This is a genomic window from Capilliphycus salinus ALCB114379 (genome assembly GCF_047276495.1).
GTDB classification, from domain to species: domain Bacteria; phylum Cyanobacteriota; class Cyanobacteriia; order Cyanobacteriales; family Microcoleaceae; genus Capilliphycus; species Capilliphycus salinus.
The window spans coordinates 1,137,501-1,195,171 of sequence record NZ_CP178543.1; the positions used below are offsets into that span (position 1 = coordinate 1,137,501).

Genomic DNA, 57,671 nt, shown 5'->3' on the forward strand with positions numbered 1-57,671 from the left:
CTGATTTCTCTATGCAGTCTTTTTGGTTTTGCTAAATACAATTTAATACAAAAACCATATCAACAAAGCTAACCTTAAAAATAAACAGGTTGGCTTTTTGGTTTATCTCTTGTTTTCGATGTCTTGTAATCAATAAAAAAGCTCTACTCACGGCGAGTAGAACTTTCTCAAAACATCAAATCAAAAATCAAAACATTCCAGCAGTAACATTAACTGCTAAGGTCTGGGACACACCGGAATTAAGTTAGCATTGAAAACGATTGTACCTGCGGGCTGTTCATTGATTAAAATGGGATTTCCCGTATCAACTCTAATCAGCAGAGGATTCAAAGTCAAACATTCTTGAACCAGTTCGCCCCATTCTTCCACTGCACGAGTATATTCTGCTCGCAAACGGGGAATATCATCTAAAGTGACTCCGTTCGGAATTGGAGGTAACGTAGCGAGAAAGATTTCATCCGTAATCACCGCATCACTGGTAATACTTTCATCAACCGCCATTTCGTAAATGATCGGATATCTGAACGCACTCGGTAAAGTTCTATCCGGCCGATCTAGGTTCGGTAACGTTTCGTAAATAGGCGGGTCTACGCGATCGGGATCGGGATCAGTATAATCATCCGTCGTTTCGTCTTTTGGTTTGTATCTGTAATCAAAATCCGACGGAACAGTCAGTACACCAATTTGAGCTAAAGCTGACAGGGGTTGGCTGATGACGAGCATAGCGCACAACCCACCTAGAAGCTTAAACTTCATCATGTTCATCTCCTCAGTTTCACCAAACTTAATAAAATTCAATCGACTCCAACCCAAGAGCGAAGTATCAAGCCCAAAACCCTCTCTGCGCTCAGAAATGGCTTGTAACGACTTACAGTAGGCTTCATGCTTGCAAAAGCTTGGAGTCCAGCAGAGCGACGCTTTCCCATATCATAGAGACGTACTATCGCAATCTACCAAATTTTACCGAAGATATCAAGTTGTGTTACTCTTAATTACTCAACTGCTTTAATCTGCTGCTTGCTTATGTCTGTCGATGGGTTTGACAACTTTACCATCCCAATCGCCCCAGAGGGATACAAATCTGGGTTTGTCGGCATTATCGGTCGCCCCAACGTCGGAAAATCGACCTTAATGAACCAAATGGTCGGCGAGAAAATCGCCATTACTTCCCCCGTTGCTCAAACCACCCGCAACCGACTCCGAGGAATTTTAACCACACCCGAAGCCCAAATTATTTTTGTCGATACTCCCGGAATTCACAAACCCCATCATCAGCTTGGACAAGTTTTGGTGAAAAACGCTCAAATTGCCATTCGCTCCGTCGATGTTTTGCTTTTTGTCGTCGATGGTTCTGTAATAGCCGGAGGCGGCGATCGCTTCATTGCCGACCTACTCAACACAGCCAAAGTTCCCGTTATTTTAGGACTCAATAAACTCGATCAACAACAGAACGATCCCCAACGAATTGATGAGAGTTATCAACAACTCATTCAGCCTCATTCTTGGCCGATTCTCAAGTTTTCTGCCCTCACCGGAGCGGGAGTTGATACCCTACAAAATCTCATTATCGAACAACTCGAACCCGGCCCCTACTATTATCCTCCCGATTTAGTCACCGATCAACCCGAACGCTTCATTATGGGAGAACTGATCCGCGAACAAATTTTACTCCATACCCGAGAAGAAGTTCCCCACTCCGTCGCCATTTCTATTGATCGCGTCGAAGAAGATCCCAAAATTACTCGAATTTTAGCAACAATTAATGTTGAACGACCCTCACAAAAAGGGATTTTAATTGGTAAAGGCGGTCAGATGCTTAAAACCATTGGTAGCGATGCACGTCAACAAATTCAAAAACTGATTGCCGGTCAAGTTTACCTAGAATTATTTGTCAAAGTACAACCCAAATGGCGGCAATCTCGCAGTCGTTTAGCCGATTTAGGATATCGAGTCGAAGAATAGGAAAAAAATCCACAATCAAACTCAAGTTTATTCCCTTGAGTCTTGAAATAAATTAAACTGTTCGGAACTAATCCGATTGGCTTGATACAAAGTTTCTGCAATTTCTGTTAACGTTAAAACGGTATGACCTTGATAGCCATTGCTTTTTAGTTTATCCATCACGCCCCGACCATGATCGATAAACACGACAATATCCTCAACTTCCAATCCCGCTGATTTTAACTTTTCTGCTCCTTTCATCACGCTATTTCCCGTAATTAAAATATCATCAACCACCACAATCTTTTCTCCCATTTGAAAATGCCCTTCAATTAACCGTCCAGTTCCATAACTTTTAACTTCCTTACGCGGAAAAACCATCGGACGTTCCAAACGCAACGCCAAACCCGTCGCAGTCGGTAAAGAACCGTAGGGAATTCCCGCAATGCGATCAAACGCTAAACCTTCAAGAATCTCTGCATAAGCACTCACAATTTGATGGAATATTTGCGGTATTGAAATAATCCGCCGCAAATCAACATAATAGGGAAAAACTTCGCCCGAAGACTGAACGTGTTTCCCAAAAATAATACAACCAATATCATAAAGCTGTAAAATTAAATCCCGATGGGGTTGATGTTCCAAAAAACAAACATCGGGCAACCATAAATTACAACTCGGACTTTCGTGAACATCTTGGGAGCGAATTTCATTGATTCGATCTCGAAATTTTCTAACCGCCTGAGTCCGATTTTCTTCTCTTAATAAACAGGGCGGAACCGGAAGTAACAAACCTTCTCTATTTTCATTTAATCCTGCCGCTAAAATAGACCTTAATTCGCTTTCTTCAATTAAATCATTTTCTTCTGCTGTATCTCCTTCTAGCAATATTAAACGTTCGGGTGCAACCTTTCTCACTCGGGCTAAAGTATCCGCCATAATTCCAACTTCTAACCCCAATTGTTCGGGAGTTCCCCAACTTTGAGTTTCTTGAACTAATTGTAAATATAATGACCGATCTGGTGTAGGATATTCCTGTAAAATTGTCGCGGAAGGATTCGCCGTCGCACACAACACAAATACCGCTTTACCCGGATAAACTAAAAAGGGTGTAAGTTGATCTAATCCCCCATAAGCCGAAACCGTACAGGCATCAATTTTCCACTGTTCAAATATCAAACGAGCAAATACATTGCTGCTATTGATATCGCTACATTTCGCATCTAAAATAATCGGTAAATTCGGCGGAATTGACTGCAAAACCTGTTCTAACAGTTGCATCCCTTGCCAACCCAACCCCTGATAAAAACCCAAATTCAGTTTATAACCACAAACAACATCAACCGTTTGAGCAACAATAGATGTTAATTCATTATGCCACTGTTCAATCGTTGGTTGTGATTGTTCAAAATTAAAAAATTCACACTCAGGATTGGGATCGAGGGGCAACATAAAGTAAGCTTTGATTGCGTTCAATCGCCGCAATTAGTTTATCAAAAAAGTTCATTGACGACTAAAATCACAAAGATAGGGAAAATTTAAGCAGTTAAGCCTATTATTTGTATTGTAATCCCTAATTTGAGAAGGGCAAGTTGGAAAACAACAAAAATATATGTATCCAACTTACCCTAACAATTGTTGTTTATCCTAACTGACTCAACAACTCCCGAACATCAATGGCTAAAGTTTGTCCTAACTGCAACAACTTCCGCAGTTGAGAAACTCCCCATTGACTCTCCACAGCCATCTGAACCGCTACATCAGACTGACTTGAAACTTCAACCGCAACTGAAGAAATACTCGCTTCTCGTTGACGCTGTAACCACCCCAAACACAACGGAACAATCATTTTACCCAAAAAGTGCAAATACACCTCTTGAGCTTCAGCCAAACACGGGTTTAATTGTAAACGATATCCGAGCTTAATTAACCGCTCTAAACTGTCAATTTCACCCTCTATCGTTGTCGGATCGTTCTGTTGTAAAATCATCCACAGCGATCGCAAAATTAACCGCTCCAAAGTATCGCGAACTTCCCCATTATGAATTCCGCAGCGAAGTTGACTCGCTTCGGTTGTAATTGCCTCCAATGCAGCCAAATGATTCAGACTTAAACCATTACTGCTTTCCGCTTCTAACGCCCGTACTATTGTTACACAGCGATGACTCAACGCAACTTCTACGGCTACCTGTAACTCCTGAGGAACGGGTACGCGATCGCGATGAAACGCCATAATCACCCCATAATTATCCCGGTAAACTTGCGTGTATAGCTGATCCAAACGAGTTAGTGTTTCTTGAGACAATAACCCCATAATTCGCTGACGTTCTTCTGCAAATAAATCCTGCAAACTAAACGACTGCTCCCCAAATATTTTCACCATTCCTAAAATAACCTGAGCCGCACTCGCTTGCTGTAACGCTTCAAACAAATGCTGTTTCAGTTCATTGTAAGCCCGACGTCCGGCAAAGGGTTGAATACAGCAATGAAAATCCCATCCGCCCAGATGCAAAACCGCAAATACAAAATCCATCTGTTCTCGGGTAATTTCCGAGGTTAACTGTACCCGACCGACTGCTAAAGTTAACGTGCCAATATGTCCGATTTGATAATCGAGTTGCTGCGTGTTGTAACAATAAATTTGTTGCTCCCGAGTATAGGTCGTAAACAGAGAACTAATCGCATAGTGAGCGGCAACTTGTTCAAAACTAATTTGAGATGTTTTCACCAATTGACGGTAAACTTCATCCCCGGTTTTAAACAACTCCACATTGCTCTGAGCCAAAGCCAATCTTCGTAAAAACTCCGCTTCTAAATCAATTCCCGTTACCTCAGCAGCCAGTTCAATCGCCCGACTTGCATAGCGTAAAAGTTGCGTTCCTTCCGGTCGAGAAATCTCCTCAAAAAACCAACCGCAACTGGTAAACATCAACAAAGAATGACGCTGCATTTCTAACAAACGCAAGGCATCAATTCGTTCTAACTCGGTTAAGGGATGGGTTTGATATTGACTAAAAAATTGCTCTAAATTCGTTTGAGAGCGATCGCGAATTACCCGAATATAATCATCGCGAACGATCCCTGGATCGTTAAAAAATTGATGTCCGTAAGTTTGATAAACTTCAATCAATTGATCCCGCAACCAATTGAGTGTATCTCGAAGCGGACGCCGCCAGTGTTGATGCCAAACCCCGCCCCCACCGCAGCCACAATTATCTTCCCAACGCGACACCCCATGAAAGCAACTCCAAGCGGTTACAGGCTTTAATTCGACTTCCCAGGTGGGGGGATTTAAACTCAGGTAGTGGGCGAAATTTGTCACCGTCCAACCCAAACGGGGAAATTCTTCGACAAAGGCATAGGCGAGACATTTTTCCGTTCCCCCCTTGTGATGGCCAAAGGTTTCTCCATCGGTGGCCACAGAAATCACCTGGCAGGGTCGCCCGTCTCCGTGAACGGCTTGGCCCAGACGTCCGGCTAAATGTCCGGAACTGCTTAACACATCGTCAAAACCCATATCCGCAGATATCGGCCCATCGTAGAAGAAAATATCGAGATAGCGGGATTTGTCTTTTTTTCCGGTTTCATCTTTTAAGTAACAACGGTAGGGACGGGTGGGATCAATTTGTCCTTCCCCGACCTCTATCCATTCGGGTTCTGGTGTTTCTTCGGAGGCTAATAAACGGCAGCGTAGGGCTTGAGACGGGGCAAGAATGGTAAAGCGAATTCCTTCGTTAATTAAGGCTTCTACGGTGGGATAATCAATGGCGGTTTCTGCCAACCACATTCCTTCGGGATCGCGTCCAAACCGGGATTTAAAGTCGGCTTTTCCCCAGCGAATTTGAGTGTATTTGTCCCGTTCGTTGGCGAGCGGCATAATAATATGGTTATAAACTTGGGCGATCGCATTTCCATGTCCGTTGAGACGCTGACAACTGAGGCGATCGCCTTCTATTATTCTTTGATAAACTTGTAAATCGTATCGTTCTAGCCAACTCATTAATGTCGGGCCGATGTTAAAGCTGAGATACTCATAGTTATTGATGATCCCCACCACTTCTCCGTGATCGTTTAAAACCCGGGCTAATGCGTTTGGACGGTAACATTCGTGGTAAATGCGTTCGTTCCAGTCGTGATAGGGTTCGGCGCAGGGTTGACGTTCAACCGCGTTTATATAGGGGTTTTCGCGGGGAGGTTGATAGAAATGTCCGTGAATAACAATATAAACTCCGGTTGCCGTTTGTCGGGGATCATCGGGTGGAAATTGGCTGGGATCAAGTAGATTTTGAGGTTCTAAAAGGTGTGAACTTTCGACAGTATTTGTAACGGCCATAGATTGAAAATTGGAAGTAGAGGTCATAGGGTTGTGTCCTGTAATGTTCAAATACTCACGCACAGTCACATCAATAGCCAAAACAGAAGCTTGAGTCTAAGTTAAACTCTGTTGAATTCAGCCTATGTTTGGGTGCTATAGATTGGTGAAATTTTTTTGACGGCTCTCGTCTTGACAACTGACAAACTGATGGGTTATCTGACTCAATTTTAAACAGAAGCTCATCTAGTTGTTCGACGCAAACCCAAGCTTTTGAAGAGAGAATAATATATGACGATTATAGCATAGAATATTTATCCTTTTGGATGGTAAAGCTTAACAGATTTTTCAGCAAGCATAGAGTTATAAAAATTAATAATCAGAAAAATAAAGTTGCTTTTTGATTAAAAAACTTAACAAACTACATTTTAAGGATTTTTAAAGATTCCCCATTCCCCATTCCCTGAAAAACTGGTAATGAGTGACTGGTAATGAGTGACTGGTAATGAGTGACTGGTAATGAGTGACTGTAAATTGCCTATTCCCTGACAGGCAAGACCTGTCTGGTGAATTTCCATGCTAATGTGCTAAACAATACTGTCTTTTTTGTAACTTAAGTTTTGTAACTGTCAGTGAGCATAGTGGCGAGTTAATCCTAATGCTGAATGCCAAAACAATCATTTCCGTCTTACTAATCTTCATACCGATTTCCATTGCCGCCCACTTCTTAGAATGGGGTGAAACCGCTATTTTCATCACCTCTGCGGTGGCGATTATCCCTTTAGCGGGTTGGATGGGAATCGCAACAGAAGAAATTGCTGTAGTCCTCGGCCCCAATCTTGGCGGACTGATGAATGCCACCTTCGGAAACGCCACAGAATTAATTATCGGTATTGTCGCCCTCAACGCCGGACTGTTGGATGTCGTCAAAGCCAGCATCACCGGTTCTATTATCGGCAACCTGCTGTTAGTGATGGGCTTATCGATGCTTCTGGGGGGCTTCCGCTACAAAGAACAAAAGTTTCAGCCGATTGTCGCTCGGTTGAACGCTTCGGCGATGAACTTGGCGGTAATTGCCATTTTAGTTCCAACCGCAGTACAGTACACCTCCACAGGCATCGAGGAAGTAACGATGCAAAACCTGTCGAGTGCAGTGGCAATTGTTTTAATAGGGGTTTATATCCTAACGTTGCTGTTTTCGATGAAAACTCACACCTATCTCTATGATGTGGGTGTAGCCGAAAATGAAATCCCCGACGGGTCCAGTTCCGAGGCGAGCGCCCCCGAGTCTCATAGCCGTTCGCCGCTTTGGATATCGATTGTTATCCTATTAGTAGCAACCCTATCGGTGGCCTTAGAATCAGAACTGTTGGTTGATAGTCTCGAACAAGCAACAGAAAGCTTGGGGCTGACGGCTTTATTTACCGGAGTGATTTTGGTTCCAATCATTGGGAATGCAGCCGAACACACAACCGCCGTGACGGTGGCGATGAAAAACAAAATGGATTTATCGGTATCTGTGGCGGTGGGATCGAGTTTGCAAATTGCCTTATTTGTGGCTCCCGTGTTAGTGCTGGTTGGGTATTTAATCGGTCAACCGATGGATCTCAACTTTAACCCCTTTGAACTGGTCGCCGTAGCGGTTGCGGTGTTAATTGCGAACTCCGTGAGTTCCGATGGTCGGTGTGACTGGTTAGAGGGCGCCCTGCTGTTGGCGGCTTACACGGTTTTAGGACTGGCATTTTACTTCCATCCGGTCATTGAAGGGTTAGCCTAAAACACCCCAGGTGTGTCTACTCTCAACCGAGGGGAAAAGGAGAGTCAAAAAAGCAACAGCCCAAAGATTTTCCATCAACCCCTCAACGGTTCCGATGATTGATCGGTTCCGTTTCGCGATCGCCCCATCGGTCGATTCTCGATCGATTCGTTTGACCTTCTGAACCTGAGACTTTCTAGAGGCTTGAATTTCTCAGACAGATGGTCAGCCACTAAGTTATAGTGGAATTAATCTGGCAACCTAGACCGGGTTCTGGTTTCTGTGAGTTATTGCCTTAATCCCCATTGCCCAAGTCCGACCGATCCGTCGAATGCTAATCGACGTGTTTGTTGTCAATGCGGTTCTGATTTATTACTCCAAGGTCGCTATCGGATTACTCAGCAGCTTGGTGGCGGTGGTTTTGGTAAAACTTTTGAGATTGTTGATGACCATACGGGTACAAACAAAGTTTTAAAAGTTTTACTGAAAGAACATCCGAAAGCTGTTGCTTTATTTATACAAGAAGCTAAGGTTTTGAGCCAGCTTAAACATCCGGGTATTCCTCGGGTTGAGAAGGATGGCTATTTTACCTTTATGCCAAAAGGAGGGAAAGAACCCATTCACTGTTTGGTCATGGAAAAAATTGAAGGTTCTAACTTGCAGGATTGGATGAAAAGCCGCAAGAAAGAACCGATTTCTCAAGAACTTGCCATTGACTGGTTAAAACAACTGGCTGAAATTTTAGATAAAGTTCATAGTTTACAATATTTCCATCGGGATATTAAACCGCAAAATATTATGCGAAAACCCGACGGGCAATTAGTGTTAATTGATTTTGGTACCGCCCGGGAAGTTACCGATACTTTTATTGCCAAAGTTGAGGGGGGACAAAACGTTACGGGTATTGTTTCTCCCGGCTATACTCCCCCGGAACAAACCAATGGGAAAGCGGTTCCTCAGTCGGATTTCTTTGCTTTGGGGCGAACCTTTATTTATCTTTTAACGGGGAAGCCTCCAACCGCCTATCCCGAAAACCCCAGAACCGGAAAATTACTCTGGCGAAAAGGCGCACCTGAGATTTCCAAACAATTGGCGGATGTACTGGATTATTTGATGGCTCCGTTTCCGGGAAATCGACCTCAAACCCCTCAAATGGTTTTGCAGTGTCTTAAAGAAATCGATCTGAGTCAAACTTCCACTTCAAGACGCTCCTCAAAAGAAGATCCTATAGATTCACCGCCGATTAAAACACGTCTTGAACGAAAGCGAACGGTTCCTTTACAGAGAAAAAAAACCACAAAATTATCCACTCCGCTATCGAATCCGATTCAATTTCATTTCCCGTTAAAGTTCCTCTCAATTATGGGTACTTTGGTGTTGATCGGAGGTTTATTTTACACTCAAATTGATGGTTATGTACGTTATGGATTTATTCCCGCCAATCCGATTTTAATTCTTAAAAGTTTACCCAGCAGTTTGTGGTTACAAGGATACAAAAGCGCCGTCGGTCAAGTCTATGCTGTGGCGATCAGCCCCGATGGTCAAACTCTGGTGGCGGGAAGTTTCGGTACAATTACGATTTGGAATTTGCAAACCGGGGAGTTGCTTCATACAATAGCCGCTCATTCGAGTTGGGTTAAAACTCTGGCGATCAGTCCTGATGGTGAAATTTTAGCGAGCGGTAGCAACGATAAAACCATTCGCCTCTGGAACCTCAAACAGGGGTTTCGCCTGCGGACGATAGAAGGTCATACGGAGAGTGTGGATGCACTTTCTTTTAGTCCCGATGGTCGTATTCTTGCCAGTGGTAGTGAGGATCAAACGATTCGGTTATGGGATCTTAACACTGGAGTCCGAATCTTAACGATTTCCGCTCACGATGGCCCTGTCAATGCGATCGCTTTTAGTCCCGATGGTCAAACCTTAGCCAGTGGTAGCGATGACAGAACGATTAAGTTGTGGAGTTTGACTCAAGGGACTCGAAAATTGACGATTTCCGGTCATGCCGGGGCGATCAATGCCATTGGTTATACTCCCGATGGTCAAAGTTTAGTCAGTGTCAGTGATGATGGAACCATCCGTCTGTGGAATCCCAACACCGGCGATCAAGAACGGTTGTTTTCCGCTTCTGGAAATCCGGTTAAATCGATGGCCATTAGTCCTGATGGTCAAACCCTGATTACCGGGAGCGATCGGATTATTCTTTGGGATTTAAAAACCGGGGAACAGGTGGCAACCCTCTGGGGTCACGCCGAAACGGTCAACGCTTTGACGATCAGTCCGAATAGTGAAACGTTAGTCAGCGGAAGTGAAGATAAAACCATTAAAATTTGGCAAGTTCCCGTTAAAAATTAAACCCAAAATTCAATCCAATCTATTGATTTTTAGTCATAAAAATAGAGAGAAAGTTAGGCAATTAACCCCCATCTTCTCCCTCAGTTTAAGTCTTTTAATTCATTGTTTTGAGCGATGCCTCACTCTAATTTTCAACATTTGTAAGTGAGGCAATATACGGATTGAAACTCAATTGATTAGAATCGGAATTGAGTCCGGAAAGTGGTTACGACAATGGTGTCATTGTCCTCGACGTGTTCCGGGTCGGTCAGAACATAAACGCCGGGAACTAAAGCAATGTAGTCGTTGATCTGATAGCGATAGAAGGCTTCAATGTGAATTCCGGTTCTTTCTTCTTCCAAAGTCTCAAGCGTGTGGTAAACCACTTTCGGCTGCATACCGACAATAATACCCCCTAAGCTTCCTTCCCGGAATAAGTCGGGGAATGCCAGCGTCACCGCAAAGTTCAGCAGAGTCGCATCGAGGTCATCCCCTTCGCCGGTGGGTTTATCATCGGCCCAAGTCACACCGAGCCAACCGCCCAACTCAAACCGCTCGGCGATTCTCCAGTTCGCCTGAAAACCTAAGTTATCGGTGGTGGTGGGGTTATCGCCAAAAGGACGGTTCGCCAGGAAACTTCCGGTTCCGCCAGTGACGCTGACATCATCTTCGCGGAAATAGCGACGGTTATAGTCCAGAGCGATCACTAAGTTATCCAAAGGTTCATAAACAACTTGGAAGAACGCAGAGTGGCTACCATCAAACAAACCCCGACCTTCCGAGGCATCGGGAGCATCATCTTGGCTGGCCAGGTAGCCGAAGTTCAACCGGATTCTATCGTTGAGTTGATACTTGAGTGCCAAACCCGTTCCTTCAGGCCCCCGGAATGTGGTGGGGTTGTAGCGTCCGAAGCGAGAAGCGGCACCTGCACCGGTACTTTGCAAGGGGTTGAGAGGATCTTGAACGTCGTCTAAGTCCAAACTCTTGGCACCGAAGAAAACTTGACCTCGGCCGTTAAATACGGGGAAGCGATAATAAAGGTCATCGAGGATGAAGTCCCCTTCTCCGCCATCGGTACCGAGACGACTCATCAAAGTATTCGTCAGGTTTTCCCGGCTCAAGTTGGGAACATCTTTAGCCTCCAAACGGGTCCGCAGTAAATCTTCCCCGGTGAAGCTGGTATCAAAGTTTAAACGCGCCCGATAACCGAAGTAGCTTTGAGTCGGGTCGTCACTTTCATCGATATCTGACTCTCCTGAAAGCTCTGAAGCCCGGGTTAATTCAGTCCGATCGCCAAACGTATCCCCAATAAAGAAGATCACTTCCCCTCTTAACTTAGTCGTTGTGGAGAACTGATTGGCTTCCAGTTCAGCCGTGCGCGCTTCGAGCGCCAACACCCGACCGCGCAAAGCCGCCAATTCTGCGGCAAATTCTTCTTGTAAACGTTGCAGAACCGCCAAATCTTCCCGGCTGACCAAATTCGCAGTCGAGGCGGCAATCAACTCGTTAACCCGTTCCAAACAAGCGTTCAAACCTGCGGCGAACTCGTAACGAGTCATCGCCCGGTTTCCCTTGTAAGTCCCATCGGGATAACCCGCAATACAACCGTAACGCTCAACCAAAGATTGCAGAGCTTGGAAGGCCCAGTCGGTCGGCTGTACGTCGGAAAGCTGGGAAACCGATGTCACCTGATCCATAACATCCGTTTCTTGTGTGTACAGTTCCATTTGTTCGAGGTCAGTAATTCCCACCTCGGAACTGTCTGCCGGATCTGCGGTTTCAACTTGAGCCAGTTCTAACTCGGTCGTTTGAGCTGGAGCCTCGCCATTTTCAATTACTGGGGCTTCAGTAACCACCTGATTCTCAGATTCAGAGCCGTGATACTCTACAGATTGAACATCGGAATCGGAATTCCCCTGAGCCAGTAATTCTGAATTTCCTGTTTGCCACTCAACCGAATGAATCGCTCCCGTTCCTAAATTCAAGCTTGAATCTAACCTGACTGACGAGGTTTCGGTGGCTAGGGCGGCATTAGTTAAGACAAGAGCAGCGCCCACAATACCTGGACTCTGCTTAAGAGTGTTCCATAGAATTTTGTTCATCATCTCAAATCTCACACCGACTTAAAATACCAAAAGCAAGGGAGTCCCCAGCTCAATTGAACCAATAGTACCACAATCTTAACAGGAGTTTTCTGACAGTCAAGCAAGCCTCACATTACCAGTTACTTCTGCATATTCAATCCCATTGGTTCAACTGTTGTCTGAGTTCCTGAATAGATCCTACACAATTTGTTTGGAATTGAGGCGACGAATTGCGACCACACCCGGTAAGGGAGGACTGTCTGAACTTTTTTGCGGCCAGTTGGAACCAATAGGCACTCGACGGGTTTGAATAAACTCCTCACCCTCTGTGGTTCGCATGGCAAACTGACGCTCTTGTACGGCCATCTTTTGACGAATGCCGTGGGCTTCTCCGGGGTGTTGAACTGACATAAATAAGGTCTGTTGATCCGGACTAAAAAATGGCCCGGTCATCTCACATTCCATCGGCCCCATTGCAAATAAATAAGCATTTCCGGCATTCTCTCCCGAGGTCGGTAAAAACCAAACCGAATTATTGCCATAAACCCCCAACACATTCGGCTGACTCAAAGGCTCACCTTTCTCATCGACTCGGCCGGCGGGTACGGCTTGATTGTGCTTACCGGTTGACATATCCGTCACCATCCACAGATTGCCCTTTCCGTCAAATTCCAAATTATCCGGGTTGGCAAAACCCCAACCCCCATCGGCAACTTCCCCCCCTGTCGCAAACATCTGCCAGCGAAAGCTTTCCGCATCGGGTTGATCCCCCGTTTCGCTCAACCGCATTATCCAACCATACTCGTAGACGGTTTCCCCCGTCGGGCTTTTAAACACCCGCAGGTCCGGCCCGCCCGTGCGATCGTCGGGAGATCCGGAGGTAAAGGCGATAAATAAAGAACCCAACGGCCCAACATCCGTATCTTCGGGGCGGGCGGTACAGGTGGCCCCCGCTGCACTGGCGGCTAAATGAGCATCAATTAATATAGCACCCTGAACTTCTTCGGGGTTATCGCCTTCATATAAATCCCCTAAAGTTTTATATTGTTTCTTAAAGGCGATCGTATCTTCGTCTTTAGCGGCTATCATCGCGCCGCCAGAGGGTCGAGAAGGTAAACAAATGATTCCCCCCGCATGAACGCTCGGTAAATCGGGATTAACCGGCGTATCGGCTTTTAAAGGTATCCAACGACCGCTTCCATCTTCATTAAATTTTGCCGCATACAGCATTCCTTGTTCGAGGAGGCGAGAATTGGCTTTATCTTTGGGATCTTTAACTCGCCCTTGGCTGACAAATTTGTAAAGATGTCCGCCCCGGCGATCGCATCCCGAATAAAAAGCCAGGGGTTTCCCGGCTTCGGCCCGAATTCCCACCGCTTCGTGACGGTAACGGCCCAACCAAGTGTGTTTGGTGCCGTAGTCTTTGGCGTTAGCCGGGTCAACTTCCACCATCCAGCCATATTTATTCCCCGCCAGTCCGAACACATTCCCCAGCCCGTCTAGATTTTTTGAAAAGGGATTTTTACCCGGATCGACGGGGGTTCCGTCGGGATACACGTCTTCCGGGACGTGGGTTTGAATGTTTTCTTCGGCACTAAAGACCGTTCCCCAGGGGGTCGTTCCCCCCGCACAGTTGCCAAAGGTGCCGATAATGCGATCGCCGAGTTTATCGGTGTAGCCTTTACCTTTTTTGCGAAATACCGCGATCGCCGGTCCGGTTGACTTGAGATAGCGGCCATCACTCCAGCCGGAAATGCCGGTAATCCGCCGATCTGCGTTTGAGTTGGTACGAAACCATTTGCCTTCTGCGTTGCGACGAATGGAAATCACCCCCATTCCCATGTCTATTAACCCTTCTTGGGAGACTTCTAGAATGGCTTGTCGTACCGGATTATTTTTGGGCAGTTCAAAGGCATTTATTCGGTTTTTTTTCTCGGTTTTGAAAGCGGTTTCTATGGTTTTGATCGGCAAACTTTTTCCGATTATTTTTTCGTAGGTTTGTAGCCAAGTTTCTGAACTAATGTATTCAAAATTTATGGTTAAATATCCTTCATTTTCTCCGGTTTGAACGAAGGATAAATAATCATTATTATAACCAAATCTGGAGTCGCCAACGGGTTCGCCCCAAGCGGCAATTAGGTCGTAGGTAAAGCCTTCTGGGAGTACGATATCATCAACAACTTCGTAGGTTTTATAGGCTTCAATTTGTTGTTTTGAAGCCGAAGCTGTGCTGACGGGTTGGAGTTTTCCCACTTGGGTTTCAAGGGTTTCTGTTGCCAGGGGCATCGGCCCTTTTACGGGTTGAAAACTCAAGGAGGTTTTGGGGGATTTTAGCGAAGATTTCGGAGTTTGGAGAAGATTTTTGTCTTCGCAAGAACTTAAGCTCGCTGTCGTCAAGCTTGTACCGAGGAACAGGAGAAATTCTCGACGTTTGACTCTCATAAAATGTTAGAGGAGGATAGAAGCGGTTGGTCTAAGGATTAACTCTATTTTAAATGGAGAATTATGAATTTTGAAAGGGAAATTAATTCTGAACGATAAATTATAAATTCTGAAAAGGGTTTGATTCTCGAAAACAGATCTATCTGTTATGTATCAATAAATTTTCATGGATAATTTACAATTAGTCATTCAGAATTATGTCCTGACTTTCAGAGCATCAATTGCTCGTTCATCACTGAGTATTCATAATTGTCGTTCATTATTTTAACGAGTTATTATCGCTTTTGCCACCCGGTTTCTAGCCTAGCCAAAACGATACCCAAAACCCCGCACGGTGACAATATATTCGGGGTTGCTGGGGTCGGTTTCGAGTTTTTCTCGCAACCAGCGAATATGAACATCAACGGTTTTGCTATCTCCAATAAAGTCGGGTCCCCAAATTAAATCAAGTAATTGTTCGCGGGACCAAACTCGACGGGGATAGCTCATAAACAATTCTAACAAGCGGAATTGTTTGGGGGAGAGTTTGACTTCTTCGCCCCGAGCGACAACCCGACATTCTTCTTGATACAGGATAATATCTTTATATTGCAACATTACAGGCCCGGGAAGCTGACACAGACGCTGACGGCGCATCAAAGCCCGACAGCGAGCTATAAATTCTCTCATGCCAAACGGCTTACTTAAATAATCATCTGCTCCGGCTTCCAAGTAAAATGCACAGTTATTTGAGGTGTCTTTTGTGCCGATAATTAAAATAGGAACGGGGTTGCCTTGATGCCGTAACATTCGACACAGATCGAGACCATTAACTGCGTCTAAAATTAATAGATTGAATGGAAATTCGCTCATCTTAGATGAGGGGCTATGAACGGTTGGCAAAGCTTCGCGTCCGTCTAAAGCAATGACCACACTATAGCCGTGTTCCTTGAGGGCTAAAGACAGCATATCCCGCCAGGGTTCTTCGTGTTCAAGTAGCAAGATTTGACCTGCATATCTTAAGTCAGAACGATAAGAACTCTTATCTAAATCGGGAGAAAACATAAATATCAGTTCCTACGGTTTGGATGGCGTGCAATTGTCGGTGTAATCAGATTTAACTTAATAAATTCAGTAAACTTCTCAGGAAAGTTAATTTCCGACCATCCATCCAACGTAGATATGCTGCCACTGATCGCGCGGCCCACATTGAGAGACTAGGGGTAAAATGGGTTTAAAATCCCCACTCACAACGGTGAGCCATAAGCCCTTTACTCGCTCATCTATTAAGTGCGATGCGAGTTTTCTAAACATTATCTACTCCAAATCGGCTCGGTCGGATAAATAAAGGGGATACAGTTCAAATTGTATGAGCGGAAGGTTAAGATTAGGTAAACAGTTGGTAATGTTTAGGTTAAGGTATTTTATAGGGGTTAAAGACTTTTTATCTGCCCCTGGGGTCGATGGAACTTCACTCAATTTGTTCTGACCGACTCGCCGCCTTGACAATTGACCCCAACTCTAGTAAACCGAACTTAACCCTTAAACAAATAATCGCTTATTTAACTTTTTAACTTCAAATCATGTTATTACATCTAACCACCTGGCCTGAGGTCGAAACCTATTTATCCGACTCTACAGGCATCATTATCCCCATTGGTTCCACCGAACAACACGGGCCAACCGGACTGATCGGTACCGATGCCATCTGCGCCGAAGCGATCGCCCGAGGCACCGGCGAAGCAACCAACGCCCTCGTTACCCCCACCATCAAGGTCGGGATGGCACTGCATCACATGGCTTTTCCCGGTTCGATGAGTCTCCGACCAAGCACGTTAATTAACGTAATCAAAGATTATATCACATCTTTAGCGCGACACGGTTTTAGGAAGTTTTTCTGGATCAACGGTCACGGGGGAAATATTGCCACCTTGAAAGCGGCTTTTGCGGAGACTTACGCCCACCTTGCCGACCTCAACCTCCCCAACGCCGACCAAGTGCAGTGTCAGGTGGGAAATTGGTTTATGTGTAAATCCGTCTACAAACTCGCCAAGGAACTTTACGGCGATCAGGAGGGTTCTCACGCTACCCCCAGCGAGGTGGCTGTGACTCAATATCTGTATCCAGAAGCGATCAAACAAGCCCCCTTATCCGAAGATGTGGCAAAAGGTTATCCGATTTACGGGGCGGCTGACTTTCGCCGTCATTATCCCGATGGTCGGATGGGTTCAAACCCCAGTTTGGCAACACCCGAACAGGGAAAACAATTGTACGAACTCGCCGTTAAAGATTTAAGCAATAGTTATCTGGAATTTTTGAATCAAACCTAATCTCCGAGAATATCTACATTTGTAGGCGGGGGAACCGTCGTGGGTGCGACTGCGGGTTCGGCTTCAAACACATCTTGTAACGCTTCCTGCAAACTCGGTCTCATCACAATACTATTATTGTAAAAAACGATAACTCTCGCAAGTGTGGGGAGGCTATTTTCTGTTGCTTCTAAATAAATCGGTTCAACATAAAGCAGCGACCTTTCAATGGGAATCACCAATAAATTCCCCTGAACCACTCGCGAACCCTGACGGTTCCACAGCGAAATTTGTTCGGAAATTTCCGGCGTTTGATTGATTAACGCTTCCACCTGTTCCGGACCGAAAATAAATTCTTGTTTGGGAAAACGATATAGTAACAGTTTACCATAGTTTTGTATATCCGAACGGGCCGCCATCCAAGCCACCAAATTAATTCGGCTGGCGGGGGTAAACGGTTGCAATAAAATAAATTCTTCATCGGTGGCTTTGGGAAGCCGCATAATTAAATAGTAAGGTTCTACAGATTGGGGTTGATTGGCGTAAATTTCTTTGGGAATTCGCCACTGATCTTCTCGGTTATAAAAAACCCGCACATCATCCATGTGATAGGTTAATAGTTGTTCGGATTGAATTTTAAATAAATCAACCGGGTAGCGGATATGGACGTACAAAGTACCCGGCATTTCTTGAATGGGTTTAAATAATTCGGGAAAAATCTTTCGCCAGGTCGTTAAAATAGGGTCTTCCGGGTCGTTTAAATAGTAGAAGCGAACGGTACCATTATAAGCATCAACCACAACTTTAACCGAGTTGCGAATATAATTAAATTCCGCTTCTCCCGGATCGGAATAGGGATAGCGATCGCTGGTGGTGTAGGCATCAATAATCCAGTATAAATAGTTGGGAGGGGCGGACGGTTGATCTTCCGGCCAGTTTAAATTGGCATCTGCAACCACCAAATAAGGATCGCTATCGTAACGTAAAAAAGGCGCGATCATTTTCACCCGTTCTTTGATATTCCGGCGAAATAGTAACTTTGTATCCGGTAAGAAATTTCTTGCAAATACCATTTGCCAATTTTTTAAATGTTTAGCAAATAGCAGCCGACCCCACCCCCGACCAATTAAAATTCCTCCCCGACCATCGTAGGTATTATAAACGTTTTCATTGCCCAAAGGATAATCTAATTCTTTGACTTGAGTTGAGGTCATAATATTGGTGTCTGTTAGTTCACCGTAATAAATTCGGGGTTCGCCAATGGGGATGCTATATTCAACTCGCTGATCGACTTCTAAAGTGCTTTCGGGTTCAATTTTGGGATCGGCGCCAATATCTCTGACAAAATAGTTGGGTAGTCCTCCCTCGCCAACCGTATTAACCGGAGAAAGGGTAAACCCATAACCGTGAGTATAAACTAAATGTTTGTTAACCCAAGTTTGGGCTTCTGTAGGGACTGAATTATAGTTTAATTCTCGGGCTGCAATTAAAACTTGTTGTTTTTCGGTGCGATCGGTTGGGGTTTGTTCTGCGGGGGGTTTGAGTAGGGTATAGCGATCGACATTGGCATCGGGGAATTCGTAGTACAAACGAATTTGTTGTAACTGGCGGTTGGTTTGTAGGAGGGGACGTTCATCCCAGAGTCGAATATTCTTAATTGTGAGGTCGTTTTCGAGGATATCGGCGTAGGTTAATTCTCCTTCGGGATCGAAGATTTCCGAGTTAATTTCATCGAGATTAAAGGCTTGGCGAGTGTAGCCAATACTGCGTTCAAGATAGGGGGCTTCTCGTTCTATTTCATTCGGTTGAACGATGAAGCGTTGGACGGTGGCGGGTAATATCCAACCGGCAATAAAAGCGATGGTTAAGTACCATCCTAATATGGCTCGGAGTGAATAACTATCTGCGAATAATCGGGCTTGGGAGTTTGTTGGTTTTCGGCGACGGATGGGTTTTCTAAATTGTTTTAAAATTCCTTCGAGCAATGGTTCTATGGCTTTGACGGAGAAGAAGGCTTGCCAAAAGAGAAAAATGGCAATAATTAACGCAACAATACACAGCATTAAATCGGCGGGCGCCTGTATGTTGACATCGGTATAACCCGCCCCGAAAATTACGCCCCGTTCGGAATAAAGGAGTTCGTATCGCGACAGCCAATGTTTGAAGGCGATACTCAGCATTAGCATTCCACCCAGGGCGTGTAAGTGCCGCTGTTGGGGTTGGGAAAAGCCGGGAAATCTTCCTTGACTGAGGCTATTTCCGGAGTGGAGGTAGATGAGAGTACATGAAATTAAGCCGCATAAAAATAGTCCGACTAGCCAGAATTCTAAAAGATGGGCGACGGGTAGGGTAAAGATATAGAAGCTTATATTTTGTCCGAAAATATCGTCGGTTTGATTAAATGAAGTGGGATTGAAATATTGCAGAACGTTTGTCCAATGGCTGGATAAGACTAAGCCAAACCCCAAACAGAGAAATAGGGCGATCGCGATCAGGGAAAATTCCAGTTCAAAGATTAATAGTAGGGTGATAACAACTAAGATTACCGACAGCCACCACTGAGTAAATAACTGTCGAATCAGTTCAACCAAAGGTGCGATATCGAAGCGTTCGGGGAGGAGTGGGGCGACTAACGGTTCGGAAAAATCGGGTTTCCAATAGTCTATAAATACCGTTCCGTAATGCAAGGCGACTAACGCCAGCAGCAGCGATAAACTAATCACAAATCCCAGTAACCAGCTAAAGTCTAATGCGGGAAGGGCTGGGGCGGGTTCGGGGGAGAAAAAAGAGGTTCTTTGGGTTCGCTCTGGCGGCGGTGGCGGATATTTGTAGCGGTTCGTTATAACTAGATTTCCCAGCAGGAAACCGGCGGTGAGACTTAAGCCTAAAAACCACAAAACTGCCCGGGTTGTGATTCGCAACCAATAAACTGATAAATATCCCAATTCTTGAAACCAAAACCCTTCCGCTACGATGTGAGTGACTAAATCAGTCAGTAGCCACAATCCAAATAGGATGAGTATTGCTTGGAAAAATCGGGATTTGATTGCCATTGAAACTCAAAGGGTAAAATGCCAAAGTTGAGATTTTTTGCTTACTGTTCGCCTGTAGGGGCGGGTTCAGAATAAATTAATCATTTCCCACAGACAACTGATATAAACCCGCCCAGGAGTTGTCGGTTTCGGGGGTCTGGAAGCTATAGGTAGCCCCAAGTTTACCATATTGCTGAATTTTACCGTAAAAGTTCAAAAAATGATATTAAATTTTTTAAAAGATTGGGATTGGGTCGAAAAATTGTAAGTCTTAAAGGGATTTTGGGCTGTTATCAATGGATAATTTAAAATTGATAATTAATCATTAATTAATCAGGTTGAAGACCTCTCCTTATCCATTATCCATTATCCATTATTTCCTCTCTATCAATCCTATTCATAATGGTCGAGGTAATTATCCATTATCCATTATTAATTATCAATTATTGAACAACCGCCATAATCGTGAGATTTTCTTCTCGGGAAAAGGGGGGTTCTAATTGTTGAGTTGGAGGATGATAATCATAGTAGGGTTCAGTGAGGGTTGATGTTCGTTGGGTACAGGGAATTGAACCTTCGATATCGCAGGTAATATCGGCGATCGCTTGAATTTTAAAGCCGGAACTTTGGATATCTTCGGTTGTAAATAAAACCGGGGATTGGGGATGCCAGTAAGCCGCAGCCATGAGTAAATCGGTGACTTGAGTAGATTTGTAAAAATCTCCCTCAAACTGTTCGGGGTATTGAAAGAACTCGGCTTCAATAAACGGAGAACCATCGGGGGTTTTATTGTAATCAGTTGTATTGAGTTGAGTGTAAACGGCTTCGGGGTATGATTTCGTTAAAAAGTCCGAAGGACTCACCGATGTAATTCCGATGAAATCTAAGATTTCCATTACCCCTTTTGCGACTCTCCCACCCCCGGTAATTGTTATTTTAATCGCCGGAAGTTTTACTTTTGCTAGTTCGGCTTTCATCTGGTTGAGATCAACGCAATCTAAAATCGGTTGAAGTTGATAAAGATAATTTCTTTTTCCGTAAGCATCCAAACCGTGATAAGCGCCAACAATTCCCGCATATCGACCAAAACCAATCACCCGACTTCCCCGTTCAGTGGTGAGACATTCATAGTCTATCAAACGAATATTTTTATCCAAAATCGTCTGTAACAGTTGGCGGTTGTAGGGTTGCTTTTTGATGGTATGAGAAAAGAATAGATAGGTTTTGTTGGGAATCAACTCAGAAACGGGAACTTCTTTTACTCCCAATAAAATATCGCAATCACTCACATTTTCCCGAACCTCTAAACCCAGTTGTTGATATTCGATATCCGCAAAACAACGAATCGAGCTAGTTTGAATAATAAGTTCTAGATTCGGATATTTTTCTTGGACGGCTTGACACTGTTGGGGAGAAAGGGGAACGCGGCGATCTATGGGAAATTTTCCTTCTCGAATTATTCCAATTTTCATAATCTACAATTTCCTCCTCTCGGGATTCTTCGTTTCACTCTCAATGACAAATTGAGAGAAGATTTTTTCGTGTATTTAGAATGATAGATGAATAGAAGATTCTGGGTTGTACTTTCAACGACAGATTTATATCAAAACAGTTATCACCTGACCAGTTATTAGGCAATCTTGCTACAGGCGCTCTTGCAAAAGTCTTGTAGGGGCGCGCCTCAGAATAAATTAACATTTCCCACAGACAACTGATATAAACCCGCCCCGGTGTCGGGTGTTGGGTGTTCGGGCGGATTTATTTAACTGATTTTTGGGAAAACATAGATTTAGAAATAACTCACCCCTAGAAAACCGGGGCGGGTTTATTTAACTGATTTTTGGGAAAACATAGATTTAGAAATAACTCACCCCTAGAAAACCGGGGCGGGTTTATTTAACTGATTTTTGGGAAAACATAGATTTAGAAATAACTCACCCCTAGAAAACCGGGGCGGATTTATTTAACTGATTTTTGGGAAAACATAAATTGATTTAGAACCCGCCCCTACACAAGCGGATTTATTTAACTGATTTTTGGGAAAACATAGATTTAGAAATAACTCACCCCTAGAAAACCGGGGCGGATTTATTTAACTGATTTCTAGGAAAACATAGATTTAGTAAAAACTCACCCCTAGAAAACCGGGGCGGGTTTATGTTTGTTATTTCTGAGAAAATATAGATTGATTTAGAACCCGCCCCTACAAAACTGTAAACTCAAATAACTGGTGACTGGTGACTGGTAATGAGTGACTGTAATAAACCCGCCCCTACAGAAGCGGGTTTATTTAACTGATTTCTGGGAAAACATAGATTTAGTAAAAACTCACCCCTAGAAAACCGGGGCGGATTTATTTAACTGATTTCTGAGAAAACATAGATTTAGTAAAAACTCACCCCTAGAAAACCGGGGCGGATTTATTTAACTGATTTCTGAGAAAACATAGATTTAGTAAAAACTCACCCCTACAAAACTGTAAACTCAAATAACTGGTGACTGGTGACTGGTAATGAGTGACTGTAATAAACCCGCCCCTACAAAACTGTAAACTCAAATAACTGGTGACTGGTGACTGGTAATGAGTGACTGTAATAAACCCGCCCCTACAAAACTGTAAACTCAAATAACTGGTGACTGGTGACTGGTAATGAGTGACTGTAATAAACCCGCCCCTAGAGGAGTTCAGAAGATTGAGATTAAAACTTAGACACAGCCGGACAATCTGCAATGTACCACCGCCAAGGTAAATCTGTTCCTTGAGTAATACCAATGCGAGTCGTTTGTACAAACTGAATTTTTTCACAATTAACCAATTCTTGAAATGTAGGCGTTCGATGTTCTAACCATAAAGAGCGATCGGGATGCAACGGTAAATCGCTAAAACTGCGATCAATTTGTAAGACTCGACAAAGTTTTCCGGGTCCGGCAGCCAAACGATAAAACTTATCTTTTTTTAAGGAGGTCTTAACGTGGCGATCGCTTTTTGAAGGGAAGTTTAAATCTTGTTGAAGCGACTCGGGAACAGCAGACAATTCCAAAGCCCGAATTAACACCGCACTGGCTATTCCTTCCCGGTCGGTGACAATATTTAAACAGTGGTACACTCCGTAGATAAAATAAACGTAACTCATCCCAGCAGGCCCAAACATAACGGCATTGCGATCGGTTCGTTTACGATAAGCATGACAAGCCGGATCGCCCGCCATATAAGCTTCGGTTTCGACAATAACGCCGCGAATTTGTTCGCCGGTGGGGAGTTGTCGAACCAGAGTACAACCCAATAATTCTATAGCTACGGTAGGAGATGGACGATTTAGCCAAGTCGCGTCTACAATCTGATTAAAATTTGTATTCATTACTGGAGGTTCCACGATGGAAGTTAAGTTGATTTTGGCAGGACTAACCGTTTTATTTACCGTTTCCTGTCTGTTCTTCGGCACGAAAAACGGTTTCTATGATACCGATGATTATCACGGTAATGGTTGCGCCCATTAGACAGTGACCAGTTTTCAGTACCAAGAAAACTGATAACTGATAACTGCCACATGAGTTCTGCCTACTGGCATCGGGGGAAGTTTTAATCGGCAGAACGTTCAATCTTTTCCAATGCGATCGCTTTTTTCCCAAACTGGCGATCGCTTTTTTCTTCCTAAAATTGTCAATTTTTCTGAAAAATTTCCCCAAAATTTCCCCGATTTTCGATTGACAAATCCTCGGACTTGACCTATTCTAGAAGAATGGAAATCTGTGCCGACCTATAACGTACTTTTTCCACCCCGCTTCACGACAATTTAGGCTTAAATTTAGGCTTTTCAAAACTCCTCAATTAATTAACTTGCAACTCTCAACCCCGCACTCAACTGCCGCCCCAAACCATAAGTTTTTCTAATTTAATTCACTAATTCGTTTGAATAAACAAAAGTTTTTGGGAAAAATCGAAATTTTTACTGAGAAAAATTTTCAAATAGTTGACGAAAATATAGGGGTTCTGGTAGGCTATAAAAAACACCACCCAAGGGGTTACTGTGTCTACACGTCAAAATAGAGGCTAAAACCCCGATTCTTTCGTTAAAAGTAAGAAGATTCTGACAAAAAAATAGCAACCCCAACGCACGAATTTTGAAAGGCCAAGCGATCGCCGAAAACAGACATCTTGACAAAACAGAGAATTTATGTAACGAGTCAGGAGACAGGAGTCAGGAGTCAGGAGACAGGAGACAGGAGACAGGAGTAAGCGCGTTCCGTAGTCAGCTTCGCCTACAGAATTGCCTCTTACCCCTTACCCCTTACCCTTTACCCCTTACCCTATTCACTAATAACTGGTGAGGCAGTGCGGACTTGGCGGAATAGTCGAGAAGCAACTGCCGAACCCGAAGGGTGACTGGTGACTGTAAATTCCCTCTCCTTGACATTTTTCTAAAAAAGCGTAACAATAGATACAGAAATAAAAAACAAAACGTTCATCTCTCTGGTCTGGAGAAGGCTGATCTAGGTATAGTCAGGAAAATCATCGAGATAGGAGAGACGGAAGTAGGGAAGTCATCATTCCCGAAGGAACGCGCCTCACTTTGTCAACCATCGCATTAAAAAGGAGAGGCGATCAGATGAAACTGACCTATCGTGGTATCGAATACGAATACAATCCTCCGGAAGTAGCCACTTCAACCGGAGCAGTCGCAGGAAAATATCGGGGACAAGATTGGCGTTTTTGCAACCGGAAGAAACCCCCGGTATTGCAACCGAGCTACAATCTCACCTATCGGGGCGTCAAATATGGCAATAATCCCGTAGCAGCGGTTAGCCGGACAGAAACACCCGTAACCATTGCCGAGAAAGCCCGGGTTTCGATGTTAAAACAGGAACGTTCAGAAATCAAGCGCGAACAGTCGATGCTGAACCGTCTGGCCGATGAAGTCGGACTGAACCTCAACAATACAGCAACCTATCACCCCGTATAGGAATCGACCGTTAAATTAACCTCTGTTGTAGAAGTCAGCACCCCCATCGTGGGGTGTTTTTTTGTGGGCTACCCAGAAGTTACGTTGATGTGGCACACTTATAGACTAAGCTCAATGCTGACAGTTTTCCCTCGTCGCCGATTCCGGGTGCAAACTCCAGGAACGGGTCAGAGGATAATCTAGTCGTGGTGTGTGTAGTGGACGAGGAAACAAAAATTGGTCAGATCTATGAAAAGCGTTGTCTTTCGGCGACAATTGCTAGAGAGTCAGTGGTCCATCAAACTCAATCTGCTGATTACCCTAGTCCGACGAGACTTGGAAGCCCGCTATAAAGGTTCCATTTTAGGGAATTTATGGCCGCTTCTCAATCAACTTGTGCAACTGCTGATTTTTACCTACGTTTTTTCAATCGTCCTGCAAGTCAAACTCGATATTCAAGGAGTTGCGGCCGATAATAAGTTGGCGTTTGGACTGTGGTTATTTGCAGGATTATTACCTTGGTTAGCCTTCACCAACGGACTGACCCAAGCGGCGACTTGTGTTGTCGGACAGCCCAATTTAGTTAAAAAAGTCGTGTTTCCGTTGGGTTTACTTCCCCTGGTTCCCATTTGTTCGGCTTTTATTGAAAGTACCTTTGGGTTGGTCGCTTTAGTCACGCTAATTATTTTAATTGTTCCAGACCCGAGCATTAGTCTTTGGCTGTTACCGTTGGTTTGGATTCCTCAACTTCTCCTCACCGCAGGTTTGGGATATCTAAGCGCCGGTTTAACGGTCTTTTTGCGAGATATTCCCCAAAGTTTGGGGGTGATTCTCAATCTTTGGTTTTATGCGACTCCCATTGTTTATCCGGCGTTTAAAATTCCCGAAGCTTGGCGAGTTTGGGTGTTTTGGTTGAATCCGATTACCGCGATCGCCGAAACTTACCGCGATATCGTACTCAAAGGTCAGATTGAGCATTGGGGAGAACTTGCCACCGCTTCTATCGTCTCTATCATTATATTCTATGGCGGCCTGTGGGTCTACAAACGGTTACGTCCGGCTTTTGCAGATGTTTTATAGTTGTCAAAAGTTTCTTTGATGGCAGATTACGATGTCTCGGTAGCTATTAAATGACGAATGTCCGAAATTGCAATTTCAGTTAATAACGTTTCCAAGTGTTTTAAGCGGTATCGACATCCGGTTGACCGACTTAAAGAGATTTTTGTACCCCATCAGCAACTCGCCGAAAAGTTCTGGGCGTTGCGAGAGATTAATCTGAATGTTTATAAAGGTCAAACTTTAGGAATTGTCGGTCGCAATGGTTCGGGAAAAAGTACCCTCCTTCAGATTATTGTCGGAACCCTCACCCCGTCTGCTGGAAATGTAGAGGTTCGGGGGCGAGTGTCGGCGTTGTTAGAATTGGGGAGTGGGTTTAATCCCGAATTTACCGGGCGTCAGAATGTCTTTTTTAACGGTCAATTGCTGGGATTGAAACATCAGGAAATTGAACAAAAGTTTGATGAAATTGTCGCCTTCGCCGATATTGGAGATTTTATTAATCAACCCGTTAAAACCTATTCTAGCGGGATGTATGTCCGGTTGGCGTTTGCGGTGGCGACCAGTTCAAACCCCGATATTTTAGTCGTTGATGAAGCCCTTTCGGTTGGGGATGAAGCCTTTCAACGCAAGTGTTTTAGCCGAATTCACGAAATCCAAGATCGGGGCGGAACGATTTTATTTGTGTCTCATGCGGCTTCCTCGGTAACTCAACTTTGCGACTCGGCTATTTTGATGGACCGGGGCGAAATTCTGCTCGAACATAGCCCCAAGATGATTATATCAAAATATCAAAAAATGATCTATGCTGATGCGGCCGAATCGGAACGGTTGCGGGAAGAAATTCGCCACCTAAAAGCGTCTTTTAAACCCCAGGAAGTGTTTCAAAAGGTGGAGTGGAAAAACTATCACCGCAGTCAAACGAATTCCAAGCAAGCCGAATCTAAACAAGCTGACTATTATGATTATTATGATGCCAAATTAAAACCGGATCATCCCATTCATTATCCCTCGCGGGGGGCAAAAATTTGCGATCCTTATATTGCCACTCCCAAAGGTGAACGAGTTAATCATATTATTGCTCGCAATGATTATATCTATACCTACACCGTAGAATTTGAAAAAGCCGCCTCCCACGTCCGCTTTGGAATGTTGGTTAAAACTATCAGCGGGTTTGAACTGGCCGGGGCTTCTTTCCTGGCAACTTCCCAATTTATTAAACACATCGAACCCGGTACCCAACTCGTGTTAGAATTTAAGTTTAAATGTTTATTGGCACCGGATGTTTACTTTTTAAATGCGGGAGTTTCGGGAATTGTAGAGGGGGAATTTACCTATCTTGACCGATGTATTGATGTCGCCATGTTTAGAGTTCAACCCTGTGAGAGTTCTTGCGGTACGGGGGTAGTAGACTTGCTGGTTGAACCCAAATTAACCGTAACTTCGGGTCAAGTTCAACCGGAACAAGAAATCCAACAATATCTTTAAATTGCATCAAAATTACATCACAAATTATGCTCATGTTGGGGGCGGGTTCCGAACTTATATCTGTCTCTAACAAATAACTTGATCAACCCGCCTTTTTTCAGGAAACAGTGAAGATGAAAGTCAATTGTTTTGTTGAAAAGAACCCCATTGTTGAAACCTTAATTCAGCATTTGGCTCGCTCTCCTCAAACGTTTCAGCCCCATATTGCTGTCGCCGATGAAATGTTTTTGTATCAGTTGGATGAATTGGATGATCGAAATTTTGATCAAGCTTTGGTGAATTATTATAGCTTGGGTCGAACGCTATTTGATTCCATTCAACAAATTATTAATTGGTATTTTGGCAGTTTTGAACGAATTTCATCCTTTCTCGATTTTGCCTGTGGATACGGTCGCTTCATGCGGTTTTTGGTTCAAGAAATGCCAACCGAAAAGATTTGGGCTTCCGATATCTATGCCGAGGCGGTGAAGTTTCAAACGGAATATTTCGGGGTTCACGGTATTGTTTCAACTCGCAACCCCGAAGATTATCAAGTCGAACAAAAATTTGATTGTGTTTATGCGGGGTCATTCTTTAGTCATATGCCGCCCCGAACTTTTAGCCTTTGGATGCAGAAGCTTTATCATTTATTAAATTCCCAAGGACTGCTGATTTTTAGCGTGTTGGACGAGACAACTCTACTGCCATTTACCCCCATGTCGGCAGATGGGATTCTCTTTTCTTCAAAGGATAGTGAAACTCAGTTACTTGACCGCAATGATTACGGTACAACCTATGTAACTGAAACTTTTATTCGAGAATTAATCGATAAAATTAGTCAAAATCGAGCCGCGATTTACCGAATTAAAAAAGGATTGGGAAACTATCAAGATTTGTATGTCGTCACCCCCCAACCCAATCAAGATTTTACCCGTTTAAACTTTAAGTATCATCCAGAAGGTTATCTAGATCACTGTAATGTTACCCCAACCGGAGAAATTCAACTCGCAGGTTGGGCGATAGATTCTAACCCGAATGGTTGTGTTGAGATGGTTCAAATTCTAGTCAATAACGAAGTCATTCACCAGTGTCAGCCCTCAAAAGAACGTCCGGATTTAGTCGAATATTTTCAGAGTTCTCAAGCCGGACACTCCGGATGGAGTTGTTCGATAAATTCGGGTACGGTTACGCCTCCAGATATTGTTTTAATAAAAGCAATAAATACGGCAAAACTGGAATGGATTATTGCTGTAGAAACTGTTAAAAACTTGATGTTTAGGACTCGATGGCGAGAAGAACTTGCAACAACTCGCAGCCAGTTAAAGCAACGTGAAACTCAACTAGAAAAAACACAATCTCAACTGGAATTTGCCGAATTGACTCTCGCCCAAGCCCGAGATAAACTAACAAAACTTGAAACCGAACTGGGTAGCTGTCAGTTTTTTCTCGAACAGTCAACCCATGAAATTCAAGCGATAAAAAGCAGCAAGTTTTGGAAAATTAGAATCCAATGGGTGCAGCTTCGACAAGCTTTAGAACGTTTTGTCAAAAAATAAATTTGAGATTGAAAAACCTTTTTAAAAATCCAATAAACGATGAAAACCAACCGCTTTGTAGAGAATAACCCCATTGTTAAAACCGTAACTCAACATCTCGCCGCCTCTCCCCAAACCTTCCAGCCCAAAATTGCCGCAGATGACGAAATGTATCTGTATCAGTTGGATGAATCAGAAGACCGAAATAGCGATCGCGCTTTGGTGTATTATTATCTATTAGGGCGATCTATTGTAGATTCTATCCGACAAATTATTAACGCCCATTTTGGTAGCTTTTCTCGGGTTAATTCTTTTCTCGACTTTGCTTGTGGTTACGGACGTTCAACCCGATTTTTAATTCAAGAAATTGCTCCCGAAAAAGTTTGGGTTTCTGATATTTACGCCAATGCGGTAAAATTTCAAATGGAAACCTTTGGGGTGAATGGCATTGTTTCAACTCGCGAACCCGAAAATTATCCGAGCGATAAAAAATTTGATTGTATCTACGCCGGTTCATTTTTTAGCCATATGCCGCCCCGAACGTTTAGCCGATGGATGCAGCGACTTTATGACCTTTTAACTCCCGAAGGTTTGCTAATTTTTAGCGTCTTAGATGAGGAAATTATGCCCTCACACGTTAAAATGTTACCCGAAGGAATTGTCTTTTCAACCGAAAGCAGCGAGAGTCAGTATCTTGACCGAAACGAGTACGGAACAACTTATGTGACCGAAACTTATATTCACAAATTAATTAATAAAATCAGTTTCAATCAAGCTTCTAGTTATCGCATCAAAAAAGGGTTAAGTAACTATCAAGATTTATATGTAATCACCCCAAAAGCACAACAGGATTCAACAGAAATTAACTTTAACTATCATCCTCTGGGTTATTTAGATGTTGGTGAAATTAAACCTAATGGGAATCTTTATTTAGAAGGTTGGGCGGTTGATTTTAATCCGGGCGGTCAGGTCAAAACCATTCAAATGATAGTAAATAATCGGTTAATTCAACAGTGTCAACCTCACATCAAACGGCCGGATTTAGTCGAACATTTTCAACGAACGGAGGCGTTAAATTCTGGCTGGTCTTGTGAAATCAATAGCGATGAAATTTCACCAGAAGATATTCTATTAATTCGAGCCGTAAATTATGCGGGTTTGGAATGGATTATAGAAACCGATTTTGTGAAATCACTCATTCCTCAAACCCAATGGCAAACTCATCTGATTTCATGGCGAACCGACTTGCAACAAACCCGAGTACAACTGAAACAAATTCAGGTAAAATTTAACGAGCAGGAGATGCAATTCAAGTGGACACAGAATCAATTGAAACAGTCTCAAGCCGAGCAGGTGAACACCGAGGAACAACTCGAGGAAACTCAAGCTCAACTTTTGCAGAGGGAGAAACAACTTGACTTTGTGCAAGCCAAACTCGGAGAATATGAGACAAAGCTCTCTCAAACTGAAACGGAACTGGGGAAATGTCAGATGCAACTGGAATCGAATCGAATTTTACTTGAACAAGCACAAAATCGCATTCGGGCGATGGAAAGTAGTAAATTTTGGAAACTGAGGACAAAATGGTTTAAACTAAAGCGTGCTATGGGTTTATCGGATAACGACTGAACAAAAAAATTTTTGAGGGAGAAAAAAGGATTATTGGTTACTTTTGAAAAACCACCGCAAAAACTATGGAAAAAGCAGAAAGTCACTCACCAGTTTTCATTGTTGCGGGAATGCACCGTTCCGGGACTTCCCTAACAGCATCTTTGCTGCAACGTTTGGGCGTTAATATTGGTAAACGCCTGGTTGGGGCGAATTATGGCAATGTGAAAGGACACTTTGAAAATGTCGATTTTGTCGAATTTCACAAGGAAATTTTACGCGACCATAATATTGATGAGTTGGGCTGTACTTTTCAATCGCATATTTCCCTCAATTCCCGACAGATTGAACAAGCAAAACGTTTAATTGAACACAACCAAGATTTAAGTCATCCTTGGGGATGGAAAGACCCGAGAACCACTTTATTTTTAGAGATTTGGCAGGAAATTATTCCCCAAGCCAATTTTATCTTTGTCTATCGTTCTCCCTGGGAAGTTGTTGATTCACTTTACCGACGTTCTACAGATTTAACGCTAATCAAATCTCCAGAATTAGCCGTTAAAATGTGGATGTACTATAACAAAAAAGTTTTAAATTTTTATCAAGAAAACCCTCAAAAATCTCTTTTAGTCAACGTCTATAAAGTTGGAACCAAGCCCCAAGACTTTATTCAAGCCATTAATACTAAATTCAACCTCAACTTACCCCAACCTCCCGCAGACAATTTTGACCCTTCTTTATTAGTTGATAATATTTTAGCAACTCCCCGACCGCAACTCATTAAACAATGTTTTCCAGATTCAATAGACCTTTACCTACAATTAGAAGCATTGGCCGACAATCTCAGTCGAGGGTTAACCCCGGTTGAGTCACAAGTTTTAAACCAGTCCACCTCTTTAACTTGGGTGTTTAAAGATTGGTCACAAATTCGTTTATTGGAAAAAGACAAAAAAATCTTAACCCAAGAAAACGACCAATTAAAAATAGACATCGAACAGTGGGAAGATAAATTTCAAGAAGCCGTTGATAAATTAGTCCAAACCGAAACCGAACTCGGTCAAACCCAACTCCACCTCGATGGGGTTGAAATTCGCTATCAAGAAACCTTAGATAAACTAATAACCACAGAAGAAGAACTCGGTCAAGCCCAACTGAAAGTTAATACAGCCGAAAATACCCGTCAAGAAGCGATTAAAAAACTCACAACTCTCGAAGAAGAACTCGGAAAAACCCAACAAGAACTCGAAGGAACAAAACATCAGTTACAAGGGGCAGAAATACACGCTCAAAACTTGGAAAAAAACTTTCAAGAAGCCGCAGATAAATTAACAGTAACCGAGACGGAATTGGGAAAAACCCAAGGACAACTCGAACAAATTCAACTTCAATACCAAGAAACCCTAACCCAACTCACTCACGCCGAAACTCAACTCAATCAAAATCAATATCATACGGCGACAGTTCAGCAAAGTTTGTTAGAGTCTCAAGCCCGTTTTCAAGAAGCCCTCAACAAAATTTATAGCCTGGAAAACGAACTCGGAAAAACCCAACTCGAACTCGTTCAAACCCAAGGCGAAGTTACAGCAATTAAATCCTCTAAATTTTGGAAAATCCGAGAAAAATGGGTTGACTTTAAACGCCTTGCTCGTCGCCAACTCCAAGCCAAATATATCCATTACATCGAGACCCCAACTCACTGGGAATTTATTGGCAACGGCGACACCTTCACCCAAATTGAAGGCTGGTGTTTCTACACCGGAAAACGCAATTTTACCCGAATTCGAGCGAAAATTAATTCAGAAACCTTTGAAGGCGTTTACGGAATAGAACGCTTAGATGTTGCCCAACAATTTGAGCAAATAGAAGCGGCTAAAACCAGCGGATTTAGAATAGAAATTCCCTTGCTTGTTGGCAATCACCAAGTTAATTTAGAACTGCAAAATCCCAAAGGAAAATGGCAAAAATTCGCCACTTATTCCCTACACGTTTCCCCCATTCAAGCCTCTTTGGATGTTCCCGCTCTTGAACAACGACCCGGACAAATTCTATTTGCGGGTTGGTGTTGTCACCCCGAACATCCCATCACCCAACTCACTTTATATTGTGGCGAACGTTCGATGCAATGCGCCTATGGGTTGCAGCGCCGGGACGTGGGCGAAGTCTTTCCCGACTGGCCCGGAAGTGGCAATAGCGGGTTTGAAGTCCTGATGGATGTTCCCGTCGGTCAGTGGCCCGTGAGCATAGAAGCCGAGTTAGAAACCGGAGAAACCGTCACCTACCGCTTTGGCCAACCCCTGACCGTGCGACGTTACGGACTCGCGGCCCAAAGTTCGGCCAAAATGCGGCAGTTATCAGAATTTGTCGGGGCCATTCGCCAGCGGGCCGCCGAACGCAAGCAACGCCTGGGCCGCCTGATTCCCCTCCCCAACGAAATTCCGGCGATTATTCGGCAAATGCGGATGATGTACCGGACTAGCAAGGCCACCACCGACCTCGCCCTCCTCCCTCCCGGCTTTGAACTGGCCAAACCCATCGACCCCTACGATGCCTGGTTGAGTGCGAACCAATGGAACCAACGCAGTTTGGAGTATTTAAAAACTCGACTGCAAACTTATTCGGCGGAAAAATTGGCAAAAATTTCGGTGGTGATGCCTGTTTATAATCCCCCGATTGAATTCTTAGAAAAAGCAATTCACAGCGTTATCAATCAAGTTTATTCTAACTGGGAATTGTGCGTCGCCGATGATTGCAGCACCGACCCAGAAATTGCCGAAATTTTGAATAAATTTGCCGAAGAAGATGAACGAATCAAAGTTATTTTTCGCCCCGAAAACGGCAATATTAGCCGCGCCACCAATTCGGCTGCTGTTCTCGCAACGGGCGAATATATTCTCTTACTCGACCACGACGACGAACTGACTCCAAATGCGTTGGGAGAAATTGCAATTTACCTCGCCGAACATCCCGAAACCGACGTTCTTTATACCGATGATGACAAAATAGATACCGAAGGAAAAAGGTTCGCGCCTCAATTTAAACCCGATTGGTCGCCGGAATTACTGTTATCTTATATGTATATGGGTCATGCGTTAATCTTGCGGCGCAAACTGTTTGAAGAAGTTGCCGGAATGCGGTTAGGGTTTGAAGGTTCCCAAGATTACGATTTGGCACTCAGAGCAACAGAAAGAGCCACTCATATTGCCCATTTACCCTTGGTATTATATCACTGGCGAACCGCTCCTGGTTCAACGGCGATTTCCGGCGCCGCCAAACCCGCCAGTTTTGAAGCCGGACGCCAAGCGGTTCAAGATGCTTTAGACCGCCGAGAAATTGAATCAAAAGTGTATCAACCGGACTGGGCAATTAAACAAAGTTTGGGAATTTTTGCCCACGAATTCCCCGATAACGGCCCCTCTGTTACCGTAATTATTCCCACCAAAAACCAGCTAAAATTATTACAAGCTTGTTTGAAGTCGCTGTTAGAAAAAACGACTTATCAAAACTATGAAGTGCTGATTATTGATAACGAAAGCGACGACCCCAAAACTTTAGAATATTTTGATTGGATTTCCGACGCCCAAACCGAACCCAAAATCTCAATTTTAAAAGTGTCTAATCCCAACGGTAAATTTAGCTTTGCGGCGATAAATAACCGGGCGGTTGAACAAGTACAAACAGACTATGTTCTATTTTTAAATAACGATACGGAGATTATTTATCCCCGTTGGTTGAGTCAGATGATGGGTTATATTCAGTTAGAAAAAGTCGGTGCGGTGGGGGCGAGATTAATTTTCCCCGATGACCACATTCAACACGCCGGAATTATTCACGGGTTGCACCACAAATTGGCGGGTCATGCGTTTAAACTTTCTCATCGGGATTATTTCGGATATCTGGCTTATTCTAAAGTTGTGCGAAACTATTCTGCGGTGACTGCGGCTTGTTTGTTAACGCCCCGCCAACTATTTTTAGACTTGGGCGGTTTCGATGAAGAAAACTTTGCAGTTGCTTACAATGATGCGGACTACGGCTATCGTTTGAACGAACAAAATTATCGCTGTGTTTATTGTGCGGAAGCGGAATTACTGCATAAAGAAGGAACGACCAGAGGGTTTAAAGATGACCCGAAAGAAGTGGCGAATTTCCGTCAGAAATATGCCGATAAAATAGACCCCTATTACAGCCATCATTTATCCCTCGCTAATGAATGGTTCCACATTCAACCCCGACGGTTTAATATACAAACTCCCCCGGTGAAAATTAAGCCCCGAGTGTTGATGTGTACCAACGCTTTGGAATATACCGGCGCACCGTTACATCAATATGAAATTGCGGTACAATTGGCAGAACAGGATAAAATAGAACCCGTTATTTTCTGCGCGAATGATGGGCCGTTGCGAGAAGCCTACGAACAAAAAGGAATTCCGGTTATCGTACAGGACCACCCTTTAATTAATATCTATCAACGGGAAAAATACGACCTCGCCCTCAAAGATTTTTCCGAACAATTACAGCTAAATTGTTATGATGTGGTTTATGCCAATACTTTAGAAAACTTTTTCATGGTAGACTGCGCCCAACAGATGGGGGTTCCGTCGGTTTGGAACGTTCACGAAAGCGAACCTTGGCAAACTTATTTTAATGGGTTTGGTGCAGAAATAGCCGCCCGAGCGTTAGAATGTTTCCGCTATCCTTATCGAATTATTTTTGTGGCGGATGCGACGAGAAACACCTATTTACCTTTAAATACCCATCACAATTTTACGGTGATTCACAATGGAATGGATGTGGAACGGTTTAAATTAGTCGCTGAACAGTGGAACCGCCAAGACGCCAGAAATGCTTTAGAAATTAAAGCTTCAGAAATTGTTATTCTCTTGTTAGGAACCGTTTGCGAACGCAAAGGTCAGCAAGATTTAGTCAAAGCTTTGGCACTGTTACCCCCAGAATATTATAACCGGATTCGCTGTTTTATTGTTGGCGATCGCCCGAGCGTTTACAGTACACAATTGGCGACATTAGTCAAGCAATTAAACCCCAGTTTACAGTCTAAAATATCCATCGTTCCCGAAACTCCAGAAACCCCGAAATATTATCAAGCGTCCGATATTTTCGTCTGTACTTCTCGCATCGAAAGTTATCCGCGAGTCATTCTAGAAGCAATGGCGTACAATTTACCCATTATAACCACCCCAGTTTTTGGCATTTCCGAACAAGTCAAACCGGGAGTAAACGGTTTATTTTACACCCCCGACAAACCGGAAGAATTAGCCGAAAATCTGATAAAACTAATCGAAAATGAATCCGAACGTCAACGCCTCGCCGATAACGCTAAATATGTTCTTGCCTCGTTAAATAGTTTCGAGGAAATGACCCAAGAATACCATCAAATCTTTGAGGAAGCATACTTTATAAACCCCCACCCCCATCAAACCCTTTCCCCCGCAGAATTTATTCAACCCGTAGCAACACCTGAACCCGTTTCGGAAGCCACAAAACCCGCCCAAGATAAAAGTTATTGGGAAGCAAACCCAACGGCTGCGAGTGCGAGTGAATGGATATCAAACCCCATTATTGAAGATGTTCTTCATCGGCGAATGTCGGGAGGTCAAACGAAAAAATATTGGTTGCGATGGTTGATAGAAGATTATTTCGCAGGAAAAACGTTTAATAATTTATTGTCGTTGGGATGCGGAATGGGAAACCACGAAGTTACCCTGTCGGAAGCCAATTTTGCAAAAACAATTGATGCGTTTGACTTCTCAGAAGCGTCCCTAGAAATGGCAAAAAAACGGGCGGAAATTGCCGGAGTTAAGGTTAATTTCTACAGCGATGATTTTAATACTTTCACTCTGAATAGCGGGAAAAAATACGATATTGCATTTTGTTCGGGTTCGTTGCATCATGTCAAAGAAATAGAACGATTTTTAAAGATTGTTTATCAATCCTTAAACCCCGACGGATATTTTATTATCAACGAATACGTCGGGGATAACTACTGCATTTATAGCCGCAAAAAAGTAGAGTTAATTAATCGTTTGTACGCTTGTTTTAACGAACTATTGCGTTCGGGGCTGCACGACGAATTTATTAACCCAACCATCTATCAAGTCTTTAATACTGACCCGTCGGAGGCGGTTCGCTCCAAGTTAATTTTACCCTTTATTGAATATTATTTCGATATCGAGGTTTATAATCCTTTTGGGGGCGGAATATTGCATCCTCTCTATCCGCTGTTAAATCACGCTCAACTGTTACCGGGTGAACCGAAGGGAGAAACCATCGTTCGACTGTTGCTAGAATTTGAAGAAATTTTAATGGAAATTCCGGGGGGATTGGAATCAGACTTTTGTTTGTGTATCTTGCGTCCTAAAAAGTTTTAATCCGGATAATTTCAGATAACATTCAATGAAAAAGATGGTAATTAGCGAACAATTTAACCCTAGAAATACCAATCCATATGAACGCATACAACCGCCCCATTTTATGATTTTAGGAACGCAAAAAGGCGGGACAAATTCTTTATATAATTATCTCTGTCAGCATCCCCAAATTTTATCAGCAACCCAAAAAGAAATCCATTTTTTTAGCTTACACTATCAAAAGGGAATAGACTGGTATCGCTCCCAGTTTCCCTCCACTGCTGACGGAAAACTATTGTTAACCGGAGAAGGAACCCCCTATTATTTATTTCATCCTGCGGTTCCCCAACGGGTTTATCATCATTTCCCCCAAATGAAATTTATTGTATTGCTGAGAAACCCGGTAGATAGAGCAATTTCTCATTACTATTGGGAAGTAAACTTAGGCTATGAAATGTTATCCTTAGAAGAAGCAATTACTCAAGAACCCGAACGACTTCAAGGAGAAACAGAAAAACTCTTAGCCGATGAGAATTATTATAGCTACAACCATCAACATTATTCCTATTTGTCGCGGGGAATTTATATCGAACAGTTGCAAAACTGGATGAAATTATTTAGCCGAGAACAATTTTTAATCCTCAAAAGTGAAGCGTTTTCGAGTGACTCTCCAGAGATTATGAATCAAGTCTTTGAATTTCTCGGTTTACCCGCTTATCAACTGCTAAACTACAAAAAATATAACGTGGGAGACTATCCAGAAGTTCGGGGAAAAATTCGAGAAAAATTGGCAGAATACTTTCAACCTTATAATGATAAACTAGAAGAATTTCTCGGTCAAGAGTTTTCCTGGAAAGAAGCATTTCCGGTGGAATCTGAGCGAAAAGAACCCGCCATAGAAATAACTTCTTCTCCCTTAGTTGTACCTAAAAATCAAATTGAAAACCCACCAATGAACGAATCAAAAATAGATTATGAAGGGGCTTGGGATGACTATGTTAAAAATTGGCAAAGTACCAATGCCGAATCTGTTTATCCCGGCGATGAATGGATAGGACGAGCCGCAGGTGCAGCCCAAACTTTAGCCGAATATGAGGCGTTAATAGAAAACAAATTTATAGCTCCTTATATCAAACCCCATCAAACCGTTTTAGAAATAGGAATCGGGGGCGGAAAAACGGCAGCATTGCTGTTAAAATATTGTCAGAGTTTAATTTGTGCAGATATTTCAACTCAAATGTTGCAAGTCACCCGCCAACGCTTGGGAGAAGAACGGGTTAGTTATGTCAAACTCGATGGTGTGAGTTTAGATGGTGTCAACCCCGGTTCAGTGGATGTCTGTTTCTGCTACGATACGATGGTGCATATTGAACCGCGAGATATTTTCAACTATCTGACCCAAATTCCTCGGGTAATGCGGGGCGAGCGCTTGTGTCTTTTTCACCATACAAATATATTCAGTGAATTGGGGTGGAATAAATTTCTCAGTGATTGGGATAAGAACCTATTGGGGCGCAGACATGGAACGGCCTTTTCAGTAATGACCGACTCAATAATGGAAAAATTTCTAACCCATCTCAACTATGAGATTCTATTAAAAGATACTCAATCCGTTCCGAGAGATTGTGTATGGGTCTGTCGGGCGCCGGCAGAACTTTAATGAAAAGCCGTCGGGTGTGCTGAAGTTTAAATTTGTAGCTATCTTTAAAAACTCAAATTCCATCAATCATGCGAGCCTTATTTCTGCATCCTAACTTTCCCGCTCAATATCGTCACATTATCACCGCCTTAGGTGCCGATCCGAAAAATCAAATTGTGTTTGGGACAAAAAACGAGCGTCCAGAGTGGAACATTCCCGGGGTTCGCAAAGCCTTGTTTAAACCGAATCGCGATCCGAGTCCCCAAACCCATCAGTACGTTCGCGCCTTAGAAAGTGCGGTTTTGCACGGACAAGGTGTATTTAGAATGGCCGAACAACTGAAAGCCAAGGGATTTTTTCCCGATGTCATCTGCGGTCATTCCGGGTGGGGGCCAACCCTGTTCGTCAAAGAAGCCTTTCCCGATGTTCCCCTGTTGTGTTATTTTGAATGGTTCTATCACAGCAAAGGGTCCGACGCCGACTTTGACCCCGCCGATCCCCTGAGCGTCGATGATATGGCCCGGATTCGGATTAAAAATACGCCGATTTTGGTTGATTTGTACTCCTGCGACTGGGGATTATCTCCCACCTATTGGCAGCGATCGCAATTTCCCCGAGAATTACAAACCAAAATCTCCGTCCTCCACGATGGCGTCGATACCAGCTACTTTCAACCCGATAGGAGCGCAAAATTAGTCCTTCCCAACTTAGACTTATCCGGTGTCGATGAACTGGTGACTTATGTCGCCCGAGGAATGGAACCCTATCGGGGTTTTCCCGAATTTATTGAAGCGGTGGCGTATATCCAGGAACAAAGGCCCAACTGTCATGTCGTGGTGGTGGGTTCGGAGCGAGTCTGCTATGGAAAATCCCTACCCGACGGGATGAGTTACAAAGAATATATGCTCAAGAAAATCCCGTTAGATTTATCTCGAATTCACTTTGTCGGGCCACTGCCATACGGCCAATATTTAAAAGTCATTCAAGCATCCGACGTTCACATCTATTTAACCCGTCCGTTTGTATTATCCTGGTCAATGATCGAGTCAATGTCTGCGGGATGTTTGATCGTCGGTTCGGACACACCGCCGGTCAAAGAAGTGATTACTGACGGAGAAAACGGTTTATTGGTGGACTTTTTCTCGCCAAAACAAATCGCCGATCGGGTCAGTGAAGTCCTCGATCACCCCGATCGCATGGCTGAAATCCGGTTGAAAGCGCGCCAAACGGTACTCGAACGGTACGATTTAGCCAAACTCCTCCCCCAGCAATTAAAACTGATTCAGGACGTCGCCAACCGTTCCTTATCGCTGTCAATGCCTTCGAGTTGAGCGGTGTTGCATCCGGGCGTCAATCAGCCTTTCCGTCCGATCGGCGATCGCAGGCTTAATGAGGGGATGACAACGGATCGGAGGAACCATTAGTTAACCCACTGCGTCTAGAACAGTTGGGTAGAAGACCCTACAAAACCTGTTTATAGAGAAATGATTAGCAGACAGTTCAAGGAAGGTCAAGTTTGAAAACATTTAGGGTAAACTTCAGCAGTATAAACAGCCACCGACAGTCAGTAGACATAAGTGGTTGTCAGGGACTAGACTTGCTGAGGGCGGAAAGGTTAAACTACTGCCGAACAAAGTATGGTGTCTCAGGCAGTGTCTGTAGTCCCAATGGTTTTATTGACATGATTGCGGAGGAGTGAAAAATCAATGACATCACAGCCAACAGGTAATCCCACAAGACTTGACGTAATACTTGGCCCGGGTCCAAATTTTTGGGACCAAAATGCGGTAGTGGCCGTCAAACCGGATACGATTTTAGGGGGAGATGGTAACGACACGATTCTCTCGGCCACACTGGGCGGAAGTCAAATTGAGGGCAATGAAGATAATGACGTCCTCACCAGCAGAGGCCCCAACGATACACTTTTCGGGGGTGAAGGCAATGACTCCCTGGTTGTGGAAAACGTCTCTCGCGCCATTGGTGATGAAGGTCGCGATACCTTAACCGCCACTTCAACAGCTACCCTATACGGGGGGGCTGACCGAGATTTTATCGTCGCTTTATCGGTTAACAACCTAGAGTTTGGAAACGCGGGGAATGACACCATTTTAGGGGGTGTACAGGGCGGTGACTCCATCTATGGAGGTAAAGACAACGACCTGATCGGATTCTCCAGCACCGGGGGTGGCAGTAACATCGGTATTCCGATCAGCGCTCAAATTGCCGGGGTGAACCAAGGTCGGAACTTCGTGGGAGGAAACCTCGGTAACGACACAATTGTGGGTACCGGTGACTCCGAAAGCCTCTACGGGGGTCAAGATGATGACTCCGTTGTTGGGGTGGGTAGCACGACCTTTGCCGCCGGGGATTTGGGTGATGATATTGTCGTGATCCAAAACCGCCGACAACAAAACGTCAACCCCATTACCGGCGAAGTCTCTATCGTCAGAGTCGGTGTTCGCGAAACTACCTTAGAAGGGGGCGAGGGTAATGACTCCCTGTATGGCGGTGTTGGTTTCCTCGCTGAAGGGGGCAACTTCTTTGACGGTGGGGCGGGTAACGATACCATCAGCAGTTTTGCTTTTCAAGATTCTCTCTCTGGAGGCGATGGTAATGATGTGCTGTCCACCAATACATCTAGTGAGGTAGTCACGATCGGATTTGGCACGGTTAACACTTCTATTCAGGGGTTTGCCGGAGACAGTACCCTCGATGGGGGCGAAGGCGATGACACCATCATCTCTGCTTTTGAAAGCGATTTCCTCTTTGGGGGTGGCGGTAATGACACCCTGTCCGGTCCGTTTACCCTGATGGATGGTGGAGACGGTAATGACACCCTCGATGGCAGTAGCTTCCTCAGAGCAGGAACCACTTCGCCGTTGGAAGTTAGCTTGTTTGGGGGTGCGGGTAACGATATCCTGAGCGGAGCAAGACAAGCAAGCGCAACCAATTTGATCAACGTCTTTGCAGGCGGTTCCGGAGACGACAGCATTACCCTAAATTCCACCAGTGATGTTCTCCTCACAGACTCCGCAAACCTGGAAGGAAACGACACCATTACTGCTTTTCAAATCACTCCCGCTAACGTTGAGGGCAAAGCAGACTTTGTTCTGTTTGATACCTTAGGCAGCAACGTTATTAACGGTAGTAACGGCGATGACAGTATCGTAGCGGGTTCCGGTGCTGATGTCCTGCGTGGCGGTACGATTGTCGATATTACCGGTGATAACCTCGGCGCCTTGGATTTCATCGGTAAAGGAAATGATACCATCGCCGCAGGCGGTGGAAATGACTTCCTCTTCGGTGGACTGGGCGATGATTCTCTCATTGGTCAAGCCGGAGATGATACCCTCCAAGGTAGCTTCAACTCCGACCCCGCAAATACAACGGCTTCTTTTGGTGATACCTTGGTCGGTGGAGAGGGCAGCGACACCTTCTTCTATCAGTTTGCCACAGAAGTCTTCCAAGACAATGGCAACATCAGCACCCTGGCTGACTTAATTGGTGACTTCACCGTTGGCGTTGATAAGTTAGTGTTTACCCGTCAGGGTTCAACGAACAATGGTGGCTTCAACTTTGCCTCCACTGGACGCCCGAATGACAGCGAGTTGATTGAACTCGGACCGACTCAAACCTATGTCGCCAGTGGAGCGAGTACCAGCCCGACGGCGGTCATTGCAGAAGTCAATACGGGGGTTCTGGTTTATCAGCGCAACTCCGGTCTGTTGCAGTACGACCCCGATGGTTCCGGCCCGGCTTTTGCTACCGATGTGACTCGCTTTAGTTTAGTTGATGGACGTGGCCCTGACCTCTCTCGGACTGACTTTATCTTTATCTAACCCGATGAGACAGCTTCTCTCGAATTCTTAATTCAATTGAGTAGGGTGGGCTTTGCTCATCCTACTGTTTTTTTGGGGAATTTTTTCGGCTTTTGATATGATCTCCGATTAATCAATAATCCCAACCGTAGGGGCGCGCCTCATTACAGTTTACAGTTATCAGTTATGCAGTTATCAGTTTTTACAGTTATCAATTAGAGCGTGTTTTCAGCAATCGCTTGTAACTTTTAACCTGCACGGTACTTGTTCACTGTAAACTGATAACTGCTAACTGTAAAAACCCGCCCCGCCCCATAACAGCATTAATCAACCGGACATCATCTGACTACAATCATTAAAAATTCAGTTATAAAATTCAGTATTCTTTAGAGAAATTTAGCTTGATAACCGAAATTTTAATTCCTAAAAAACTACTGAAAAACTACCCTAATAGCTAACTTTAAAACGGCGATTTTAATCGGAGGTTTCAGGATTAACAAATTTAACTTGCTTACCAATTAAGTTTAAAAAACTAGACCCAAAATGTTGAATTTCTAAAAAATTAGCGTGGCTGGGAGCGGGTTTATAGATTTTAAATGTTTTCATAATTCCCAGAGTTGCCGCACTTTCTAACGGCCCAATAAAACTACAATCTCGATCTAAAAAATAAGGTTTTTTTACCCAGTATTCCATCTGTTCGGCATTTAAAAAATAACAGCCCGAATGGGGGTTTAAAGCCCGTTGAAACTTGACAGACTGTTCCATGACTTTACCCGCAAATTGGGGCTGTTCCTGCACGTTTTGAAACTTTGCCGTTAAATGCGGTAAAATATCCCCATCTACATAGGCTTTGGCAACTTTACCATTGGGAGAAATTTCATAGCGGTTTAATTGCAATAAACATCCATTTCCCGTATGGTGTGTAAACCATCCCAATTTGACAAATAACCAGGGATCGTGTAAAATTAAATCATCTTCTAAATAACAATAATAATCGTACTGACCCAAACAATCCCGTAAAACCGCCTGACATTCAAACCCCAATAACATCGGTTCGGCGTTGGTTTGATGATGTTTGAAACTTCCCGGCCGAAAGGGAAGATGGGAAATTAAATGGGCGTCTTGGGTGGTACAAATGACAATATCAATCTGGTTTCTGTTCGTTTCGTTAGCCGGCAGCGTCACACATTTACCAATATCAATTGTACATTGAGACTGGCTGTAGAGTCCCCGCAACGCCGTGATTGCCATACTCAATGCCATCAAACGCGGTCGAGGATCTTTATCGAGGGAGGCGTGTTTTCCCTCGTCAGTGGCTTTATAATAATGGGGAAGGGTAAATAGAATTCGCATCGGTTTGCTACCATTAATTAAATTTATTCTACAAATAATTCCGGTACCCGCAGGCGCAACTGTTGGTTTAACTCCGGTAAGCGATCGCGCATCTGGAGATACCAACTTCGTCGTTGGGGATAATGTTGGCAGAGTAAACGATGATTTCGCACCCATTCATAGGCATTGGCGGCGATTTTTTGGCGGAAACGATCATTAACAATTAATTCGTTTAGCTTGGTTTCAAACTGTTTAATAGTCCGATAAATTAATCCCGTTTCTCCTTCTAAAATAGATCGTTCATAAACCGTCGGACTCGCCAACACCGCCACCCCATGACCGGCACATTCTAAAAATTTTAAATCCGATTTCATTAAATTAACCGGGGTGGCCGCCAGCGGTAATAATCCAATATCGCAACCGTGTAAAATCTCTTGGTAGCGTTCGTAACTACAAAACGCTTCAAATTCTTTGTGAGGCGTTTCTAGGCTGTCAAAAAATAAGCGATCGTGAATCACTTTAACCCGCACTTTATCCCGATATTTAGCCAACACTTTGTTTAAACTTATTATAATCGGTTTCCAGTCTTTTTCCCGGTTTAGCGCCCCAAAAAATAACGTCACCGCATCCGTTTGATACTCTCGCGGAGGGGGTAAATAACCCAGTTGATTTGGAAACACCGCCACATTCGGATTAAGTTGTCGTAAAAACACCCCCAACGCTTCGGTTGACGTTTGTACCCCGTGACATCCCCGATAGCTTAAATAACGATTTTCTGCATATTCTCGCCGTCGCAAAGGATTATCATCAATTTCGGCAATAATTAAATAATCTTGGTTGAGTAATTGTCTCAATTTCGGGATATAATCTTCATAGGACATGATCGTTCTTTGCCAAACAATTACCTTTTCTTCCCCCGGTATCGGTGTGACCGTCGGAAAAGATTTTACCCCGGAAACCGCACGGGTTCCCGGTAGAGTTTGAGTTAGACGATCCGGTTCTAAAACGCGCAGGCGATCGCAAGCCGTCGGCGCCATCATTATCGTTTGAATTGACAGACGCCGCAGGGGTTTAAAAGAGCGAGTCGCCCGAATTAAATAGCGTTGTGCGGCGCTTTGGGTTGCAAAACGATTCAAGTCTAAACCCAACGCTTGAATCATCGGTTGCATCAGTTGTAAAAACTTTTGAAATTCTTCATCTTTTTGTCCGCGAGTTTGGACTTCATAAATTTGTAATCCCGCAGATTGAAACAAATATTGAATTCTTTCCAACGTAAATTCTTGTCGGGGAGATTGTTCGAGTTGAGTTGGGGTTTGCTCGTCTAAACTTCCCCATTTTCCCTGTAATAAATTTACAATTTTTCGCCAATACTGTACATTATCAATAGCAGCGATAACTTCTCCTTCTGGGTGTAACCACTGGCTTTGATGCTGAAGAACTTTCGCCGGATTTTCCACTAACGAGAGAATATTATCATAGACCAAACAATCAACCTGACCGACATCTAAAGCCAGAGATTTGAGTTGAATTTGCTCAACATCGCCAACGATAACGCGATCGTAATCTTGACAAGCTTCAGCCTGTTGAGAATTTGATACAATTCCAATATAACAACAGTGGGGATTAATTTGTTTGTACCGACTTGCAGTTTTTTGGGGAGGTCCAACTTGAACAATAACTTGAGCATTGGCGCTTAACAGCGAGAGCAAATCTGAAGAAGGGGAGAACGGATAGAAAGGTTCTTTTTGGGGAGGGGGGGAGCCAGCCAAATTTGCATTCATATCTTTAACAGCCAGACTTCGCTCAATGTGCAATCAAATCCTCGACAGTTGGATTCGGGGGAAACGGCCAAATCCCATTCTTGCAAGCGGACTTAACTGTTTTTACTGTATCATAAATCTGATGTTTTTTTACGGATTGACGAGTTCTATTGACTCGGGGACAAAAATCGACAAAGGGGCGAACGGTAAAACCCCAAACCTTCTTTTTATTGGGGTCGCCAAATTAGAGACAAGCAGACGGGAGGGGTAAGAATTGTTATTCGTGAGTAAATTCAGATAAATTTTCCGAGAAAGCCTTTGATCTTCCGGTTGCGTTTGGGAACTTCAACCCCAAAAACAAAAGTAAAACTCAAAACAGAACCCTGTCATTTATATTGAACGTTTACCTGTAGTATTATGCCGCGAGTTTCTGTTGTTATCCCAACTTACAATCAAGAAGCCTATATTTCCCAAGCCCTCGATAGTGTTCTCAAACAAACCTATCAAGATTTTGAGATTGTCATCGTTAATGATGCCTCCGGCGATCGCACCTTAGAGAAAATTCAAGAAAAAAAAGATCCTCGAATTCGTTTGTTTAGCTTTGAACAAAATCAGGGAGAAAGTGCAGCCACAAATTATGGCATTCAACAAGCCCGAGGCGAGTTAATTGCCCTTCTCCATTCCGACGATGTGTTTGTGCCGCAAAAACTGGAAAAACAAGTTGAATGTTTAGAGAAAAATCCTCAATTTAATGCTATTCTGACCTATCCTCAACTCATCAACAGCCGGGGGGAAAGATTACCCCCCTCCGACTCCTTTCTCCAGCAAGTTTTTATTCAGCCAAACCGGACAAGGTTTCAATGGCTCAACTCTTTTTTTAGTAAAGATAACTGTCTCTGTCAAACCAGCGCATTAATTCGCCGAGAGTGCTATCAACAAATTGGTTTCTACGATCCTCGGTTTCGCCAAATTCCCGACTTTGACTTTTGGGTGAGATTTTGTCTGAAATACGAACTTTATATCTTACCGGAACCTTTAGTAAACTATCGAGTTCACCAATCTAATATTAGCGGAATCAAACCCGAAACCATTATTCGTCATAACTTTGAACTCTCCCAAGTCTTAAAACGATACTTTTGCGTAGAAGTGTATGAAAACCTGCTGAAAATCTTTCCAGACGCTCTAGAACCGGGAGAAATTTTTGAACCGAGCTTGGGGGAGTTTTTAGTCGCCAGACAACTCTTCAAAATTGAACGTTCACCCCATCGAACTCTAAGCTTAGACACCCTATTTAACCTCTTGGGAGATCCGGAGAAATCTCGGCTAATCAAACAGTATTACAACTTCGACTCTTCCCGTTTTTCAAAACTAACAGGAAGTTTCGATATCTTCAACTTAATGGCGACTCAAAAACTCAAAACCCAATCCCCGCAACCCCCACAAAAAAATCAAACCAACCCCACCTTTTCTCCCCCAACCTTTCCCACCCCTTCCCAACCTCCTCTCGTCAGTTTAATCATACCCACCTACAACGGAGAAACCTTTTTAGCCGAAGCGATCAACAGCGCTATTTCCCAAACCTATCGTGATCTAGAAATCATTATCTCCGATGACGGTTCCAGCGATAAAACCCTAGAAATTGCTAAATCTTTCCAACACAAAACCCCCGTACCATTTCAGATTCTCGCACACAGCAACTATGGCTTAGTCGAAAACTTAAACTTCTCCATTTCCCAAGCCCGAGGAAAATATATCAAGTTTTTATTTCAAGACGATCTGCTTGAACCCAACTGTATTGAAACAATGGTTCATCTGGCTGAACAAAATCCAGAAATTGGTTTAGTTTTCTCCCCTCGCCGAGTCTTTATTGCTGACGATTCCCAATCAAACCCCCTGTGTCAAGCCGCTTTAAATGGAGGAAAAAATCTTCATCAAAAATGGTCAAACCTCAAACCCATTCAGTCGGGTCAAGAGCTATTATCCGATCCCAACTGTTTAAAAGGAACAATCAATAAAATTGGTGAACCCACAACCGTATTAATTCCCAAAGCGGTTTTTGAAAAAATAGGCGGTTTTGATGATCACCTCCATCAACTCTTAGATGGAGATTTGTGGCTGAGAATTATGGGAAATTATCAAATCGGTTTTGTCAATCAAACCCTATCCAGTTTGAGAATCCATCGCCAGCAACAAACCCAAAAAAATATCTCCGCAGGTCAAAACCTCAAAGATTATCAAAGACTGTATGAAAAGATGCTGTTTCATCCCGATTATCACTTTTTGACTGCGGAGTTTAAATCTGGGGTTTTTCAAAAATTAATGGCGAAAACCCAAGAGTATTTTCCCTTAACCCAAAACTTGATTGAACAGTATCGAAAAAATCCACTTTCCGACGGGATTCTGACTTATTTGCGTCAAATTCGTCAAATTCTTGCCAGTCGTTGGCTCACCCTATCAATAAATGAATTAAAACAAGCTTACCAGGGAGATTGGGGTGAAACCCATCGCGCTTTAATGGCTTGTGGTTTGCTCGAAGAACAACAAACCGATTCTGAAAAAATCTTTGTTCGACGCTTAACTCAACAAGTGGCTTTGGGGTTTCAAGAAGTTCAAGGAATTCAGGTGGTGTTGGCGGCTATGCTCTATCAAAAAGCTTATCAACTTCCCCTGCAATATCAAAATGCTTTAATTCCTAAATATATCTTTCAAGATTTTCTAGAGTTTCTATTTGCTGAAATCGAAATCTGTCCGGAATTGGCGGAAATTCAACGGTTTGTTGAGTTTCGAGAAAATTTGCTCAACTATATTTATCATAACCTGATTAACGAAACCACCAATCCGGTTTGGCTTTATATCGCTTCTATTTATAGTAAAGTCCCTCCCGGAGAAACTTGGAAACTGTGTCCTCCCCAACAGAATTTAAAAACCATTAGCAGTTATCGTGCTGATATTATCGATATCTACTTACAGCAAACCGGACACCCAATCGAATATAATTTTACCGATTCTCCCTCCCCTTCTGCTAAAATAAATCTGGGAATCTTCATCGATAAAATAGGCTTCAATTCCGATACTTTTGCGATGATTCCTATTCTTAAAAATTTGGACTTGACTAATTTTAACCCCGTGCTGTATACTTTTAGTATCGAAAATGATATTTTGGGGGAACTGTACGTCAACCTAAATCGGCCGCCCGTCCAACTGCCAGAAAGCTTGAATGAAGCGGTATCCCGCATCCGACACGATCGCCTGGATTTCCTGCTGATCGGCTCTGATGTCACCATTCAAACGAACACAAGCTTTCAACTGGTACTGCACCGACTGGCCCGCAAACAGATAATTGCCGCGAGCGCTCAAATCACGAGTGGAATTCGGCAGATAGATTATATACTCGCGCCCGAACTCACCGAAGCCGCAAGCGAACAACAGCAGTACCGAGAACAAGTGATTCCGCTAAAAGGGTCGGGATTATGTTGGAACTATCCCGCTCAACCGCCAAAAGCCACAGTAGAACCCACCCGGCAAAGTTGGGGAGCAAGGGAAGAAACGGTGGTGTTTGCAGTCAGCGGAAAACTCAATGCGATCGCCGCAGAATTCAGACAGATGTGGAGTCAAATTCTGGCGAGAGCGCCGCAATCAATACTGGTATTGCTTCCCCAAGCCGGAGCCAACCAAAATCCTCCGATTAGCGCCTTTTTCAATCGTATCCAATCCGATTTTAAACAGCAGGGAATTAGTCCGAAACGGTTTGTCATGGTCAAGCCGTTAAGTTCGTGGACAAACCTAAAAAAATGTTTAAGTTTAGCTAATATTTATTTAGACCCATATCCGAGTTACGAACCCTCATCAGTGGTCGAAGCCTTGCTAGCCGGAGCGATACCCGTCGTCTGCGAAGGTCAAACCCCCCGCCATCGACAAAGTGCCGCCCTACTCCGAGAACTGGGAACACCCGAACTGATTTGTTCAACAAAACAAGACTATTTAGAGCTAAGTATAGCGTTAGCAAACCAACCCCAAAAACGCCAACAATACCGCGAGAAAATCAAGAATAATCTGGAAAAAACCCCCGCATTTTTAGACGGTCAAGCCCATACAAAACAGTTGGAAAACTTGTTAAAAAATCTCTCCCTATTTCCCCGATAAAACCCATGAAATTATCGCGGCAGTATTTTTTCAAATTGCCGAAAATTCGAGAGATTTGTAGATAAAACCAGGTAAACAGAAGAATATCGGCCCTAAGTTGATTAGAAAAACTCCCAATCTTTTCTGCAAATAAAACTCATATAAAATAGAATTTTACGGCTATAAAATAAAGCCGAGAACTGAAAAAATAACCCTAATTTTCAAGATTAAATTATGAATTACCCCGGAAAATATCAACACAAATTCAAGGGACAATATACGGTTTGGAACGAGAAAGAATTAATGATGAATCGAAAGTAAGTTCGAGAAATACAAACAGTTTTGACAACAGGCTTAAGTTAGTCCTCTGCTGAGAATTGAGAATTGACCGTGTTAGAATTCATCAGGCTTGTTCCCGAACGCCTGTGGCAAGATGGGCAAAGGAGGGAAAAAGCTCAAACAGAGCCAGCACGCCGATCTGGTCTGAGCATCCTGAAAACCATAACTCAAACCCGTGTAAATGATTACAGAACATCACTGCAACTGATGTCAGGAGTAGAGACACTCTGGGGTAATCTTAGACTAGACTGGGAATAGCCAGACGAAGCGATAGCCCGAGATGCAAATTTTAAAAGCAATAGGGCGATCGCATTCCCAGAATCGGGGGAATTACAGGGTATCCCTCGCTGAGGGTCAGTTGTGTCTGCTATTATCGGGACAGAAAGATTTATAAAATCGGGGTTGCGGTGGCAGTCCCAGAACTTAATAAAAAGGGATAAAGCAAGTCCGTTGGAGAGTTCAATGACAGGAGTGTACAAAGTCGGAGAAACCGTGATCAAAAGCGAAGAAATTCCATCGCTGCTGAAGCGTTATCAGTTACTGCCTCAATTTCTAAAAGAGGTGATCATCGATAATGCGATCGCCGAGATCGAATGCGATCGAGAAGAAAAGAAAACGGCATTAGAAAAATTTGCCGCTCAACATCAACTGACCTCCATCGAAGCCCAACAGGCTTGGCTGAAAAGCCAAAACCTCACCACAGAAGACCTCCAAGCGATCGCCGAACGTCCGGTCAAACTGGAAAAATTCAAGCAAGATACATGGAGTAGCAAGGTCGAAAACTATTTTGTCAGCCGCAAAAGCAGCTTGGATCACGTCGTTTACTCCCTGATCCGGACAAAAAACTCGGGACTTGCTCACGAACTGTACTTTCGGATATTAGAAGGAGAACAATCATTTGCAGAAGCCGCCCGGGAATACTCAGAAGGGCCAGAGTCGCGCACCGGAGGATTATTAGGACCTGTGGCGCTGTCTCAGCCCCACCCGGCAATTAGTAAATTGTTGTCGGTGAGTCAACCGGGACAACTGTGGGCGCCGCGTCCTCTGGCGGAATGGATGGTAATTATCCGGCTCGAAAAGTTTATTCCGGCACAATTAGATGAATCTATGCGTCGCCGTTTAATTGATGAACTGTTTGAAACCTGGCTGCGGGAACAACTGGCAACAGCAGGTTCGCTAGAACCCCTTCAAACCTCAGTGTCTTCTGTATTATGACCACAACTACCGTATCTCACACTCAGATTCAGTCCTTTTTAGCAGAAACCAGCCCCTTTGATCGGCTGAGTGAGACAACGCTCAAAGCCATTCTGCCCAAATTTCAACTGTTGGGGTACCGCACGGGTCAGCCCATCTTTGAACGGGACAAAATGCCCACCCAGGTGTCGATTATTTATCAGGGACAAGCCCGACTCTTGGGGTACGACCTGAGAACACAACGCCACATGAGTTTGCGACTGTTGGGGGCCGGCGAAATTGTAGGATGGCCGGGTTTAATTCGAGGCACTCCCTGCGAAACCGCGATCGCCTCAACGGATATGATTTGTGTTACCCTGCCGGCGGAAGAATTTTTGCAACTGGTCAGCCGGGAACCCAACTTTGGGGAAGCCTTCCGCGATCATGCCAGCGTGAGCGAAGTCTTCGAGTTGCTCTCTCAAGAACTGCAACGGCGGGCCAATTTACCCGGAAACCTGAAAGAATTCAGTCTCGATGTCTGGCCCGATGCGATTGTCGTCAACCTCCTCAACGGTCAAAAGCGAGTTTCAGACTTAGCCTCAATGTTAGACCCGGAGAGGGTTTGGCTGATTAGTAGCGGGTCGGTGGGAGAGTTTGAAACCGGAAACCGACTGCTATTGGAGGGGTTGAGCGGATCGCTAAAAATCGAAGGATCTTCGGGGGTGCGCTTGGTGGGAGTCCGTCCGACGCTGAGTTCACCGCCAGAAGAAGCCTACGCCCCACCCGATGGCGGTGCCGTCGAAAAACCCCTGGACCTGTCGGAAATTCCCCTGGCTCCGCCCACTCCTCCCGAGCCGGAACTCGAAGATGGACCATCGCAACGGTTCCCGGTCGTTCGGGGTTCGGGACAAATCGACGCGCCCCTGGCTTGCTTCAATATGTTGAGCAAGTATTACAAGGTCAACTTCCGCAAAGACTTAGTGCGGCGGGTGCTGGAAAATCAACTCACCACCGTCGGTTCGATCACCCTGCAAGCCTGCGGCGCTGTGGCTCAAATGATGGGCTTGAATGCTCAATTGGTACAAGTGCCGGCTAAAGCCGTTAGCCGTTTGAAAGCACCCGCAATGGTGCAGTGGGGAGATAGTTTTGCCATTCTCTACAATATCACCGAACGAGAACTCACCCTTGCCATACCCGAACGGGGCCTCAAACGGATGCGTCCGGCTCAATTTGCCGAGACTTGGGGCGAAGCCGGACAGGTGTTGCTGCTGCAAGCGCCAAAAATTGAACAAAAAGAACAGTTTAGCTTCTGGTGGTTCTGGCCGGCCTTGATGGAGCATCGCACGGTATTTCTGGAAGTGCTGCTGTCTTCGTTTTTTGTGCAGCTGTTCGGGCTGGTTAACCCCCTGATGACCATGATCATTATTGATAAGGTCTTGGGACAGCGCAACATTGACGCCCTCAACGTTTTGGGGATTTTGATGTTGGGGGTGGCTTTATTTGAAGCCTTACTTTCGGCTTTGCGAACGTATCTGTTTGTCGATACCACCAACCGCCTCGACGTCCGACTCTCGGCGGAGGTGATCGATCACCTCCTGAAACTTCCCCTCAACTATTTTGATAATCGCCGAGTTGGGGACTTGGTGGGCCGGATCGGAGAGTTGGCCAATATTCGCAGCTTCTTAACGGGAACCGCCCTGACGGTGGTTTTAGATGCGGTGTTTTCCGTCGTCTACGTGGCGGTGATGTTTTATCTGAGCGTCCCGATGGCGATGGTGGCACTGCTGCCCTTGCCCCTGTTTGCCGGGATTATTATTATTAACTCCCCCATTGTCCGGCGGCTGCTGCGGAAAAAAGCCGAACGTTACGCCGACTCCCAGTCTTATCTGGTTGAAGTCTTAAATGGCATTCAAACTGTTAAAGCCCAAAATATTGAACTGAAATCCCGTTGGGAATGGCAGGGGCGTTATGCTCGGTTTATGAGCGCCAGTTTTAATACCATCTTGACCCAAACCGCTTCGAGTTCGATTAGTACCTTCCTCAATAAACTCTCCGGACTGGCTTTGTTGTGGGTGGGGGCTTATTTGGTGATTGACAACCAACTGACTATCGGGGCTTTGATTGCCTTTAGAATTATCGCCGGAAACGTCACCGGCTCGCTGTTGCGGTTTGTGAGCGTTTGGCAAAGTTTCCAAGAGGTGGGGATGTCGGTTGAACGTCTGCGGGATGTGTTGGATTCTACCCCGGAAGTCGATTCCGACGATCGCAATAATATCCCGATGCCGGAAATTGACGGGGCGGTGACTTTTGAAGAAGTTTCTTTCCGCTTCGGTGAAAGTGGACCTCTGCAAGTGGCAAATGTGAACTTAGAGTTTCCCGCCGGTTCGTTTGTGGGGATTGTGGGGTTGAGCGGATCGGGTAAAAGTACCCTGATGAAACTCCTGCAACGGCTTTATCCGCCTCTGTCCGGGCGCATTAAAATTGATGGCTATGATATCACCAAAGTTGAGATGTATTCCCTGCGCCGTCAAATTGGGGTGGTTCTGCAAGATACCCTGTTATTTAATGGGACGGTTCAAGACAATATTGCCCTGAGTAATCCCGATGCGGGAAGCGATGAGATTATTCGGGCGGCGAAAATTGCGGCGGCTCACGAGTTTATTATGGGTTTACCCAACGGTTACAATACCATCGTTGGAGAACGGGGGGGTTCTCTGTCTGGGGGACAACGGCAGCGAATTGCGATCGCCCGTACCGTCCTACAAAATCCCCGCCTGCTGATTCTCGATGAAGCCACCAGTGCGTTAGATTATCAGTCCGAACGCTTGGTTTCGGAAAATCTCGAAGAAGCCTTTGAAGGTCGCACGGTCTTCTTTATTACTCACCGTCTCAGTACAGTCCGAAACGCCGACTGTATCATTATGATGGATAAGGGTTCGGTGGTCGAACAGGGTAGCCACGATGAACTGATGGCGCTCAAAGGGCGGTATTACTGTTTATTCCAACAGCAAGAGTCACAACAATAATTAATATTGCATGGAAAAAGCTAGAACGATTTTTGATCGATCTCCCCCGATAAAATAGAAACTGGGGATGGGACTGTCAAAAGTGAGGGGTGAGATCAAACCGCAGATGACAAGCACAAACGGATTGGCTTGATGTTGAGATGCAGCCATTTAAAATTCCCAGACTGTAAAAACCTGTTAGCGCATCCGTACAATCCGATCTCCGCTGAGAATCTGTTTTTGAGTTGATCATCAATTGAATTAAAGACAAACCACGAACCAATCAAAAACGAGATAACAATGAAATCTTCCATATCACTTTCCGATCAACCCGTCATTTTAGAGAAACCCGCCTTTTGGTCCCATATCTTTTTATGGGTGATCATGCTGGTTTCCACTTCGGCGATCGTCTGGGCCTATTTCGCCCGCCTGGAACAAACGGTTCCCGCTGTCGGAGAATTAGAATTTTCCGATGGGGCGCGAGAAATTCAAGCCCCAACGACCGGTGCGGTGGTCAGATTGCACGTCGAAAATGGCGATCGCGTGGTGAAAAATCAACCCCTCCTCACCTTTAGCCCCACCAACCCCAGTGCGGATCTGAGATCGCTCGAACAGGTTAGAGAAACTCTACAACGAGAAAATCAGTTTTATGAGGATGTCGTCCGAGGTCAGGCGACGGGACAACTCTCGGCCGAATTGGATACTTTGATTAAAGAACGATCAGCCCGCATCGCCGAAAATCAAGCGCTACAATCCTTGATTGATGAATTATATAACGGCCGTTTCGGTTCGGGCAATTATAGTCCGGCCCTCAGCGGTTTGGTGTCGAACTATCGGGCCGAATATTTGTCTCGGATTAATACGGTACAACTGCAAATTCAAGAGTTAGAAAAACAATTGCAGCAAGCCCAAGATGCAGAAGCGGCCGCCCGAGAACAGTTAGGAGTGGCGCAGTCCCAATTGCAGTTTGCTCAAAATCAATTGGCTTATTCTCAAGAACAGTTAAATTCTTCGAGAGAACAGCTTGAATTGGCAAGGGGACAACTGGCAAAATCCGAGCAAGTTTTGGCTTCTAACCGGGCGATTCTTGATCGGTTGGTTCCGTTAGTTGAAGAAGGCGGAATTGCAGTTTTGCAAAAAGATCGCCAAGAACAAGAAGTTTTGCGAGGGGAAAATGAAGTCCTCAGACAACAAGATCAGATCGAAGCCCGTTTGGGAGAAATTAACCAGCGTCAGGGCGAAATTAATACCCGCAGAGGCGAAGTTAATACCCGCGAAGGGGCAATTTTAGACATCCAAGCCGAAATCGAACAGCAAATCAGCGAACAACAACGGTTGCAAGTGGCGATTGCTCGGACAGCCGAACAATTGCAAAATACAAAAGATGCTTGGGCTAGAGAACTTTATACTCGGATTGAAGAAAACAATAAGGCAATTGCCAGCACGGATTCTCAACTGGGTCGATATAAACTGGAAAATACAAAGCGACTTTCTGAAATTAATGCTCAACTCGAAAAAGTAGAACAAGAGCGAAATACTCAAGTTCTGCGGGCGCCTTCTGGTGGTATTGTTTACGAACTGGCGCCTTCGACGAAAGATGAATCGGAATTGGATGTCAATCAAGATGAGATTTGTCAGTATATTTCGACGACGGTTCTTAACCCGGAAGATCCCCGACTGAAACGCTGCGAAGAGGCTTATTATGAAGCGCAACAAACGGAAACTTTGCTGCAAATTTTAGATGATGATGGCGGTTTGGAAGCGGTTGTTTATGTGCAGAATACCGATGTTGCTTTGGTGTTGAATGCGTTAAGAAATAAGCGCGAAAAGCTGGCTCCTTATAATAATCAGGAAATCGCCGGAGAGGTGATTGAATGTACGCCCGAAAAAGATTGTTTGTGTCCGGCGTCGGAAGAAGCCCGTCAACAAGTGGGTTTGGATGAGCGGGATTGTATTCCGGTTGAGGTGAATATTGATGCGTTTCCCGCCGGGGAATTTGGTACGGTTCCGGGTGAGTTAAAATGGATTAGCCAAGAGGCGATTCCACCGGATGAATTGCGTCAATATTTTTCGTTTAAAGCGAAGATTCAGTTGGAGCGAGAACACTTTGTTTTAAATGAAGATGAAGATCTTAAAGTTGATTTGCAAGCGGGGATGGCGGTTAACTCCAAGATTAATATTGGTAAACGGACGGTGTTACAAATGTTGTTCAGCCGACTCACCGGACAGTTTAACAGTATTACCAATGTGAGATAATTTAATCTAGGGGCGGGTTCGACAAAAATTGCTCGGTTTCAGGGACAATGTGAATCAACCCGCCCTCCGACTGTAGGGGCGGGTTCCGAATAAATATCTGTTTTCCCACAAATAACTTCTATAAACCCGCCCTTCAACTGTAGGGGCGGGTTCGACAAAAATTCCTCGGTCTCAGAGACAATGTGAATAAACCCGCCCTTCAACTGTAGGGGCGGGTTCGACAAAAATTGCTCGGTCTCAGAGACAATGTGAATAAACCCGCCCTTCCTTGTTGTAGACTGGAAGGGTTGGGGGCGGGTTTATGTAGGTTGTCAGTTGGTGACAGACATCAATGCAGAACCCGCCCCTACAATGGGTTGGGGGCGGGTTTATGTAGGTTGTCAGTTGGTGACAGACATCAATGCAGAACCCGCCCCTACAATGGGTTGGGGGCGGGTTTATGTAGGTTGTCAGTTGGTGACAGACATCAATGCAGAACCCGCCCCTACAATGGGTTGGGGGCGGGTTTATGTAGGTTGTCAGTTGGTGACAGACATCAATGCAGAACCCGCCTCTACAATGGGTTGGGGGCGGGTTTATGTAGGTTGTCAGTTGGTGACAGACATCAATGCAGAACCCGCCCAACAAGACTGTTGATGAACAGCTAATTTTTGACTCTAAATATGGATGTTTAAACAATATTTCGACATTTCTAAAACGTCCTTAATTCTTCTGGTTTTCTATCTTTTACCCCCCGCGATTGTAATTGGATTTATTACTCAGTTTGGGGTGAATATTCCGGTTTACGACCAATGGGTTTTACCAAAACTGTTTGAAAAAGTCGCTATAAATGAACTGAATTTTAGCGATTTATTTGAACTCCATAATAATCATAGAATTCTCTTTCCCCGTCTGATTTTTATCGGTTTAGCATTCCTTTCCGGTTGGAATATTAAACTGGAAATGTTTTTTAGTTTGGGGTTGGCGGTTCTCTCGTTTATCGCCCTTTATCTCATCGCTTCTCTCACATCATCCCCCAAATATCGCAACTTATTTCATTTGGCTAATCTGTTAACCTGTGGCTTAATTTT

General features: G+C 44.2%; 30 protein-coding genes, 1 pseudogene and 1 riboswitch (1 of these 32 only partly in view). Of the genes and pseudogenes, 20 read left to right on the forward strand and 11 right to left on the reverse strand.

Going from position 1 to position 57,671, the window contains the following annotated elements; all coding sequences use genetic code 11:
* Positions 1-216: 216 nt before the first annotated feature.
* Positions 217-759, reverse strand: coding sequence for a hypothetical protein (locus tag ACL6C3_RS04805; RefSeq protein ID WP_413165814.1), 543 nt, complete (start codon positions 757-759; stop codon positions 217-219).
* 264 nt (positions 760-1,023) lie between these two features.
* Between ACL6C3_RS04805 and era the strand changes: the two genes are divergently transcribed.
* A complete protein-coding gene (gene era, locus ACL6C3_RS04810) occupies positions 1,024-1,962 on the forward strand; it encodes a GTPase Era (protein ID WP_413165816.1) in 939 nt (312 codons plus the stop codon).
* Between the two features lie 27 nt (positions 1,963-1,989).
* Here the strand turns inward: era and ACL6C3_RS04815 are convergent.
* Positions 1,990-3,448: pseudogene (locus ACL6C3_RS04815) on the reverse strand (bifunctional orotidine-5'-phosphate decarboxylase/orotate phosphoribosyltransferase).
* A gap of 135 nt (positions 3,449-3,583) precedes the next feature.
* Positions 3,584-6,301, reverse strand: a complete 2,718-nt coding sequence (locus ACL6C3_RS04820) for a DUF3536 domain-containing protein (RefSeq protein WP_413165818.1) — start codon at positions 6,299-6,301, stop codon at positions 3,584-3,586.
* A 610-nt stretch (positions 6,302-6,911) separates the two neighbouring features.
* Between ACL6C3_RS04820 and cax the strand changes: the two genes are divergently transcribed.
* Together cax and ACL6C3_RS04830 are read left to right on the forward strand one after the other, a co-directional pair.
* On the forward strand, positions 6,912-8,030 hold the full coding sequence (gene cax, locus ACL6C3_RS04825; RefSeq protein WP_413165820.1) for a calcium/proton exchanger: 1,119 nt from the start codon (positions 6,912-6,914) through the stop codon (positions 8,028-8,030).
* A 261-nt stretch (positions 8,031-8,291) separates the two neighbouring features.
* Complete coding sequence (locus ACL6C3_RS04830) at positions 8,292-10,364, forward strand: protein kinase domain-containing protein (RefSeq protein WP_413165822.1); 2,073 nt, start codon at positions 8,292-8,294, stop codon at positions 10,362-10,364.
* A 176-nt stretch (positions 10,365-10,540) separates the two neighbouring features.
* Here ACL6C3_RS04830 and ACL6C3_RS04835 read toward each other — a convergent pair whose 3' ends face one another.
* The 3 genes from ACL6C3_RS04835 to ACL6C3_RS04845 all read right to left on the reverse strand — a co-directional run bounded on the left by ACL6C3_RS04835 (position 10,541) and on the right by ACL6C3_RS04845 (position 15,913).
* On the reverse strand, positions 10,541-12,445 hold the full coding sequence (locus ACL6C3_RS04835) for an iron uptake porin (protein WP_413168261.1): 1,905 nt from the start codon (positions 12,443-12,445) through the stop codon (positions 10,541-10,543).
* Positions 12,446-12,625: 180 nt separating this feature from the next.
* On the reverse strand, positions 12,626-14,869 hold the full coding sequence (locus tag ACL6C3_RS04840) for a PhoX family protein (protein WP_413165824.1): 2,244 nt from the start codon (positions 14,867-14,869) through the stop codon (positions 12,626-12,628).
* A gap of 303 nt (positions 14,870-15,172) precedes the next feature.
* On the reverse strand, positions 15,173-15,913 hold the full coding sequence (locus ACL6C3_RS04845) for a winged helix-turn-helix domain-containing protein (RefSeq protein WP_413165825.1): 741 nt from the start codon (positions 15,911-15,913) through the stop codon (positions 15,173-15,175).
* Positions 15,914-16,431: 518 nt separating this feature from the next.
* Between ACL6C3_RS04845 and ACL6C3_RS04850 the strand changes: the two genes are divergently transcribed.
* Complete coding sequence (locus tag ACL6C3_RS04850) at positions 16,432-17,178, forward strand: creatininase family protein (RefSeq protein ID WP_413165826.1); 747 nt, start codon at positions 16,432-16,434, stop codon at positions 17,176-17,178.
* On the opposite strand, the gene ACL6C3_RS04855 is transcribed toward ACL6C3_RS04850, so the two are convergent.
* The 3 genes from ACL6C3_RS04855 to ACL6C3_RS04865 all read right to left on the reverse strand — a co-directional run bounded on the left by ACL6C3_RS04855 (position 17,175) and on the right by ACL6C3_RS04865 (position 23,548).
* Positions 17,175-20,210, reverse strand: coding sequence for a UPF0182 family protein (locus tag ACL6C3_RS04855; protein ID WP_413165827.1), 3,036 nt, complete (start codon positions 20,208-20,210; stop codon positions 17,175-17,177). The genes ACL6C3_RS04850 and ACL6C3_RS04855 overlap by 4 nt on opposite strands.
* Positions 20,211-20,632: 422 nt before the next feature.
* Positions 20,633-21,661, reverse strand: coding sequence for an NAD(P)-dependent oxidoreductase (locus ACL6C3_RS04860; RefSeq protein WP_413165829.1), 1,029 nt, complete (start codon positions 21,659-21,661; stop codon positions 20,633-20,635).
* A gap of 1,227 nt (positions 21,662-22,888) precedes the next feature.
* Positions 22,889-23,548, reverse strand: a complete 660-nt coding sequence (locus tag ACL6C3_RS04865) for a DNA-3-methyladenine glycosylase (protein ID WP_413165831.1) — start codon at positions 23,546-23,548, stop codon at positions 22,889-22,891.
* Between the two features lie 16 nt (positions 23,549-23,564).
* Between ACL6C3_RS04865 and ACL6C3_RS04870 the strand changes: the two genes are divergently transcribed.
* The 10 genes from ACL6C3_RS04870 to ACL6C3_RS04915 all read left to right on the forward strand — a co-directional run bounded on the left by ACL6C3_RS04870 (position 23,565) and on the right by ACL6C3_RS04915 (position 42,635).
* On the forward strand, positions 23,565-23,687 hold the full coding sequence (locus tag ACL6C3_RS04870) for a hypothetical protein (RefSeq protein WP_413165832.1): 123 nt from the start codon (positions 23,565-23,567) through the stop codon (positions 23,685-23,687).
* Between the two features lie 960 nt (positions 23,688-24,647).
* Positions 24,648-24,755, forward strand: a riboswitch (Glutamine riboswitch).
* Between the two features lie 41 nt (positions 24,756-24,796).
* Positions 24,797-25,150: a DUF4278 domain-containing protein gene (locus tag ACL6C3_RS04875; RefSeq protein WP_413165834.1), complete on the forward strand. Its 354-nt coding sequence runs from the start codon at positions 24,797-24,799 to the stop codon at positions 25,148-25,150.
* Positions 25,151-25,378: 228 nt separating this feature from the next.
* A complete protein-coding gene (locus ACL6C3_RS04880; protein ID WP_413165836.1) occupies positions 25,379-26,209 on the forward strand; it encodes an ABC transporter permease in 831 nt (276 codons plus the stop codon).
* Positions 26,210-26,266: 57 nt separating this feature from the next.
* Positions 26,267-27,673, forward strand: a complete 1,407-nt coding sequence (locus ACL6C3_RS04885; RefSeq protein ID WP_413165838.1) for an ABC transporter ATP-binding protein — start codon at positions 26,267-26,269, stop codon at positions 27,671-27,673.
* 113 nt (positions 27,674-27,786) lie between these two features.
* Complete coding sequence (locus ACL6C3_RS04890; RefSeq protein ID WP_413165840.1) at positions 27,787-29,208, forward strand: methyltransferase; 1,422 nt, start codon at positions 27,787-27,789, stop codon at positions 29,206-29,208.
* 39 nt (positions 29,209-29,247) lie between these two features.
* Positions 29,248-30,816, forward strand: coding sequence for a methyltransferase domain-containing protein (locus ACL6C3_RS04895; RefSeq protein WP_413165842.1), 1,569 nt, complete (start codon positions 29,248-29,250; stop codon positions 30,814-30,816).
* Between the two features lie 65 nt (positions 30,817-30,881).
* Positions 30,882-37,178 carry a glycosyltransferase gene (locus ACL6C3_RS04900; RefSeq protein ID WP_413165843.1) on the forward strand — a complete coding sequence of 2,099 codons (6,297 nt, stop codon included), beginning with the start codon at positions 30,882-30,884 and terminating at the stop codon, positions 37,176-37,178.
* Positions 37,179-37,203: 25 nt separating this feature from the next.
* Complete coding sequence (locus ACL6C3_RS04905) at positions 37,204-38,817, forward strand: sulfotransferase domain-containing protein (RefSeq protein ID WP_413165845.1); 1,614 nt, start codon at positions 37,204-37,206, stop codon at positions 38,815-38,817.
* A gap of 68 nt (positions 38,818-38,885) precedes the next feature.
* Positions 38,886-40,127: a glycosyltransferase family 4 protein gene (locus ACL6C3_RS04910; RefSeq protein ID WP_413165847.1), complete on the forward strand. Its 1,242-nt coding sequence runs from the start codon at positions 38,886-38,888 to the stop codon at positions 40,125-40,127.
* A gap of 375 nt (positions 40,128-40,502) precedes the next feature.
* Positions 40,503-42,635: a beta strand repeat-containing protein gene (locus tag ACL6C3_RS04915; RefSeq protein ID WP_413165849.1), complete on the forward strand. Its 2,133-nt coding sequence runs from the start codon at positions 40,503-40,505 to the stop codon at positions 42,633-42,635.
* A gap of 453 nt (positions 42,636-43,088) precedes the next feature.
* Here ACL6C3_RS04915 and ACL6C3_RS04920 read toward each other — a convergent pair whose 3' ends face one another.
* Positions 43,089-43,967: a calcium-binding protein gene (locus ACL6C3_RS04920; protein ID WP_413168262.1), complete on the reverse strand. Its 879-nt coding sequence runs from the start codon at positions 43,965-43,967 to the stop codon at positions 43,089-43,091.
* Positions 43,968-43,990: 23 nt separating this feature from the next.
* A complete protein-coding gene (locus ACL6C3_RS04925; RefSeq protein WP_413165851.1) occupies positions 43,991-45,760 on the reverse strand; it encodes a glycosyltransferase in 1,770 nt (589 codons plus the stop codon).
* 363 nt (positions 45,761-46,123) lie between these two features.
* Between ACL6C3_RS04925 and ACL6C3_RS04930 the strand changes: the two genes are divergently transcribed.
* The 6 genes from ACL6C3_RS04930 to ACL6C3_RS04955 form a co-directional block, all read left to right on the forward strand.
* Positions 46,124-49,849 (forward strand): glycosyltransferase, encoded by a 3,726-nt coding sequence (locus ACL6C3_RS04930; protein WP_413165853.1) that lies wholly within the window; start codon positions 46,124-46,126, stop codon positions 49,847-49,849.
* 780 nt (positions 49,850-50,629) lie between these two features.
* Positions 50,630-51,382, forward strand: coding sequence for a peptidylprolyl isomerase (locus tag ACL6C3_RS04935; RefSeq protein ID WP_413165855.1), 753 nt, complete (start codon positions 50,630-50,632; stop codon positions 51,380-51,382).
* Positions 51,379-54,366, forward strand: coding sequence for a peptidase domain-containing ABC transporter (locus ACL6C3_RS04940; protein WP_413165857.1), 2,988 nt, complete (start codon positions 51,379-51,381; stop codon positions 54,364-54,366). The genes ACL6C3_RS04935 and ACL6C3_RS04940 overlap by 4 nt, the downstream gene beginning before the upstream one ends.
* A 279-nt stretch (positions 54,367-54,645) precedes the next feature.
* On the forward strand, positions 54,646-56,601 hold the full coding sequence (locus ACL6C3_RS04945) for a chromosome partitioning protein ParA (protein WP_413165859.1): 1,956 nt from the start codon (positions 54,646-54,648) through the stop codon (positions 56,599-56,601).
* 318 nt (positions 56,602-56,919) lie between these two features.
* Entirely contained in the window at positions 56,920-57,237 is a 318-nt protein-coding gene (locus tag ACL6C3_RS04950) for a hypothetical protein (protein WP_413165861.1), read from the forward strand.
* Between the two features lie 30 nt (positions 57,238-57,267).
* Positions 57,268-57,671, forward strand: the 5' portion of a protein-coding gene (locus ACL6C3_RS04955; protein WP_413165863.1) for a hypothetical protein. 1,366 nt of this gene lie beyond the right edge of the window; the window shows 404 of its 1,770 coding nt (coding positions 1-404); it begins with the start codon at positions 57,268-57,270; its stop codon lies beyond the right edge, outside the window.

What these genes read in the sequence shown, in the direction of transcription:
- ACL6C3_RS04845 (WP_413165825.1), bottom strand. Translation starts at nt 15,913, where the DNA reads ATGTTTTCTCCCGATTTAGATAAGAGTTCTTATCGTTCTGACTTAAGA.
- ACL6C3_RS04865 (WP_413165831.1), bottom strand. Translation starts at nt 23,548, where the DNA reads ATGAATACAAATTTTAATCAGATTGTAGACGCGACTTGGCTAAATCGT.
- ACL6C3_RS04910 (WP_413165847.1), top strand. Translation starts at nt 38,886, where the DNA reads ATGCGAGCCTTATTTCTGCATCCTAACTTTCCCGCTCAATATCGTCAC.
- ACL6C3_RS04805 (WP_413165814.1), bottom strand. Translation starts at nt 759, where the DNA reads ATGATGAAGTTTAAGCTTCTAGGTGGGTTGTGCGCTATGCTCGTCATC.
- ACL6C3_RS04890 (WP_413165840.1), top strand. Translation starts at nt 27,787, where the DNA reads ATGAAAGTCAATTGTTTTGTTGAAAAGAACCCCATTGTTGAAACCTTA.
- cax (WP_413165820.1), top strand. Translation starts at nt 6,912, where the DNA reads ATGCTGAATGCCAAAACAATCATTTCCGTCTTACTAATCTTCATACCG.
- ACL6C3_RS04945 (WP_413165859.1), top strand. Translation starts at nt 54,646, where the DNA reads ATGAAATCTTCCATATCACTTTCCGATCAACCCGTCATTTTAGAGAAA.
- ACL6C3_RS04855 (WP_413165827.1), bottom strand. Translation starts at nt 20,210, where the DNA reads ATGGCAATCAAATCCCGATTTTTCCAAGCAATACTCATCCTATTTGGA.
- ACL6C3_RS04935 (WP_413165855.1), top strand. Translation starts at nt 50,630, where the DNA reads ATGACAGGAGTGTACAAAGTCGGAGAAACCGTGATCAAAAGCGAAGAA.
- ACL6C3_RS04920 (WP_413168262.1), bottom strand. Translation starts at nt 43,967, where the DNA reads ATGCGAATTCTATTTACCCTTCCCCATTATTATAAAGCCACTGACGAG.
- ACL6C3_RS04835 (WP_413168261.1), bottom strand. Translation starts at nt 12,445, where the DNA reads ATGAACAAAATTCTATGGAACACTCTTAAGCAGAGTCCAGGTATTGTG.
- ACL6C3_RS04880 (WP_413165836.1), top strand. Translation starts at nt 25,379, where the DNA reads ATGAAAAGCGTTGTCTTTCGGCGACAATTGCTAGAGAGTCAGTGGTCC.
- ACL6C3_RS04840 (WP_413165824.1), bottom strand. Translation starts at nt 14,869, where the DNA reads ATGAGAGTCAAACGTCGAGAATTTCTCCTGTTCCTCGGTACAAGCTTG.
- ACL6C3_RS04875 (WP_413165834.1), top strand. Translation starts at nt 24,797, where the DNA reads ATGAAACTGACCTATCGTGGTATCGAATACGAATACAATCCTCCGGAA.
- ACL6C3_RS04850 (WP_413165826.1), top strand. Translation starts at nt 16,432, where the DNA reads ATGTTATTACATCTAACCACCTGGCCTGAGGTCGAAACCTATTTATCC.
- ACL6C3_RS04905 (WP_413165845.1), top strand. Translation starts at nt 37,204, where the DNA reads ATGAAAAAGATGGTAATTAGCGAACAATTTAACCCTAGAAATACCAAT.
- ACL6C3_RS04900 (WP_413165843.1), top strand. Translation starts at nt 30,882, where the DNA reads ATGGAAAAAGCAGAAAGTCACTCACCAGTTTTCATTGTTGCGGGAATG.
- era (WP_413165816.1), top strand. Translation starts at nt 1,024, where the DNA reads ATGTCTGTCGATGGGTTTGACAACTTTACCATCCCAATCGCCCCAGAG.
- ACL6C3_RS04860 (WP_413165829.1), bottom strand. Translation starts at nt 21,661, where the DNA reads ATGAAAATTGGAATAATTCGAGAAGGAAAATTTCCCATAGATCGCCGC.
- ACL6C3_RS04940 (WP_413165857.1), top strand. Translation starts at nt 51,379, where the DNA reads ATGACCACAACTACCGTATCTCACACTCAGATTCAGTCCTTTTTAGCA.
- ACL6C3_RS04870 (WP_413165832.1), top strand. Translation starts at nt 23,565, where the DNA reads ATGGAAGTTAAGTTGATTTTGGCAGGACTAACCGTTTTATTTACCGTT.
- ACL6C3_RS04915 (WP_413165849.1), top strand. Translation starts at nt 40,503, where the DNA reads ATGACATCACAGCCAACAGGTAATCCCACAAGACTTGACGTAATACTT.
- ACL6C3_RS04895 (WP_413165842.1), top strand. Translation starts at nt 29,248, where the DNA reads ATGAAAACCAACCGCTTTGTAGAGAATAACCCCATTGTTAAAACCGTA.
- ACL6C3_RS04820 (WP_413165818.1), bottom strand. Translation starts at nt 6,301, where the DNA reads ATGACCTCTACTTCCAATTTTCAATCTATGGCCGTTACAAATACTGTC.
- ACL6C3_RS04885 (WP_413165838.1), top strand. Translation starts at nt 26,267, where the DNA reads ATGTCCGAAATTGCAATTTCAGTTAATAACGTTTCCAAGTGTTTTAAG.
- ACL6C3_RS04930 (WP_413165853.1), top strand. Translation starts at nt 46,124, where the DNA reads ATGCCGCGAGTTTCTGTTGTTATCCCAACTTACAATCAAGAAGCCTAT.